The organism is Enterobacter sp. PGRG2 (assembly GCF_030291195.1).
Classification (GTDB): Bacteria; Pseudomonadota; Gammaproteobacteria; order Enterobacterales; family Enterobacteriaceae; genus Enterobacter_D.
The window spans coordinates 4164246-4221916 of sequence record NZ_CP127837.1; the positions used below are offsets into that span (position 1 = coordinate 4164246).

Annotated in this window: 47 protein-coding genes and 1 pseudogene (1 of these 48 only partly in view); 24 read left to right on the top strand and 24 right to left on the bottom strand. The window is 60.0% G+C overall.

The features are described 5' to 3' along the window. The 4 genes and pseudogenes from QRD42_RS18570 to QRD42_RS18585 all read right to left on the bottom strand — a co-directional run. On the bottom strand, window positions 1-1197 hold a 1197-nt coding region (locus tag QRD42_RS18570; RefSeq protein ID WP_321987823.1), incomplete at its 3' end, for an LVIVD repeat-containing protein. A gap of 121 nt (window positions 1198-1318) precedes the next feature. After that, window positions 1319-2380 (bottom strand): annotated as a pseudogene (locus QRD42_RS18575) (sugar ABC transporter substrate-binding protein); the annotation flags it as partial. A gap of 23 nt (window positions 2381-2403) precedes the next feature. Next, window positions 2404-3399, bottom strand: a complete 996-nt coding sequence (locus tag QRD42_RS18580) for an ABC transporter permease (protein ID WP_321987824.1) — start codon at window positions 3397-3399, stop codon at window positions 2404-2406. Then, window positions 3396-4898 (bottom strand): sugar ABC transporter ATP-binding protein, encoded by a 1503-nt coding sequence (locus QRD42_RS18585; RefSeq protein ID WP_321987825.1) that lies wholly within the window; start codon window positions 4896-4898, stop codon window positions 3396-3398. Before QRD42_RS18585 ends, QRD42_RS18580 begins: the two co-directional genes overlap by 4 nt. A gap of 161 nt (window positions 4899-5059) precedes the next feature. On the opposite strand from QRD42_RS18585, the gene QRD42_RS18590 reads away from it, so the two are divergent. Then, window positions 5060-6148, top strand: coding sequence for an oxidoreductase (locus QRD42_RS18590; RefSeq protein WP_072569255.1), 1089 nt, complete (start codon window positions 5060-5062; stop codon window positions 6146-6148). Between the two features lie 2 nt (window positions 6149-6150). Here QRD42_RS18590 and QRD42_RS18595 read toward each other — a convergent pair whose 3' ends face one another. Then, window positions 6151-6348, bottom strand: coding sequence for a YbdD/YjiX family protein (locus QRD42_RS18595; RefSeq protein WP_321987826.1), 198 nt, complete (start codon window positions 6346-6348; stop codon window positions 6151-6153). A 60-nt stretch (window positions 6349-6408) separates the two neighbouring features. Beyond that, complete coding sequence (gene cstA / locus QRD42_RS18600) at window positions 6409-8514, bottom strand: pyruvate/proton symporter CstA (RefSeq protein WP_321987827.1); 2106 nt, start codon at window positions 8512-8514, stop codon at window positions 6409-6411. A gap of 350 nt (window positions 8515-8864) precedes the next feature. On the opposite strand from cstA, the gene QRD42_RS18605 reads away from it, so the two are divergent. The 3 genes from QRD42_RS18605 to QRD42_RS18615 are packed head-to-tail and all read left to right on the top strand — an operon-like array spanning window position 8865 to window position 11159. Beyond that, window positions 8865-9572: a nucleoside recognition domain-containing protein gene (locus tag QRD42_RS18605; RefSeq protein WP_321987828.1), complete on the top strand. Its 708-nt coding sequence runs from the start codon at window positions 8865-8867 to the stop codon at window positions 9570-9572. Next, window positions 9569-10033: a YjiG family protein gene (locus tag QRD42_RS18610; protein ID WP_072569259.1), complete on the top strand. Its 465-nt coding sequence runs from the start codon at window positions 9569-9571 to the stop codon at window positions 10031-10033. The genes QRD42_RS18605 and QRD42_RS18610 overlap by 4 nt, the downstream gene beginning before the upstream one ends. A 13-nt stretch (window positions 10034-10046) precedes the next feature. Beyond that, a complete protein-coding gene (locus QRD42_RS18615) occupies window positions 10047-11159 on the top strand; it encodes a M20 family metallopeptidase (RefSeq protein ID WP_072569260.1) in 1113 nt (370 codons plus the stop codon). Window positions 11160-11178: 19 nt separating this feature from the next. On the opposite strand, the gene entH is transcribed toward QRD42_RS18615, so the two are convergent. From entH to entC, 5 genes are read right to left on the bottom strand one after another with little or no spacing between them, the layout of a single operon-like run. Further along, window positions 11179-11592: a proofreading thioesterase EntH gene (entH, locus tag QRD42_RS18620; RefSeq protein ID WP_072569261.1), complete on the bottom strand. Its 414-nt coding sequence runs from the start codon at window positions 11590-11592 to the stop codon at window positions 11179-11181. Window positions 11593-11594: 2 nt separating this feature from the next. Beyond that, on the bottom strand, window positions 11595-12350 hold the full coding sequence (gene entA, locus QRD42_RS18625) for a 2,3-dihydro-2,3-dihydroxybenzoate dehydrogenase EntA (RefSeq protein WP_321987829.1): 756 nt from the start codon (window positions 12348-12350) through the stop codon (window positions 11595-11597). Further along, window positions 12350-13201, bottom strand: coding sequence for an isochorismatase (locus QRD42_RS18630; protein ID WP_318376897.1), 852 nt, complete (start codon window positions 13199-13201; stop codon window positions 12350-12352). The genes entA and QRD42_RS18630 overlap by 1 nt, the downstream gene beginning before the upstream one ends. A gap of 13 nt (window positions 13202-13214) precedes the next feature. After that, a complete protein-coding gene (gene entE, locus QRD42_RS18635; RefSeq protein ID WP_072569264.1) occupies window positions 13215-14825 on the bottom strand; it encodes a (2,3-dihydroxybenzoyl)adenylate synthase EntE in 1611 nt (536 codons plus the stop codon). Window positions 14826-14834: 9 nt separating this feature from the next. Further along, entirely contained in the window at window positions 14835-16010 is a 1176-nt protein-coding gene (gene entC, locus QRD42_RS18640) for an isochorismate synthase EntC (RefSeq protein WP_321987830.1), read from the bottom strand. A gap of 207 nt (window positions 16011-16217) precedes the next feature. On the opposite strand from entC, the gene fepB reads away from it, so the two are divergent. Next, entirely contained in the window at window positions 16218-17156 is a 939-nt protein-coding gene (fepB, locus tag QRD42_RS18645; protein WP_412176424.1) for a Fe2+-enterobactin ABC transporter substrate-binding protein, read from the top strand. On the opposite strand, the gene entS is transcribed toward fepB, so the two are convergent. Then, entirely contained in the window at window positions 17129-18370 is a 1242-nt protein-coding gene (gene entS / locus QRD42_RS18650) for an enterobactin transporter EntS (protein ID WP_321987831.1), read from the bottom strand. The genes fepB and entS overlap by 28 nt on opposite strands. Window positions 18371-18483: 113 nt before the next feature. Between entS and fepD the strand changes: the two genes are divergently transcribed. The 3 genes from fepD to fepC are packed head-to-tail and all read left to right on the top strand — an operon-like array spanning window position 18484 to window position 21277. Next, complete coding sequence (fepD, locus tag QRD42_RS18655; protein WP_321987832.1) at window positions 18484-19491, top strand: Fe(3+)-siderophore ABC transporter permease; 1008 nt, start codon at window positions 18484-18486, stop codon at window positions 19489-19491. Continuing rightward, window positions 19488-20480: an iron-enterobactin ABC transporter permease gene (gene fepG, locus QRD42_RS18660; RefSeq protein WP_321987833.1), complete on the top strand. Its 993-nt coding sequence runs from the start codon at window positions 19488-19490 to the stop codon at window positions 20478-20480. Before fepD ends, fepG begins: the two co-directional genes overlap by 4 nt. Further along, window positions 20477-21277: an iron-enterobactin ABC transporter ATP-binding protein gene (gene fepC, locus QRD42_RS18665; protein WP_321987834.1), complete on the top strand. Its 801-nt coding sequence runs from the start codon at window positions 20477-20479 to the stop codon at window positions 21275-21277. Before fepG ends, fepC begins: the two co-directional genes overlap by 4 nt. Window positions 21278-21367: 90 nt before the next feature. On the opposite strand, the gene wzz(fepE) is transcribed toward fepC, so the two are convergent. The 4 genes from wzz(fepE) to fes form a co-directional block, all read right to left on the bottom strand. Further along, the gene (wzz(fepE), locus tag QRD42_RS18670; RefSeq protein ID WP_072569270.1) at window positions 21368-22504 is read right to left on the bottom strand and encodes an LPS O-antigen length regulator Wzz(fepE); all 1137 of its coding nucleotides are present in this window, start codon (window positions 22502-22504) and stop codon (window positions 21368-21370) included. Window positions 22505-22734: 230 nt separating this feature from the next. After that, window positions 22735-26619, bottom strand: coding sequence for an enterobactin non-ribosomal peptide synthetase EntF (entF, locus tag QRD42_RS18675; RefSeq protein WP_321987835.1), 3885 nt, complete (start codon window positions 26617-26619; stop codon window positions 22735-22737). A gap of 9 nt (window positions 26620-26628) precedes the next feature. After that, window positions 26629-26832: an MbtH family protein gene (locus QRD42_RS18680; protein ID WP_321987836.1), complete on the bottom strand. Its 204-nt coding sequence runs from the start codon at window positions 26830-26832 to the stop codon at window positions 26629-26631. Window positions 26833-26856: 24 nt separating this feature from the next. Beyond that, complete coding sequence (fes, locus tag QRD42_RS18685; protein WP_321987837.1) at window positions 26857-28071, bottom strand: enterochelin esterase; 1215 nt, start codon at window positions 28069-28071, stop codon at window positions 26857-26859. Between the two features lie 186 nt (window positions 28072-28257). On the opposite strand from fes, the gene QRD42_RS18690 reads away from it, so the two are divergent. From QRD42_RS18690 to QRD42_RS18720, 7 genes are all read left to right on the top strand, one after another. Then, window positions 28258-30492, top strand: coding sequence for a TonB-dependent siderophore receptor (locus QRD42_RS18690; RefSeq protein WP_072569274.1), 2235 nt, complete (start codon window positions 28258-28260; stop codon window positions 30490-30492). Between the two features lie 57 nt (window positions 30493-30549). Continuing rightward, window positions 30550-31185, top strand: coding sequence for an enterobactin synthase subunit EntD (gene entD / locus QRD42_RS18695; RefSeq protein WP_321987838.1), 636 nt, complete (start codon window positions 30550-30552; stop codon window positions 31183-31185). Window positions 31186-31301: 116 nt separating this feature from the next. Beyond that, on the top strand, window positions 31302-32870 hold the full coding sequence (locus QRD42_RS18700; RefSeq protein WP_072569276.1) for an ABC transporter substrate-binding protein: 1569 nt from the start codon (window positions 31302-31304) through the stop codon (window positions 32868-32870). Window positions 32871-32977: 107 nt separating this feature from the next. Continuing rightward, complete coding sequence (locus QRD42_RS18705; RefSeq protein ID WP_318377667.1) at window positions 32978-33991, top strand: ABC transporter permease; 1014 nt, start codon at window positions 32978-32980, stop codon at window positions 33989-33991. After that, a complete protein-coding gene (locus QRD42_RS18710) occupies window positions 33991-34824 on the top strand; it encodes an ABC transporter permease (RefSeq protein ID WP_321987839.1) in 834 nt (277 codons plus the stop codon). Before QRD42_RS18705 ends, QRD42_RS18710 begins: the two co-directional genes overlap by 1 nt. After that, window positions 34817-35632 carry an ABC transporter ATP-binding protein gene (locus QRD42_RS18715; RefSeq protein ID WP_321987840.1) on the top strand — a complete coding sequence of 272 codons (816 nt, stop codon included), beginning with the start codon at window positions 34817-34819 and terminating at the stop codon, window positions 35630-35632. Before QRD42_RS18710 ends, QRD42_RS18715 begins: the two co-directional genes overlap by 8 nt. Continuing rightward, entirely contained in the window at window positions 35629-36330 is a 702-nt protein-coding gene (locus QRD42_RS18720; RefSeq protein WP_321987841.1) for an ABC transporter ATP-binding protein, read from the top strand. Before QRD42_RS18715 ends, QRD42_RS18720 begins: the two co-directional genes overlap by 4 nt. Here the strand turns inward: QRD42_RS18720 and QRD42_RS18725 are convergent. Continuing rightward, entirely contained in the window at window positions 36318-37019 is a 702-nt protein-coding gene (locus QRD42_RS18725) for a GNAT family N-acetyltransferase (RefSeq protein WP_321987842.1), read from the bottom strand. The two genes, QRD42_RS18720 and QRD42_RS18725, sit on opposite strands and share 13 nt — an antisense overlap. Window positions 37020-37189: 170 nt before the next feature. On the opposite strand from QRD42_RS18725, the gene QRD42_RS18730 reads away from it, so the two are divergent. Both QRD42_RS18730 and QRD42_RS18735 read left to right on the top strand, forming a co-directional pair. After that, on the top strand, window positions 37190-38308 hold the full coding sequence (locus tag QRD42_RS18730) for a YbdK family carboxylate-amine ligase (RefSeq protein ID WP_072569282.1): 1119 nt from the start codon (window positions 37190-37192) through the stop codon (window positions 38306-38308). Window positions 38309-38375: 67 nt separating this feature from the next. After that, on the top strand, window positions 38376-38624 hold the full coding sequence (locus QRD42_RS18735; RefSeq protein WP_072569283.1) for a DUF1158 family protein: 249 nt from the start codon (window positions 38376-38378) through the stop codon (window positions 38622-38624). On the opposite strand, the gene QRD42_RS18740 is transcribed toward QRD42_RS18735, so the two are convergent. Beyond that, on the bottom strand, window positions 38553-40178 hold the full coding sequence (locus tag QRD42_RS18740; RefSeq protein ID WP_321987843.1) for an alpha/beta hydrolase-fold protein: 1626 nt from the start codon (window positions 40176-40178) through the stop codon (window positions 38553-38555). The genes QRD42_RS18735 and QRD42_RS18740 overlap by 72 nt on opposite strands. 156 nt (window positions 40179-40334) lie before the next feature. Between QRD42_RS18740 and QRD42_RS18745 the strand changes: the two genes are divergently transcribed. Beyond that, entirely contained in the window at window positions 40335-42479 is a 2145-nt protein-coding gene (locus tag QRD42_RS18745; RefSeq protein ID WP_321987844.1) for a TonB-dependent siderophore receptor, read from the top strand. Window positions 42480-42524: 45 nt separating this feature from the next. On the opposite strand, the gene maeB is transcribed toward QRD42_RS18745, so the two are convergent. Beyond that, complete coding sequence (gene maeB / locus QRD42_RS18750) at window positions 42525-44804, bottom strand: NADP-dependent oxaloacetate-decarboxylating malate dehydrogenase (RefSeq protein WP_321987845.1); 2280 nt, start codon at window positions 44802-44804, stop codon at window positions 42525-42527. A 280-nt stretch (window positions 44805-45084) separates the two neighbouring features. Here maeB and tal point away from each other — a divergent pair, with 280 nt between their 5' ends. Both tal and tkt read left to right on the top strand, forming a co-directional pair. After that, window positions 45085-46035, top strand: a complete 951-nt coding sequence (gene tal / locus QRD42_RS18755; RefSeq protein WP_321987846.1) for a transaldolase — start codon at window positions 45085-45087, stop codon at window positions 46033-46035. Window positions 46036-46055: 20 nt separating this feature from the next. After that, window positions 46056-48050 carry a transketolase gene (tkt, locus tag QRD42_RS18760; protein WP_321987847.1) on the top strand — a complete coding sequence of 665 codons (1995 nt, stop codon included), beginning with the start codon at window positions 46056-46058 and terminating at the stop codon, window positions 48048-48050. Here the strand turns inward: tkt and QRD42_RS18765 are convergent. Further along, window positions 48040-49083, bottom strand: coding sequence for a DUF1176 domain-containing protein (locus QRD42_RS18765; protein ID WP_321987848.1), 1044 nt, complete (start codon window positions 49081-49083; stop codon window positions 48040-48042). The two genes, tkt and QRD42_RS18765, sit on opposite strands and share 11 nt — an antisense overlap. A 127-nt stretch (window positions 49084-49210) precedes the next feature. Then, complete coding sequence (gene nudK / locus QRD42_RS18770; RefSeq protein WP_412176398.1) at window positions 49211-49780, bottom strand: GDP-mannose pyrophosphatase NudK; 570 nt, start codon at window positions 49778-49780, stop codon at window positions 49211-49213. 165 nt (window positions 49781-49945) lie between these two features. On the opposite strand from nudK, the gene acrD reads away from it, so the two are divergent. Beyond that, entirely contained in the window at window positions 49946-53056 is a 3111-nt protein-coding gene (gene acrD, locus QRD42_RS18775; RefSeq protein ID WP_072569290.1) for a multidrug efflux RND transporter permease AcrD, read from the top strand. Window positions 53057-53164: 108 nt separating this feature from the next. Here the strand turns inward: acrD and ypfM are convergent, their stop codons facing one another. Further along, window positions 53165-53224, bottom strand: a complete 60-nt coding sequence (gene ypfM, locus QRD42_RS18780) for a protein YpfM (protein ID WP_100181659.1) — start codon at window positions 53222-53224, stop codon at window positions 53165-53167. 609 nt (window positions 53225-53833) lie between these two features. Between ypfM and QRD42_RS18785 the strand changes: the two genes are divergently transcribed. Genes QRD42_RS18785 through QRD42_RS18795 form a run of 3 tightly spaced genes read left to right on the top strand, consistent with a single transcriptional unit; the run spans window position 53834 to window position 55537 of the window. Beyond that, window positions 53834-54190, top strand: a complete 357-nt coding sequence (locus QRD42_RS18785) for an ArsC family reductase (protein WP_321988796.1) — start codon at window positions 53834-53836, stop codon at window positions 54188-54190. Window positions 54191-54193: 3 nt separating this feature from the next. Then, window positions 54194-55321: a succinyl-diaminopimelate desuccinylase gene (dapE, locus tag QRD42_RS18790; protein WP_072569291.1), complete on the top strand. Its 1128-nt coding sequence runs from the start codon at window positions 54194-54196 to the stop codon at window positions 55319-55321. A 27-nt stretch (window positions 55322-55348) separates the two neighbouring features. After that, window positions 55349-55537 carry a YpfN family protein gene (locus tag QRD42_RS18795; protein ID WP_072569292.1) on the top strand — a complete coding sequence of 63 codons (189 nt, stop codon included), beginning with the start codon at window positions 55349-55351 and terminating at the stop codon, window positions 55535-55537. A gap of 57 nt (window positions 55538-55594) precedes the next feature. On the opposite strand, the gene ypfH is transcribed toward QRD42_RS18795, so the two are convergent. Together ypfH and QRD42_RS18805 are read right to left on the bottom strand one after the other, a co-directional pair. After that, the gene (gene ypfH, locus QRD42_RS18800) at window positions 55595-56293 is read right to left on the bottom strand and encodes an esterase (RefSeq protein WP_318362753.1); all 699 of its coding nucleotides are present in this window, start codon (window positions 56291-56293) and stop codon (window positions 55595-55597) included. A 77-nt stretch (window positions 56294-56370) separates the two neighbouring features. Continuing rightward, window positions 56371-57671 carry the 3' portion of a tRNA(Met) cytidine acetyltransferase TmcA gene (locus QRD42_RS18805; RefSeq protein ID WP_321988797.1) on the bottom strand. Its footprint extends 688 nt past the window's final position, so 1301 of the gene's 1989 nt are visible here — the last part of the coding sequence; the start codon falls outside the window, past its right edge — the gene reads right to left on this strand; its stop codon occupies window positions 56371-56373.

Sequence of the window (57671 nt, forward strand, 5' to 3'; positions counted from 1 at the left end):
ATAAATAATCCCCGCCGCGTCGACAAACACGTCGCAGGACTGGATCACCTGCGGGCGTCCGGGCCGAGTGTCCATCATGGTAGTCGGTGCGGCAGGCACCAGCGCGCCGGTTTCCACCGGGCGATACGGATCCGAGATGTCATAGGCACGCACGCCAGCATTCTGGTAAGTGGCAAAGATCAGCGTTGAGCTGACAAAGCTGCCAGGCCGGTTTTCATGCAGGTTATGCGGCCCGAAGTGCGCGCCCTTCGCCACGTAGTCAGTTTCATTTGGCTGCGGGAAAGTGGCAATACTCACCGGATTTGACGGCTCGCGAATATCAAACAGCCAGATCAGCTTTTCGCCATCCTCCTGATTGTCGAGCACCGCCTCATCCAGCACCACCAGCAGATCCCTGTCCGGTAACGGCAGCGCGGTATGCGTGCCGCCGCCAAAGGGCGGGCTCCAGTTGCGGTGGCTGATGAGCGTTGGGCGGGTGCGATCTTTCACGTCCAGCAGCGTCAGTCCGCCGTCGCGCCAGCTGCCGTAGGCGGTGTCCCCGGCGATAATCGCGTGATGCAGCGCATAGCGTTTGCCTTCCGGCCACTGCGGGGTTTCCCCCGCCGCCTGATGCATCCCCGGCAGCCACCAGCGCCCGGCGACCTCTGGTTTGCGCGGGTCCGCCAGATCGATAGTCAGGAAAATATAATCGGTGAAGCCGTCAATCAGCGCCGAGACGTAAGCCCAGCGTCCGCCGACGTACCAGATACGGTGAATGCCAATGCCGTTCAGCGACAGGAAGCTGATTTCACGCGGTTTGTCGGGTGTGGAAATATCAAAAATGCGCAGCCCGGCGCTCCAGTCTTTGTCCTGCACATCGCGCACCGTATCGCCGACCTGTCGGCTGTAGTAGACCTTCTCATCAGCAAAACGCGCGTCGGCGAACAGATCCCGGGCGTTGATCACCAGCAGCAGATCGTCGTGGGCCTGTAAATGCACGTTCCAGGTGCCCGGCGGCGCAGGGATATAACCGGCGGGTTTCGGGTTGGCAGGATTGCGCACGTCCACAATGGAAAAGCCCTGCGACACCATATGGCCGATATACGCATAGCCGCGATGCACCATCAGCTGTACGCCGTCCGGACGACCGCCCTGATCGCTGTGGCCAATGAGGCGCATATTGCGGCTGTAGTCGGGAGTGGGTAAATGAGAAGCCACGTTGTTTCCTTGTTACGATGTTGCCATTTCGCCGGGCGGCGCTGCGCTTGCACCGGCCTACATGATTTCGACCATGGGATTTTGTAGGCCCGGTAAGCGCGAGCGCCACCGGGCAACATKAYTTCTGCTTCGCTTCCAGCGTTGCAAACCACGGTGCAATAAAGTCTTCCGTCTGGCCCCAGCCCGGAATAATTTTGCCCAGCGCCGCGACGTTCACATTGCCCGGCTGGCTCGCCAGCAGCGCCTGCGGAATGGCGGCGGCTTTAAAGTCATAGGTGGCAGGCGTTTTCTCACCGGCGATCTTATTGGCGATCAGCCGCACGTTGGTGGCGCCAATCAGCTTCGGATCCACCGCCACGCTCACTTTCCACGGGCTGCCCGCCTCACGCATCAGCTGTAAATCCTGATTGGAGATGTCGATGCTGTAGAGTTTGATCTCGGTACGGCCATTCTCTTTCAGCGCTTTATATGCGCCCTGGCTGAAGGCGTCCCAGGTGCCCCAGATGGCGTCGATCTGCCCTTTCGGGTATTTCGCCAGCACCGCGCCCACTTTGTTGGCGGTATCGCCCTGTACGTCTGACGACACCGCACCAATGGATTCCAGCTCTTTGATGCCCGGATGCTGCTTCAGCAGTTCCTGATAGGCCGCCTGGCGACGCTCCATCGGTGGGAAACCGGCTACCCACAGTTTGATGATGTTCGCCTTGCCGTTGAAGTCTTTCACCAGTTCGCCAAACGACAGATCCGTCAGGGAGGCATCATCCTGCTGGGTAACGGTCACGCCCGGGATCTCCCCTTTCACCGCCGTATCAAATACCGACACCGCAATGCCTGCGTCCACCGCTTTTTTCACCAGATCGGTGGAATAAGGGTCGCGCCCCTGAGAGAGAATAATGCCGTCGTATTTCTGGCTGATGGCCTGGTTCACGAAATCCTGGAACCTGGCGTCATCGCCGTTACTTAAAAAGGTGCTGATTTTAAAGCCGAGCTTTTTGCCTTCCGTCAGCGCCCCGGAGACAAACTGCGTCGTGTTATCGTCGGAGCCAAGGTTACGAATGACCGCAATACGGATTGGGCCATTGTGATTGGCGATGGCGGCCGGAACCGGCGCAGGCGTGGCGGCATAACCCGGTACTGAACTCAGTAAGCCCAGCGCCAGCAGTGACAGTGCAAATTTTTTCATCTCTGTTTCCCCTGAATAATGAATTAACGGCGCTGGAAATAAGTGAGTGCAAGAGCGCCGGCCAGCACCAGCCCCTTAATAATGTCCATGGCGTAATAGGGCACTGACAGCATCACCAGCCCGTTCGACAGCACGCCGAGGATGACCGCGCCAACCAGCGTACCGAGCGCATTGGGTTTACCGGAGCCCGCGAGCGAAAAGCCGATCCACGCCGCCGCCACCGCATCCATCAGATAGCCGCCGCCCGCGTTTACCTGCGAAGAGCCAATGCGCGAGGCCAGTAAAATCCCGCCCAGCCCGGCCAGCAGCGAGGCAATAACATAGGCCGCCACTTTGTAGCGCGTGGTGCGAATACCGGACAGGCGCGCCGCTTCCGGGTTGCCGCCGATGGCGTACATACGGCGACCATGTGTGGTCAGCGACAGCGCCAGCTGCGCCAGCACCGTGACCACCAGCATGATGATGACTATCACCGGCACCTGGCCGAGCAGCGCAAAACCCTCCGGGATCAGCCCTTCCGCCATTTCGCCGCTCGGCAGCAGCATGTTTTGCGTGATCGAGCCGCCGTAGCTGTACGTCATCGCCACGCCCTGAATAACGAACAGGCTGCCGAGCGTGGCGAGCATGTCGGGAATACGCAGCACGACGATGAGAAAGGCGTTGAACAGCCCCACCAGCGTACAGAGCGTCAGCGTCACCAGAATGGCTTCCGTGGTGCCAAATCCGTGCCAGACAAACAGCGAAATCACCAGCGCGTTTGCCAGCGACGCCGTCGATCCTACCGACAGGTCAAAACCGCCCACGGTGAGGGAAATGGACACGCCGATGGCGATCACCGTGACAATGGCAATGGAGCGCAGAATATTGATGATGTTGAACGGATCGAGGAAGTTATCCGAGGCGAGGCCAAACACGGCGATCAGCACCACCACGGTCAGCAACATGCCCCATTTATAAAGAAAATCGAAAAACTGCTGACGGCCCGATGCCGTCGCATTCACTGAAAGGGCCTTGCTCACGACGCCGTACCTCCGGTCGAATAATAAAGTAATGTCTCTTCACGGGCGTCCGCCCCGGCGATCTCCGCCACGATTTTGCCGTCCCACAACACGCAGATGCGGTCGCACAGTCCCACCAGCTCGGCGAACTCGCCTGAGGCGTAGATCACGCCCTTCCCTTCCCGCGCCAGGCCGTCGATAAGCTGAAACAGATCGGTTTTAGCTTTCACGTCCACGCCTTTGGTCGGCTCATCAAAAATCAGTACGTTCGCGTTACCGCGCAGCCATTTGCCAATCGCCACTTTCTGCTGATTGCCGCCGGAAAGCCGCCGCAGCAGTTGCGCTGGTCCGGTGGTGCGCACGCCGGTGCGGGCGATCACCTCCTGCGCCCAGCGCCAGGCCTTGCGATGGCTGAAGATCCCGCCCCGGGAGAAGCTGTTGTCTGCGCTGACCGCCAGATTCATGCTCACCGATTCGTCGATGAAAATGCCCTCCTTGCGGCGCTCCTCCGGCACCAGCGCGATGCCGCGCAGTACAGAATCCGCCGGATCGCGCGGTTTCCACGGTTGGCTGTTAAGCTCCCCGCGGGTGATACGGCTTTTGCTGGCGCCGAACAGCGCCTTGCACAGCTCGGTTTTGCCTGCGCCCGCCAGCCCGGCAATGCCTAAAATCTCGCCCTTGCGCAGTTGCAAAGAGATGTCTTTTAACAGGCCCTCATCATGCAGCCCCTCCACCCGCAGCAAGGTCTCGTCGCTGTGGCGGGCGCGTTTCGGCGGGTAAATATCGCTCAGCTCATGACCCAGCATCTTCTCGACGATCTCCTCGCCGCGCAGATTGTCCATTGGCCCGGATTCGATCAGCCTGCCGTCCCGCAGCACCGTTAAGGTGTCGCAGATGGCTTTCAGTTCATGAATGCGGTGCGAGATAAACACCACGGCGATCCCCTGCTGTTGCAGGCGTTTGACCACCGCAAACAGCCGCTCGCTTTCGTGCTGATCGAGGGGGGCTGTGGGTTCATCGAGGATCAAAAAACGGCAGCGGTGCGACAGGGCGCGCGCCAGCAAAATTTGCTGTTTTTCGGCCAGCGTGCAGCTGTCAATCGGGCGTCGCACGTCCAGAGTTACATCCAGCTGCGCCAGCGCAGCACGCGCCTGCTGACGCACTTTCGACCAGTGATACGCATGGCCCGGCTCCGCCAGCCGGTCGAGCATAATGTTTTCCGCAATCGACAGGCCGGGGATCAGCGCCACGTCCACTTCCTGCTGCACCAGATGAATACCCAACTGTTTTGCGTCGCGGGGCGAACGAATGGACACCACCTGGTTATTGATGGCGATCTCCCCTTCGTAATGATCGTGGGTGCCGCACAGCACCGCCATCAGCGTGGATTTGCCCGCGCCGTTCGCCCCGGTCAGGGCATGAACCGAGCCGCCGCGCAGGGTAAAATCGACCTGCGACAGCGCTCTGACACCGGCAAAGGCGAGCGTGATGGCGCGCATGTCGAGATGGTTAACGCTCATTCGCTGGAGATCCCTGTCATTAATAGATTGATTTCATGAATTTTTCACAGCGCGGCTTGACTGACAACTACGGAAAAGGCATAAGATAAAGCAAAATATTATTAGCCATCCGGATGTCCAGACATAACATCAGGTTAGCGATCACGCACAAGGACACACTCATGAGCAACACCGATATTCGCGTCGTACCCGGCCCCGCCAACTACTATTCCCACGCCGGCAGCCTGGCGCGCCTGCATGATTTTTATACCCCCGAACAGCTTTCCCGCGCGGTCTGGATCTACGGCGAACGTGCCATCGCCGCCGCCACGCCGTACCTGCCGGAAAGTTTTCATACGCCGGGAGCAAAGCACCTGCTGTTTAAAGGCCATTGCAGCGAGCGCGATGTCGCGGAGCTGGTGGCGCAGTCGGGAGAAGATCGCAGCGTGGTGATAGGCCTCGGCGGCGGTGCGCTGCTGGATACCGTGAAAGCGGTGGCGCGTCGTCTGGCGCTGCCGGTGGTGGCCATTCCGACCATCGCCGCCACCTGCGCGGCCTGGACGCCGCTCTCCGTCTGGTATAACGACGCCGGACAGGCGCTGCATTTTGAGATTTTCGACGACGCCAATTTCCTTGTGCTGGTAGAGCCGCAGATCATTCTTGACGCCCCGGCGGAGTACCTGCTGGCGGGCATCGGCGACACCCTGGCGAAGTGGTATGAAGCGGTGGTGCTGGCCCCTGAACCGGAAAGCCTGCCGCTGACGGTACGGCTTGGCATCAACGGCGCGCTGGCGATCCGCGATGTGCTGCTGGAAAGCAGTGAAGCGGCGCTGGCGGATCAGGCACGGGGCGAGGTGACGCAGGCATTTCGCGATGTGGTGGACGCCATCATCGCCGGCGGCGGCATGGTGGGCGGCCTGGGCGAGCGCTATACCCGCGTGGCGGCGGCGCATTCGGTGCATAACGGGCTGACCGTGCTGCCGCAAACCGAGAAATACCTGCACGGCACCAAAGTCGCCTACGGCATTCTGGTGCAGAGCGCCCTGCTCGGCCAGGACGAGGTACTGGCGCAGCTCATCGCCGCCTATAAACGTTTCAACCTGCCCACCACCCTGGCACAACTGGAGGTGGATATTCACAACGCCGCCGAACTGGATAAAGTGATCGTCCACACCCTGCGCCCGGTGGAATCCATCCACGCGCTACCGGTGCCGGTGACCCCCGCCTCCCTGCGTGCGGCCTTTGAAAAAGTGGAAAATCTCAGCCGCTGATCTTAACAGCAGCGCGCGCCGCCTTTGCCGCCGTAGCGCGCGTCCTGCCGATCGCGGAAGAATTCTTCATAGGTCATCGGTGGCTGATCGGGGTGGTTCTGGCGCATGTGCTCGACATAGTTATCGTAGTCCGGCACGCCGATCATCAGCTTCGCGGCCTGGCCCAGGTATTTTCCGGCTTTAGAAAGCGTATCGAACATAGTGACTCCGTTAGGATATTTTGGCCCGGCACTCTTACCAGAGCGCCGGGCGTTACCGCATCAGCGCGCGCTTTTCGCCTGCGTCACAATCTGATCGACATTTGCCGGCATCGGCTCATACGGCGTCTCATTAGCCGTAGGACGATCGACCTTCATTGCCGCCAGCGCGGTTTTAATGGAGTAAAACGCCAGTACCACCACAACCACCATAAAGAAGATGGTCAGCCCGGCATCGAGACGGTTGTTGAACACCAGCTGACGCAACTGTGCGGCGGTGTACTGCGCCGGGATGTTACCGCTGTCGATCATGCCCTGGAAGCGGTTGGCGATCGCCAGGAAGCCCACTTTCGCATCCGGGCTGAACGCCTTCTGCCAGCCCGCCGTGAGGGTGCAGATCAGCAGCCAGGCGGTCGGCAGCAGCGCCACCCACGCATAACGCTGACGCTTCATTTTGAACAGCACTACCGCGCAGAGCATCAGCGCCATCCCCGCCAGCATCTGGTTGGCGATGCCGAACAGCGGCCACAGGGTATTGATACCGCCCAGCGGATCCACCACGCCCTGGTGCAGGAAATAACCCCACGCCAGTACGCAGAGCGCCGTCGCCAGCAGGTTAGCGGGCAGCGAATCGGTACGCTTCAGCCCCGGGCTTATCACCCCCAGCAGATCCTGCAACATAAAGCGTGCGGCGCGCGTTCCCGCATCCACTGCCGTGAGGATAAACAGCGCTTCAAACAGGATGGCAAAGTGATACCAGAAGGAGACGTCCATCAGGCCGCCGAGCGCGCCGTGCAGAATGTACGCCATCCCTACCGCCAGCGTCGGTGCGCCGCCCGCACGGGAAATGATCGACTGCTCGCCCACTTCATTAGCAATTTGCGTGAGCGTTTCCGGGGTAATACTAAAGCCCCAGCCGCTGACCACCTGCGCCGCCGATGCCACTACGTCAGCAGTCCCCGCCGGTGCCAGCACCGCCATCGGGCTGTTCATCGCGAAGTAGACGCCCGGATCGATAATACAGGCCGACACCAGCGCCATGATCGCCACGAACGACTCCATCAGCATGCCGCCGTAACCGATCAGACAGGCCTGGTTTTCATTCGCCAGCATTTTCGGCGTGGTGCCGGAAGCGATCAGCGCATGGAAGCCGGACACCGCGCCACAGGCAATGGTAATAAACAGGAACGGGAACAGGTTGCCCGTCCACACCGGCCCGGTGCCGTCGATAAATTTCGTCAGCGCGGGCATGGTCAGGGTCGGGCGCATAATCAGAATGCCAATCGCCAGCCCGACAATGGTGCCGATTTTCAGGAAAGTGGAAAGGTAATCGCGCGGCGCCAGCAGCAGCCACACCGGCAGCACCGCCGCCACAAAGCCGTAGCCCACGAGGATCCACGTCAGTTGCACGCCGGTAAAGTCAAAGTACGGCGCCCAGGTCGGGCTGTCTGCCACCCAGCCGCCGGAGATGATAGCGAACACCAGAAACACCAGGCCAATCACCGACACTTCGCCAATGCGTCCCGGACGCAGATAACGAATATAGATCCCCATAAAGAGCGCCAGCGGAATGGTAAAGGCAACGGTGTAAGTCCCCCAGGGGCTGTGGGTCAGGGCTTTCACCACGATCATCGCCAGCACCGCGAGGATGATCACCATGATCATAAAGCATGCCACCAGCGCAATCACCCCGGCGGTCGGCCCCATCTCCTCTTTCACCAGCTCGCCGAGGGATCGTCCGTCGCGGCGCGTGGAAACGAACAGCACCATAAAATCCTGCACGGCACCCGCCAGCACCACGCCTGCGAGGATCCAGATCATCCCCGGCAGATAGCCCATCTGCGCCGCCAGCACCGGCCCCACCAGCGGCCCTGCCCCGGCAATGGCCGCAAAATGATGACCGAACAGCACTTTTTTATCGGTCGGCACATAGTCCAGACCGTCGTTATGCCGCACCGCGGGCGTCATGCGTGTGGCATCCACCGCCAGCACCGTGCGGGCGATATACTGTCCATAAAAACGATAAGCAATCAGATAAATACAGACCGCCGCCACCACAATCCACAGGGCGTTGATCTGTTCACCACGGTTTAATGCGATATAGCCCAGGGCGAAGGCGCCAACAACAGAGAGCGCGGCCCATATGAGGTATTTCCCTGAATTTTGCATAATCGGTATCCGTTGGCTGAGACAGAGAGATGTTACATTTTGTATCTATATCAACCGCCTGCTTTTAACAATGTTGAAACCTTAAAAACGCCTGTCAGCCCCGCCTATTTACTCCACAGTGTTACGGCGATCACTCTGCGCAGGTCGTCAGGCTGCAACAGCCGCCGCGTTTCAGATCCGGCGTAACATTCCGCCCTCCCCGCCAGCTGGTACAACCTCGGTCGTTATTCTGATTTATGGCTTTTTAGCAATTTTCTATAGGAGTCAACGGCTTGCTTCACGGTTTTTGCCCGGCCCATCACGGATAATCCGTTAAGTTTGTGAGGATTTATTTAATCAAGGAGAAGCAAATGGATGTAACACCAGACGATCGTAAACCGGGTCCCATGGCCTACTTCGCGCTGGCCTTTGCAGCGGTGTTTTTCTCAGGGCTGCTGGGCGGTAAAGAGTGGTACGGGGTGTTTGACTTCACCACCCTGAACGGCGCTTTTGGCAAAGTGGTGTCCGGCGTCAGCCAGAACGGCGAAACGCTGAAAACCACCACCAGCGCCTTTCGCGGCGTCGGCGGTAACGGGGCGATGGACGGCTTTCTGTTCGCCCTTGGGCTGATCCCGGCGGTGATGTTTGCGCTGGGGATGATTAACGTGCTTGAGCATTACGGCGCGCTGAACGCCGCCCGCCGCCTGCTTACGCCGCTGCTGCGCCCGCTGCTGGGGCTGCCGGGCACCACCGGGCTGGCGCTGATCGGCAGCCTGCAAAGCACCGACGTCGGAGCGTCATTAACCCGAAATCTGGCGGATGAAGGCCAGCTGGATGAAAACGAAAAAGACGTGTTCGCCATGTTCCAGTTTTCCGCCGGAGCGATGATCACTAACTTTTTCTCCTCAGGCGCCATCCTCTTTACGCTCATCGCCGCCGATGGCAGCACCGCCGTACCCACTTCTATCGGCATGTGTATTCTGGTGATGTTCGTCATGAAAATTGTCGGCGCAAACCTGATGCGCCTGCTTATCCGCTTCACGCAGAAAAAAAGCGCCGCGCAAGGAGCTGCACAATGAGCCATCCGACCTCTAATCCCGTTATTACCGATGTGTTTGTCGCAGGGGCGCGCAAGGGCTGGAATATCGCCACCACCAGCACGCTGCCCAACGTGGTGATGGCATTTATCATCATCAAAGCGCTGGAGATCACCGGCGCGCTGAAGGGACTGGGGCTGATTTTCTCCCCGCTGATGGGGCTGTTCGGGCTGCCGGGCGAAGCGGCGGCGGTGCTGATCGGCGGCTGGATGTCGATGGGCGGCGGAATTGGCGTCGCCATCGGCTTATTCGATAAGGGCATTATCACCGGCGAACATCTGGCGATCATGGCCCCGGCCATTTACCTGATGGGATCGCAGGTACAGTACCTCGGGCGCATTCTCGGGGTGATTGGCACCAGCGCCCGCCGCATTCCGCTGATGATCGTGATCTCGGTTATCAACGCCTTCATCGCTATGTTACTGATGCGTATCATTATCTAGAACAGGATGTCTTATGAATATCGAACACTATATTGCTGAACTGGAAAGCCTGGTCAACGTCGATTGCGGCACGCAATGCGTGCAGGGCGTGGCGCAGGTCGCCGACAGACTGGCGGCGCTGTGGCGTCAGGAAGGCTGGCATGTGACTACCGTTGATCTCGGCACTGCGGTAGGGCCGGGACTGCTGGTGACCAATCAGCCGCAGGCCACCCATTATGATGTGCTGCTGGTCGGCCATATGGACACCGTGTTTCCGGCGGGTACAGTCGCCCAACGCCCGATGAGCCGCGACGACAGCCGCCTGTACGGGCCTGGCGTCTCGGACATGAAAAGCGGGCTGCTGAATATTCTCCAGGCGATGCGCGAACTGCCCGCCGCCGATAAACATCGCCTGAGCATTGCGGTGGCGATGAACCCGGACGAAGAGACCGGCTCGGTGCACTCGGAAGCCTGGCTAAGCAGCCTGGCAAGCACCGCGCGGGTGGTGCTGGTATGCGAAGCGGCGCGCGCCGACGGTTCGCTGGTGAAAGCGCGTAAAGGGCTGGCCGGTTATCAACTGACCTTCAGCGGCGTCGCCGCCCATGCGGGTAACGATCCGGAAAAAGGCCGCTCCGCCATTACCGCGCTGGCAAATGCGGTGATCGCCATTAATGCGCTGGCGGATATGCCGCGCGGCACCACGCTGAATATCGGCGTGATCAGCGGCGGCAGCGCGTCTAATGTAGTGGCCGACCATGCCACCGCCGAGCTGGATCTGCGCTATTGGGAAAACAGCGAATACGATCGCGTCCACGCCCGGCTGGAAGCGCTGTGCGCTGAAGGTTTTCTTGACGGTGTGACCACCACCCTGACGCGCGTGAACTACAAACCGGCGATGGCGGCAAGCGAGGGTACCGCCGCGCTGATGGCGCTGGTGGAACAGGCGGGTGCGGCAGAAGGCATTCCGGTGACCTGGCAGGCGGTGGGCGGCGGCAGCGACGCCAACCATATTGCCGCGCTCGGCATTCCGACGCTGGACGGCTTAGGCCCGGTCGGCGCGGGCTTTCACAGCCCGGCGGAATGGCTGGATATCGCTTCCATCGAGCCGCGTATCAGGCTGCTGAAGCGGATTGTGTCGATGCTGTAAATGGCGCTGGTGATGGGGACTACCCCATCACCGCCGTACTTAACCGACAGGTGCAGCAGCGCCGTCCCTGCTCGTCAAACACCACGATTTCCCAGCTCTGGCTTTGCCGTCCGAGGTGCAGCGGCTGGCAAACGCCGCGCACCCTGCCCTGCGATACCGGGCGGTGATGCGTGGCGTTCAGCTCCGTGCCCACCACGCACTGCCCGTCGCGGGTCATCAGAAAACCGGCCATCGAACCCAGAGTTTCCGCCAGCGCCGCCGACGCGCCGCCGTGCAGCAGGCCGAACGGCTGATGAGTGCGCGCATCCACCGGCATCACCGCTTCCAGCACCTCATCCCCGAGACGGGTATAGACAATGCCCAGATGCGCCACCATGGTGTTGGCGCTGGTGGCGTTCAGTTCGTCGAGGGATAAATGACGTTTCCAGATCATGCTTATGCTCCCAGCGTCGAACCGCCATCCACCACCAGATCCTGCAAGGTGATGTGCCCTGCCAGATCGGACGCCAGAAACAGCACGGTACCGGCGATGTCCTCAGGTCTGGCGATTTTCCCCAGCGGAATGCCGAGCTTGAACTGCTCGCCGAAACCGCGAATGCGCTGCTGTTCCGCGTCGTCGCTGGTCCACAGCGTACGCTGCATGTCGGTATCCGTGGAGCCGGGGGAGACGAGATTACAGCGCACGCCGCTGGCGGCCAGCTCCAGCCCGACGGTCAGGGTCAGGCTTTTCAGCGCCGCCTTCGACGCGCCATAAGCGCTCATTCCCATACGCGGCGTGTGCGCGGCGTCGGAGGCGACGGTGATAATCGCCCCGCCCTTCTGGGCGCGGAATATTGGCATGGTCTGCTGAAAGAGATTAAAGGCCCCGCCGACGTTCACCGCCATGGTCTGCTGCCAGTCGGCAAGGCTGAGGGCATCGGTCGCGCCCATGCGCAAAATCCCGGCGGCGTTCACCAGCACGTCCAGCCGTGGAGTATGCGCCAGCAGACGCTGGCAGGTGTCCGCCACCTGTGCGGCATCGGCAATATCCAGCCGCTCGCAGGCGAAGGGATAATCCGCCTGCGGAAAGTCCAGATCGAAGCCGGTCACCAGCGCGCCCGCATCGGCAAAGGCCAGCGCGGTGGCGTAACCGATGCCTTTACCGGCCCCGGTCACCCATATGGTTTTGCCGCTAAAATCCAGCCCCGCCATTATTTCACCTCGCGGGAGAGCAGCGCCCACCAGGCGTCAAGGGTCGGGTTTTTCGCCAGCATCACGAAATCAATATCGCTGTAGACTTTGCGCCAGCGGGCGGCGAGCGCCATCATGCGCACCGAATCCAGACCGTAATCGATCAGGTTGTCATCATCCAGCGGCACGTCAGACTCATCCAGCAGCGGCAGGATCTGCGCACGCAGCGCGTCCTTAGTCAGCGGTACCGGCAGCAGTTCGTCGGTCATCACCACGCGGCCTGAACGTCCCGCCACGTAGTTAAGCGCCATCAGGTGCTCGTCGCGGCTGAAATCCGCCAGCGCATCGGCGACCATAAACGGCTTGATGTCGCGCATAAAGGCATCGGTGGCGGTGGTCATGCAGCCGATATGGGCATACACGCCGGTGATCAGCAGCTGGTTACGCCCGGTCTCTTTCAGCATTTGCTCAAGCGGGGAGCGGTGAAACGCGCTGTAGCGCCACTTCACCAGCACGGTGTCGTCTGCGTCAGGCGCAAGGGCCGCCACCACCTGTTGTTCTTCCGGTTTGCGGGTCAGGCCCGGCCCCCACATGTCGTTCAGCAGCGCGCGATCTTCGTCGCTCTGCTCTTTGGGCTGCGCGGTGTAATAAACCGGAATGCCCTGCTGTTTGCAGAACTGGCGCAGCGCGGCGATGTTCGCCACCACCTGTTCCATCATCGGGCAGTTATCGCCCCAGAAGTTGACGAAATAGTCCTGCATATCGTGGATAAGCAATGCGGCGCGCTCAGGCTCAAAGGCCCAGTTCACTTTGTTGTGCGGGATCTCTGCCGCGGCGGGCAGCGCATAGCCGGTTAATTTCGGGATAGCCATCTCTTCTCCAGTGTTACGCCTGTGACTTTTCAGCCAGCATCTGACGCAGTTTCTTCTTATCAACTTTGCCGACCGGGGTCAGCGGCAGCGCGTCCACGCACTCCACGCGATCCGGTAGCTTAAATTCCGCCACGCCCTGCTCGCGCAGAAAACGGCGTATCTCCACCGGACGCACCGGCTGGCGCACCACCAGATACGCGCAGCTTTTCTCGCCCAGCAGGCTGTCTTCCATGCTCACCAGCGCGGCGTGGATCACCGCCGGATGGCGCAGCAGCAGGTTTTCAATCTCTTCGGCAGCGATTTTCTCTCCGCCGCGGTTAATCTGATCTTTTTCGCGCCCCTGCACGGTGATATAGCCGTCGGCGTCAATGGAGATCAGATCGCCGGAGCTGTAAAAGCCATTCGCGTCGAAGGCGCTGGCATTGTGCTCCGGGCTGTTAAAGTAGCCGCGGAAGGTATAGGGCCCGCGGGTCATCAGGCGGCCCACTTCGCCGGTGGGCAGCGGATTGCCCTGTTCATCGGCGACCCACACTTCATCGTCCGGGCACATCGGGCGGCCCTGGGTGTGGTTCACCCGCGCCGGGCCATCATCCAGGCGGGTATAGTTCACCAGCCCTTCCGCCATGCCGAACACCTGCTGTAACTGACAGCCGATCTCCGCCGGAATACGCGCGGCAAGGGTGGCGGACAGACGCGCGCCGCCCACCTGCAACAGCTTCAGCGACGCCAGCTGCGCATTGCTGCCCCACTCGGCAATTGCCTGCAACCACAGGCTGACGGCGGGCGGTACCAGCGCGGTGACGTTAATCTGATGTTTTTCGATCAGCGGGAAGCAGAGCGTGGCGCTTGGATCCGCCGCCAGCACCACACAGCCTTCTGCGAGAAATACCCCCAGCGCGCCGGGGGAGCTGAGCGGATAGTTATGGGCGGCAGGCAGCGCGCACAGATAGCGCGTGTCGGCGGTAAATTCACAGATCTCGTTGCTGCGGCGGATACTGTAGTAGTAATCGTTATGAGTGCGCGGGATCAGCTTCGGCGTGCCGGTACTGCCGCCGGATAGCTGGAAAAACGCCACTTCATCGGCAGGGGTCGGCAACAGAGGCGTACCGTCCGCCGGGCGTTCAATGGCCGCCTGTAAGGCATGTTCGCCCTGGTCGTTACGCAACAGCACCACGCGCACGCTGGCATGTTCGGCGACAAAGCCATTCAGGAAGCTGTCATCCTGGAACAGTTTATGTTCGCGATCGGCGATCACCAGCGCCGGGCGGATCTGCGCGGCATAGGCGTTGAGTTCACTCTGCTGATGGCTGAAGAGCGCATTGACCGGCGCGACGCCCATTTTCAGCAGCGCAAAAAAGGTGATGTAAAACTCCGCGACGTTGCCCAGCTGCACCAGCGCGGTGTCGCCATGGCGAATGCCCTGCGCCGTCAGCGCGCAGGCGAGGTTATCCGACGCCTGATCCAGCTCGCGGTAGCTTAACGCGCGCTCGCCTTCAATCACCGCCGTGCGGTCAGACTGCCCATGACGGGTGAGAATGTCGGTCAGCGGCAGATCCTGCCAGTAGCCTTTTTCACGATAACGGCGGGCGAAGTCATCCGGCCAGCGGGTAAAAGGAAGGGTCATGATCGCTCCTTAATTCAGACCAAAAACATTAAGCATGGTGGAGAGTTTGACGCCGGTTTCGCGCCACTCCGCCGCCGGGGACGACGCAGGCACAATGCCCGCCCCGGCAAACAGGCGAACGTTACGATCCTGGATGCGCGCGCAGCGAATGGTCACCACCCACTCGCCATTGCCCTGCTCATCACACCAGCCGACGATGCCGCCGAACAGCTCGCGGTTGAACGGCTCAAGTTCCGCGATGACGCGCTTCGCCACCTGATGCGGGAAGCCGCTCAGCGCCGGGGTCGGGTGCAGCAGACAGGCCAGCGACAGGGCGTTTTCTTCACCGGCGGCGAGACCTTCGACCGGCGTCGCCAGATGCCACAGCGTCGGGGTATTCACCAGCTGCGGCGAGGCGGGGATCGCCAGTTCACGGCTGCGCGGCGTGAGCACGGTTTTCATCGCCTGCACCACCAGATCGTGTTCGTGACGATCTTTCTCCGAGGCCAGCAGTTTGTTACCGGCCTCGCGATCCAGCATGTCATCCGGCTGACGACGGGCCGAGCCTGCCAGCGGCAGCGAACTGAACCGCTCATCTTCTTTACGCAGCAGCAGCTCCGGGCTGGCACCGAGCAGCACGCCGCCATCCGGCAGCGGCACATGGAAGTTAAAGCTCGCCGGATTCTGCGCGATCAGCCGTTCCAGCAGCGCCCCGCTGTCAACCCGGGCGTCGGTGGCAATGTCAATCAGTCGCGAGAGCACCACCTTGTCAACGGTCGGCGTGGCGGTCAGGCGTGCGGCTTCCGCCACCATCGCCATAAAGGCGTCCTGCTCCGGAATGGCCTGGCGCGAAACCACGTTCGGCGTCGGGCTGCCCTGGAAATAGCGCGCGGAATGCTGCTTTGCCGGACGGGTGAACGTCTGCCAGGACTGCGGAATAAAGAGCGCCGACGGCTGCGTGGTATCAAACGGGATCGCCCCTACCATCACCGGTTTTGCAATGCCCTGGGCTTTGGCCTGCGCAAAGGCCGCCGCCAGTTTGCGCTGGAACGGGCTGTGCAGGTCATCGCCGTTAACGGCAGGCTCTGAGAAGCGCGCAAAGCAGCCGGACGTGGTAAAGCTGCGGTACGGCGACATAAAGAAAAACCGGTCGGGCGACAACGCGTCTGTACGCTGCGCGATCCCCTCTGCCACTGACGTATCCATATCTTCCTCCGAAAATGATAAAGGCATTAAGAATAATTATCATTTATATTTTGGTCGGTAAGCTAAAAGTTATTGTCAGCAGTGTCAACTCTGGTTGATGCAACTTCTGCGGCTAACGCTTGCATCCGCTTCGCACAATGATGAAAATGAGAAGCATTAACTGCAATAAATACAGGATACCACGCCGTGAGATTTGCTTCGTTACGCCTGCATGCTGTGCTGGCGCTCAGCCTTTTCGTTTTAGGACTTTCCGCAAGCCACGCCGCCGGATGGCCGCGTCAGGTGACTGACAGCCGGGGCACTCATACTCTGGAAAGCAAACCGCTGCGTATTGTTTCCACCAGCGTGACGCTCACTGGATCGCTGCTCGCCATTGATGCGCCGGTGATCGCCAGCGGCGCGACCACGCCGAATAACCGCTTTGCCGACGATCAGGGCTTTCTGCGCCAGTGGGGACAGATAGCAAAACAGCGTCAGGTTTCACGGCTCTATATCGGTGAGGCCAGCGCAGAAGCCGTGGCGGCGCAGATGCCCGATTTGATCCTCGTCAGCGCCACCGGCGGCGACTCTGCGCTGGCGTTGTACGATCAGTTCTCCGCCATCGCGCCGACGCTGGTCATCAATTACGACGATAAAAGCTGGCAGGCGCTGCTGACGCAGCTCGGCGAGATCACCGGCCAGGAGAAACAGGCGCAGGCGCGCATCGACGAATTCAATACGCAACTGGCGGCGGTAAAGCAGAAGATCACCCTGCCGCCGCAGCCGGTAAGCGCGCTGGTCTATCACCGGGCGGCGCACAGCGCCAATCTGTGGACCCGCGATTCCGCGCAGGGGCAGCTGTTAGCCCAGCTTGGCTTTACGCTCGCCACCCTGCCGGAGGGGCTGAACGCCAGCCAGAGCCAGGGTAAACGCCATGACATCGTGCAGCTGGGCGGCGAAAATCTGGCGGCGGGGCTGAACGGCGAAGCGCTGTTTTTATTCGCCAATGACGACAACGACGCCGCGGCCATTGAAGCCAACCCGCTGTTAAGTCATCTCAGCGCGGTGAAAAACAAACGCGTTTACGCGCTGGGCAGCGAAACCTTCCGCCTCGACTTTTACAGCGTGACGCTGCTGCTTCAGCGGTTCGCCACGCTGTTTGGCTGATGGAAACGGCGTAACTCTTTCAGTAGCACCACCAGCAGCAGTCCGATGACCGCCAGCACCCACCCGCCAGCACTGGCGGAGGCCGCTGGCGTCATCAGCGCCCCCATACCGCCGAGCAGTGCCGCGCCGATAGCATCGCCGGTGACGTTCTGCGCCGTCCATAAGCCGTTAATGCGCCCGAGCATCGCCTCGGGGGTTTGCGTCTGGATCAGCGTGTACTGCAACAGCGAACTCACCGCGCTCAGCCAGCCAAAGAGCGCGAGGAACAACACCCCCAGCCCCCAGACGGGCATCAGGCTGAACAGCGCCACCGCCACAAAAGCGGCGACGGTGGTCAACAGCATAATCGCCCCCGGACGCGCACGCTGCGCCATATTGCCGCTGGTCAGCGCCCCCAGCGCCGCACCGAGCGGAACGGCGGCATACAGCAGGCCGATTTCCGATGGCGACATCTGCCAGTTCACCGCCAGCGCCGGATAAAGCACGCGCACGGCGCTCGCCATGGTCAGCAGCCCGCCGAGCAGCGCAATGCCGCCGATCAGCGGACTGCGCAGTAAAAACTGAAAGGCCGCCAGCAGGGATTTCAGCGGATGTTCCCGCGGTTGCGGCGGCGGAGGCAGCAAGGGTAAACGCAGCAGCGTCAGGGTAGTGAGAAAGGTCCCCGCCGCCGCCAGCCCGTAGTTCCACACCACACCGCCGGACGCCAGCAGCAGGCCGCCGCACAGCGGGGAGATCACTGAGCCCAGGCGTACGGTCAGCATGGTGATCGCCCCCGCCTGCATCAGATTCTCACGCCCGACCAGCGCGGGCGTCGCCGCCAGCAGCGCCGTGACGCCAAGCGCGCCAAAAAAGCCGTCCCACAAACCGAGCAGATAAATCGCCACCAGCGAGGGTTCCGGCAGCGCCGCATTAATGGCCAGGCCGATAAAACCCAGCCCGCAGGTGCCGCGCGCGATCAGGATCAGGCGCTTACGCTCATAGCGATCCGCCAGCACGCCGCCCACCATCAGCCCGACAAACATCGCCCCGCCGGTCAGGGTGACCGCAAGGCCCACCAGCGCGCTGGAGTGGGTCATCGCCTGGATCTGCACCGGCACGCCGACGCCCAGCAAACCGAGGGATAAAATGGAGATAAAACGGGCGATAAATACCGCGCGGAATGCCGGGTGGGTTTTCAGCAGGCTCATGTTGAGCAGCCAGGATTGTCGGTTCATTACAGGGCCTTTTATTGCGATTTCTCATACCTTTTCAATGGCCGCACATGCTAACATACCCGAACAAGATCGATAACGATAACTACTATCATTATCAACTCAAGGACGTTGTGATGTCTTTTTCGCTCAGCCTGGCGCGTCCGATTATCGTGACCGGGTTATTGTTATTGCTGCTCCTTGCGGCTGCGCTCAGCTTACTTATCGGGGCGAAACCCCTGCCCTTTTCCGCCGTCATGGACGCCTTCACGGGCAGTTGCCAGACCGCGGACTGCACTATCGTGCTGGATGCCCGTCTGCCCCGTACCCTGGCCGGACTGCTGGCCGGCGGCGCGCTGGGTCTTGCCGGCGCGCTGATGCAAACCCTGACCCGCAACCCGCTGGCCGATCCCGGTCTGCTCGGCGTGAACGCCGGCGCCAGCTTCGCCATCGTGCTGGGCGCGGCGCTGCTCGGCTTAACCTCGCCCCATGAACAGCTGGCGCTGGCCTTTAGCGGCGCGCTGGCGGCGTCATTAGTGGTGGCCTTTACCGGCAGCGCGGGCGGCGGGCAGCTCAGCCCGGTGCGGCTGACGCTGGCGGGCGTCGCGCTGGGCGCGGTGCTGGAAGGTTTATCCAGCGGCATCGCGCTGCTCAACCCCGATGTTTACGATCAGCTGCGCTTCTGGCAGGCCGGATCGCTGGACGTGCGGCAGATCCACACCCTGAAAATCGTCCTGCTGCCGGTACTCATCGCCGCAGGCATCGCCCTGCTGCAAAGCCGGGCGCTGAACAGCCTCAGTCTCGGCACGGATACCGCCACGGCGCTTGGTAGCCGCGTGGCGCGCACGCAGTTGCTGGGCTTACTGGCGATCACCGTGCTGTGCGGCAGCGCCACGGCGGTGGTCGGCCCGATTGCCTTTATTGGCCTGATGATGCCGCATATGGCGCGCTGGCTGGTGGGGGCGGATCACCGCTGGTCGCTGCCGGTCACGCTGATCGCCACCCCTGCCCTGCTGCTGTTTGCCGATGTTATTGGCCGTCTGCTGGTGCCCGGCGAGCTGAGGGTATCGGTGGTCAGCGCCTTTATCGGCGCGCCTGTGCTGATCTGGCTGGTACGCCGCCATCGTCGCGGAGGTGGCTGGTGAACGCCCCTTCCCGTCGTCTGATTTTAAGCTGCCTGCTGCTGGCGATCGCCTGTCTGCTGGTGGCGGTGTGGAGTCTGCAAAGCGGCGCGGTGCCGCTGACGTTTTCTCAGGTGTTTGCCGCCCTCACCGGCGATGCGCCGCGCGGTATTATGCTGGTGGTCAATGAGTGGCGTCTGCCACGTGTCGTCATCGCCCTGCTGACCGGCGCGGCGCTGGGGATCAGCGGGGCCATTTTCCAGTCGCTGATGCGTAACCCGCTCGGCAGCCCTGACGTGATGGGCTTTAACACCGGGGCATGGAGCGGCGTGCTGATCGCCATGGTATTTTTCGGCCAGCATCTGACGGCCATTGCGCTGGCGGCGATGGCAGGCGGTATTCTCACCTCGCTGGTGGTCTGGCTGCTGGCGTGGCGCAACGGCATTGAAACCTTCCGGCTGATTATTATCGGCATCGGCGTGCGCGCCATGCTGGTGGCCTTCAATACCTGGCTGCTGTTGCAGGCATCCCTTGAGACGGCCTTTACCGCCGGGCTGTGGAACGCCGGATCGCTCAATGGTCTGACGTGGGCGAAAACCCTGCCCGCCGCGCCGGTACTGCTGGTGATGTTTGTCTGCGCCGCGCTGCTGGTGCGCCGTATGCGGCTACTGGAAATGGGCGATGACAGCGCCTGCGCGCTGGGGGTCAGCGTTGAGCGTTCCCGCCTGCTGATGATGCTGGTGGCGGTGGTGCTGACCGCCGCCTCTACCGCCCTGACCGGCCCGATCTCTTTTATTGCGCTGGTCGCGCCGCACATCGCGCGGCGTATCAGCGGCACCGCGCGCTGGGGGCTGACCCAGGCGGCGCTGTGCGGCGCATTGCTGTTGCTGGCCGCCGATCTCTGCGCCCAGCGGCTGTTTGTACCCTATCAACTTCCGGTCGGCGTGGTGACCGTGAGCCTGGGCGGGATTTATCTCATCGCCCTGTTAATTAAGGAGTCCCGCAAAAGATGACTTTCTCAGATGCCCGTTTGCGCGGCGAGGCCTTAACCCTCGGCTATGGCAAAAAAATCGTTGCCGAAAACCTGAACGTCACTCTGCCCGACGGGCATTTCACCGCCATTATCGGCCCCAACGGCTGCGGAAAATCGACGCTGCTGCGCACCTTAAGCCGCCTGATGACCCCGGCGCAGGGGCATGTTTATCTCGACGGCGAGCAGATCCAGCGTTTCAACAGTAAAGAGGTGGCCCGCCGCATTGGACTACTGGCGCAGAACGCCACCACGCCGGGGGATATTACGGTGCAGGAGCTGGTGGCGCGCGGGCGCTATCCGCATCAGCCGCTGTTTACCCGCTGGCGGGCAGAGGATGAAGCGGCGGTGCAACGAGCGATGGAGGCCACCGGCGTTACGGCGCTGGCCGGGCAGAGCGTGGACACGCTTTCCGGCGGGCAGCGTCAGCGGGCGTGGATCGCCATGGTGCTGGCGCAGGAAACGGCGATCATGCTGCTTGATGAGCCGACCACCTGGCTGGACATCAGCTATCAGATTGACGTGCTGGAGCTGTTAAGCGAGCTGAATCGCGAGCAGGGCTATACGCTGGCTGCCGTGCTGCACGATCTCAATCAGGCCTGTCGCTATGCCACGCATCTGATTGCGCTGCGGGACGGGAAGATTGTGGCGCAGGGCGCGCCGAAAGAGATTGTGACGGCCGAGCTGATCGAGAAAATTTACGGGATGCGCTGCGTGATTATTGAGGATCCGGTGGCCCATACGCCGCTGGTGGTGCCGCTCGGGCGCGGGCTACGGTAGGTTTGCTGCGCCCGGCGGCGCTGCGCTTGCACGGGCCTACAGTAGCCTCATTCCGTAGGCCCGGTAAGCGCAGCGCCACCGGGCAAAAACTTAGTGAGAAGGTTCCAGCGTCAGTTCCGGCGTCAGCGTGCGGGTGACCATCGCGTTACGCAGTAACACAAAGCCACAGGCCACCATGCCGCCGATGATTGCCGCCAGCACCACGATCAGCGCCTTGCCCGGACCGTCTTTTTTCACCGGATAGGACGGCGCCAGCTGGTATTTGAAGGGTTCGAAATCGACGTTTTTCACGCTGACTTTTTCCAGTTCGGCCAGATGAAACTCGCGGTTACGCAGTTCAGCGTTCAGATCGGAAATATCGCGCAGCGATTTCTCGATTTTTAATTTCTCCTGGATCCCATCCGCGCCCAGCGCAATAGAGAAATCCGGATCGTCATTCACCACCTGACCATTGCTGTATACCGGACGTTTAATTCCCGCCGCGTTCGCCACTTCCAGCGAATAGTTAAGACGCTGGATCTTAATATCACGCTGGTTGGTTAATCTGACGCGATCAAGCATTAATTTTTCTTTTTCGAAATGCGTTTTCAGCGCCACCGTATTACGGATGCTGTCGAGCGTTTCTTTTGTCACCAGCGCCGCTACATAATTAATGTATCCCTGTAACACCGCCTGCGCATCTTTCGCCGTTGGCGCGGTAAAGCTTAAATTCCATGACACATACGGCAGTTCAGGATCGCTTTTTCCTTTTGCATTGTCGGCGGCTTTCATATTGTCCGAAAGGGCAACCACCGCCCGCTGCAATTGCTGAGGATCAATATCAGCGTCTTTCAGTTGTCCCATTACCTCCGGCGACGACATGAAATATTCCTGCATCAGCGCACGGGAGTTAAAGGCTTTGATAAAGCGATTGAAAACATCAGGTTGAGAAATCGGCACCTCAATATCCAGTACGCGTAGCTGCATCAGCGTCTGTTGCAACTCATTCCATTGCAGCTCTTCTGCGGGAGTAATAATGGCCTGGCTGGTCCATCTCTGAGGCATCATGAAGGTTGCCACCAATGCTCCAATAACAGCAAAGGCAAGCGCGATCCCGATGATTTGTTTCTTTGCGCACCATAAAACGTCGAGCAGCGCCAGCAGATCGATTTCATTATTACGATGGGTTTCAAGCGGATAATTACTGAACTCCACATCCCTGTCTTGCTTAATATTCGTTGAGGACATTTTATTAACTTCTTTAAAGTATATAGGCCGAATAAGCTCATCCTGTGTTCGGCTCAATGGTATTACAAAGTGAGAATAATCTGAATCCCTGAGAGGTGAAATGTGCTGTCTAGCTACAAATTTTTGTAGTTTTGTGACTGAAGTATGACGCAGATGCTTCAGGCTGGCTGATATATAAGCAGAATAATTGCCCGCAATGATTGCTCATCACGGGCGATAAACTTATTACATCACTGCAACAATTTCTGCATTATCGGCCCGATAGATTCGAAGGCGCGGGGAGAGATAATATCGACGTGCGCGCAGGGCTGCGAATAACACTCCAGCTCACGTATCCAGGGCGACCAGGCGCGGGCGGGATCCATTCCTGATGGCCGCGTATGTTCGGCCACAAACAGCGTCGCTTTGCCGTCAAACGGCAGGCTGCGCGCGCTGGTAAGCAGGCGCACCGCGTCACCGTAGTTGCCTTCAATGGCGTTGAACAGCGCCGCCGACCCGCTCCCCTGCTGCGCGGCCAGAAACGCCTCCCGCTCGCGGTCAATTTCCGCCAACACTTCCGGATCCAGTCCGTTGGCTTCTTTTTCCGCCCAGTTTTGCGTCTCCGGCGGCCAGGTGTCCAGCAGTCCCAGAAACGCCACCGCCTCGCCACGCTGGCGTAAGCGGGCGGCGATGCCCTGCGCCAGCGTACCGCCGAGGGAATAGCCGAACAGGTAGTACGGGCCGTGCGGCTGACGCTCCAGCAGCGTGGCCAGATGATGCTCGCACACCTCATCCAGCGTGGCAGCAGTCGCCATTGGGCCGTCCGGGCGCGGTGACTGAATACCGGTGATCGACCAGTGCGGAGGCAGATAGCGCGACAGCACGCTGAACTGCCAGGCAAAGCCGGACGCCGGATGGAAGCAGAACAGCGTTGGCCCGTCGCTTTCACGCAGCGGCAAAATCGTCTCATACCCCAGACGTTGCGCCTGCTCGTCGTTTTCGGCGTCGAGCAGCGCTGCCAGCGCAGCGACCGTTGAGGCGACCATAATTTGCCCCGGCGTCACCTGACGCCCACTCTCGCGGCTGAGCAGTGCCGCCAGCCGCATCGCCAGCAGCGAATGCCCGCCGAGCGCGAAGAAATCCGCCTCTGCATCCTTCACCTCGCAGCCCAGCAGCTCGCTGAACGCCTGCGCCACGCGGATCTCACTGGCCGTCTGCGGCGCGCGCCCGTGTGCTTTCGCGGTCAGTTCCGGCACCGGCAATGCTTTGCGATCCAGTTTGCCGTTGGCGCTGAGCGGCAGATCCGCCACCTGCACCAGCACCACCGGCACCATATGCGGCGGCAGGCGCGCGCTGAGCTGCTCACGCAGCGCCTCGCGATCCAGCGGCAGGCCCGATTCGGAAACCAGGTAGCCCACCAGTTGCCGCGCGTCCCCGCCGCCGATTGCAGCCTGATTGAGCACGCAGGCGTGCGCCACCGCCTGCGCCACGTCCGGCAGGCTCTGCATCACGCGATCGATTTCGCCAAGCTCAATACGCTGGCCGCGAATTTTCAGCTGATCGTCGCTGCGTCCGAGGTATTCCACCGCGCCGTTATCCAGCCAGCGCGCCACATCCCCTGTGCGGTACATGCGCTCGCCCGGCGCAAAGGGATCGGCAATAAAGCGGCTGGCGGTGAGATCGGCGCGGCCCAGATAGCCCTGCGCCAGCTGAATGCCGGTGAGATAGAGATCCCCCGCCACGCCGGGCGGCACCGGCTGCATCATGGCGTCGAGAATGCGCAGGCCGGTATTCCACACCGGAAAACCAATAGGCACGCTGTTGCCGCTGACGGCCGCCAGCGCTTCGCCGTGGGCCGGATACCAGCTGACATCCACCGCAGCTTCCGTCGGACCGTACAGGTTATGCAGCGGCGCGCCGGTCAGTTGCTCCCATTCCCGACACAGATCCGCCGGTAAGGCTTCGCCGCTACAGAACACCTGTTTCAGCGTGCGGCAGCTTGCGCGGGCAGTTTCCGGCGTCAGCGCGGCGACAAAGGCCGCCAGCATCGACGGCACAAAGTGAGTGGTGGTCACGCCCCACTGCGCGAAGAAGTGTTGCAGCGCCTGCGGATCGCGGTGCGCCTCCGGCTCCGCCATCACCAGTTTCGCCCCGGTGATAAACGGCCAGAAAAATTCCCATACCGAGACGTCAAAACTGCACGGCGTTTTTTGCGCCACCACGTCGTCGGCGCTCAGCGGATAAGCCGCCTGCATCCACAGCAGACGGTTAACAATCGCCGTCTGCCCGACCATCACCCCTTTCGGGCGACCGGTGGAGCCGGAGGTGAAAATAATGTACGCCGTGTGTTCCGGACGCGAGAGATCAAGCCCCGGCGCGTCGCTCACCGGCAGCGGCGCGGTGTAACACAGGGTGTTGAGATGCGGCAGATCCGCAAAGCGCCCCTGCTGCTCCGGGGCGGTGATCAGCAGCCGCGGACGGGCATCTTCCAGCATCATGCGCAGACGATCGTCAGGATAGCCGGTATCCAGCGGCAGCCAGGCGGCCCCCGCTTCAACGATGGCATGCAGCGCCAGCGACAGGAATACCGAGCGCGGCAGCGCCACCGCCACGCTGTCGCCGGGCTGCACGCCCTGCTCGCGCAATAGCTGCGCCAGCGCAATCACCTGCTGGCGCATCTCGCGGTAACTGAACTGCCAGCGGGCATCCGCCAGCGCGGGGGCATGCGGAGTTTTCAGCGCCTGCGCCGCCACCAGCTGGCTGAGCGTAGTTTCCGGCAGCGTTCTGCCGGTATCGTTAATGCGCGCGATCTGCTCAAGCTCGTCGGGCGATATGAGCTGCGCATCGCCGCAGCGCAGATCCGGCGTGCCGGCAAACTGGCGCAACAGCGCGTCCAGCCGCGCGGCATGCGCGTTAAGCGTGCTTTCGTCGTAGCGTTGACGGTTCGCCAGCACCTCAATACTCAGACCGCCCTCCTCGTCCGGGATCAGGGCGATTTCCAGATCGTTCACCGGCCCGGTCGCCAGCGTATGAGTGCTGCCCGCCACGCCGTCCAGTTCCAGCTGATAATCAAACATTTTGACGTTCAACACCGGGCCGAACAGCGGCTCATCCCCCGCCGCGCGTCCGGCGTCGCGTACGATCTGCTCGGCGTCGTACCGCTGATGGCGGCGCATTTTTTTCAGGCTGGCGGCGAGTTTTTGCGCAAGCTCCGGCAGCGTGGCCTGCGCATCAATATTCACCGCCAGCGGCAGCACGTTCAGCACCGGGCCGGTGGCGGTCAGCGCCGCCGATCCCATGCGGCGCATAAAGATAAATCCGGCGGCGTAGTCCAGGCGTCCGCACAGCCTTCCTAGCCACAGCGCCACTAACGCCAGCGCGAGATCGGCCCGCTGGCAGCCCGGCGCGCTGGCGGCAAGCCGCGAGAAGGCCTGGCGCTCCAGGGTCTGTTTCAGGCGCAGAATATCCGTGGTTGCGGCGCGACCCGGCAGCGGCGTGCCGGACAGGGAAACCGGCGGCGGCAGCGTGCGCTTCACCTCGCCCCAGAATGCGCCGTCACGGGCATACGCCTCGCTGTCGCGGTAGCGCTGGTACTCGTCCACCACCTCCGCAAAGGGGGTAAAAGGCGACGGCGGCGTCGGCGCTCCGCTGCGCCAGGCGCGGTAAACGACGGCGATCTGCCGGGTAATCGCCGGAAAACTGAAGCCATCCACCAGCAAATGGTGATAACGCTGATACCAGTACCAGCGATCCTCACCGATGCGGAACAGCGCGTGATGCACCAGCGGTTGTCCGCTGTCGACGCGCAGGTTTTGATCCAGGTCTGCCTGCATCTGCGCCAGCGCGGCGCTGTGGGGACAGGCGGCATCACGCACATCAATAATGGACGGTACGGCAAGGGTCAGCGCCTCATCGACATACTGGAACACCTCGCCGTTATCTTCCACAAAGCGCATACGCAGGGTATCGGCCTGCGTCATGCCGGTGGCAATCGCCTCGCAAAGCAGCGGGGCATCCAGCGCGGCGCTGGTAATGTCTACATAATGCGCCACGCTCCAGGCGTTGGGCAGCGTGGAGAGTTTTTCAGCCATCCAGATCCCGGGCTGAGCGGCAACTAAAGGAAGTCGAGCGGACATGCGGGTTCCTCAGCGCGCGTAATGCGCAGGGGTTAGAGTCTGCCAGTGGGTGGTCAGCCAGGCGTTGCAGGCGTCCTGCGGCTGCGGCTCGCAGATAACCTGCCAGCCCTCCGGCAGCGCGCACTGCTGCGGCCACAGGCTGTACTGCTGCTGCGCATTTTGCAGAATATAAAAGTGTCCCTGTGCGTTATCGAAGGGATTACTGAATTCCATACCAGGCTCCTGTGGGGTAACGGCTTATGGCGTGGCGGGGGACAGGGATTGCCAGAGGGCGATCAGCCCGGACGTCAGGCCGCCGCGCCAGCAAAGGGCATCGTGTCCGCCGTCAACCTCACGCCACAGCAAGGTCTGCGGGGTGTCCTGCAACAGGCTTAATAACGTCTGATTGGCGCGCCAGATCAGCGGCTCGCGCTTACCGGCTTCCAGCACGATGCGCAGTCCGCGGGCGTTCACATCGCCACGACGCAGCTGTTCAATAAGTTCGCCGTCCTGCTGCGCGCCGCGGTGCGGCCACCAGTAAGATCCTGACTGACTCAGCACGCAGCCAAAACGCTGCGGCCAGTGCAGTCCGGCGTACAGCGCCGCCAGACCACCAAAACTCTGACCGGCGACGAGGGTGCGCGCAGGGTCTGCGCTGAACGTCGTGCGGGCGTGGATCAGCGGCAGTAATTCCTGCTGCACGGCCTGCCAGAAATCGGCGTTGCAGGGCAGTTCGCGGCTGCGGTGAGCGTTATCAATCACGTCGATCAGCACATAGACGGCGGGCGGAAGCTGGCCGTCGTCAGTGAGCGCCGCCAGCGCGGGCCAGACGGGCATACTTTCCGCCCAGAACTGCCCGTCGAGCAGAATAGCCAGCGGCGTGTCGCTGGTGACCGCCCCTGTGGTGTAGATCCACACCCGGCGGCGGTTGTTCAGCATCGCGCTGTGCCAGTGAATACATTCCGGCGGCGTAAATGGCGTGTCGGGGCGATCCCAGCCCGGCTGTAGCGGGGCCTGCGGCATTTCCAGCGCGGAAACCCCATGGCCGCGTCCGCCGCGCCAGGAATCCTTATTCAGCGGATCGGCGATCGCCTTTGGCAGCAACGTGCGCCAGCCTTCGCGCAGCGCGGCGCGATCCGGCGTCTGGCCTGCAAACACCGCGGCGGAAAAATCGCTGTCGTTTTCACTGGGGATAAAACAGTAGCTCCCCCGCCAGCAGGCGGGCAGCGTCGTTTGCCAGCACCAGACATCGGTTCCGGCGAGGCGGCGCAGGGATTGCGGCGCGGACTGCTGATGATGGTCGGTAACGCCGGTGATATAGATCCAGACGTGGCGCACCGGCGAGGTGGCTTCAATGCCTGCCGGATCGCGCCACCAGAAGGTGACCTGATACGCCTCTTCGCTTTCGCGACGCCATTCCGGCCCGTGCTTTGTACTCCACCAGGCGTCACTGCCCGTTACTTGCGTTGTCACCGTTCTGCAACTCCAGGTTACCTGCGAAATATTGTTACAAGACAACAATTGTCGATAATATTATTGATAACTATTTTCATTTGCAATAGCGTATTGGCGCGCGGCGGGATGCGCGTCTTTCACTCTATTCGGTTAGCCGTGCGCGTTTGCAGGATGCAGAGGCTGGCGACAAACTCAGGTAATAACATGAATAATAAATTTAATACCCTGGCCGTACTGGTTCATTTGGGTATCTCAGGGGTAGCACTGCCGGTGTATGCGGCAGAAACCAGCGACGACGACACCATTGTGGTGACCGCCGCGCAGCAAAACTTACAGGCGCCGGGCGTGTCCACCATCACCGCCGATGAGATCCGCAAAAACCCGCCCGCGCGCGACGTATCAGAAATCATCCGCACCATGCCGGGCGTCAACCTTACCGGTAATGCCACCAGTGGCCAGCGCGGTAATAACCGCCAGATCGATATTCGCGGCATGGGCCCGGAAAATACCCTGATCCTGATCGACGGCAAACCGGTGACCAGCCGTAACTCGGTGCGTCTGGGGTGGCGCGGCGAGCGTGATACCCGCGGCGATACCGGCTGGGTGCCGCCAGAGATGATCGAACGCATCGAAGTGATCCGCGGTCCGGCGGCGGCGCGTTACGGTAACGGCGCGGCGGGCGGCGTGGTGAACATCATCACCAAACCGGTAAGCAGCGACTGGCACGGTTCCTGGAACACCTACCTGAACGCGCCGGAGCATAAAGACGAAGGCGCGACCAAACGCACCGACTTCAGCCTCACCGGACCGCTGGGGGGCGATTTCAGCTTCCGCCTGGTGGGAAATCTGGATAAAACGCAGGCCGATGCCTGGGACATCAACAAAGGCCATCAGTCTGAACGCACCGGCATTTACAGCGACACTCTCGCCGCCGGACGCGAAGGGGTGGAAAACAAAAATATCAACGGCGTGCTGCGCTGGGACTTTGCGCCGATGAACTCGCTGGAGTTTGAGGCGGGCTACAGCCGCCAGAATAACCTCTACGCGGGGGACACGCAGAACACCAACAACGACAATAAAACCAATGGTCTGGTGAAAAAATACTACGGCAAAGAGACTAACCGTTTGTACCGCCAGAACTATGCCATCACCTGGAACGGCGGCTGGGAAAACGGCGTCACCACCAGCAACTGGGCCCAGTACGAGCACACGCGCAACTCCCGTCTGGGCGAAGGGCTGGCGGGCGGCACGGAAGGCCTGTTCAACAGCGAGAAGTTCAGCGATATCGATCTGGCTGACGTGACGCTGCACAGTGAAGTGAACATCCCCTTTGAGTATCTGTTCAACCAGAACCTGACAATTGGCACCGAATGGAACCAGCAGCGCATGAAGGATCTGGCGTCCAACACCCAGGCGCTGTCCGGCGGCGCGATCCCCGGCTACGACAGCACCGGCCGCAGCCCCTACTCCAGCGCAGAGATTTTCTCGCTGTTCGCCGAAGACAATATGGAGCTGACCGACAGCACCATGCTGACGCCTGCGCTGCGTTTTGATCATCACACGGTGGTCGGCAATAACTGGAGCCCGTCGCTGAACCTCTCTCAGGGCCTGGGCGAAGACTTCACCCTGAAAATGGGTATCGCCCGCGCCTATAAAGCGCCGAGCCTGTATCAGACCAACCCGAACTATATTCTGTATAGCCGTGGTCAGGGCTGCTACGCCAGTCCGGTCGGCACCGGCTGCTATATGCAGGGTAACGACGACATGAAGGCCGAGAACAGCATCAACAAAGAGATCGGCCTCGAATTCAAACGCGACGGCTGGCTGGCGGGCGTGACCTGGTTCCGCAACGATTACCGCAACAAAATCGAGGCGGGTTATGTCCCGGTCGGCCAGACCCAACAGGGATCGCTGAAGACCGATATTTACCAGTGGGATAACGTGCCTAAAGCGGTGGTGGAAGGTCTGGAAGGGACGCTGAACGTGCCGGTGTCTGACGCCGTGACCTGGAGCAACAACCTCACGTATATGCTGCAAAGTAAGAATAAAGAGACCGGCGAGCGCCTGTCGATTATTCCGCAGTACACGCTCAACTCAACCCTGAGCTGGCAGGTGCGTGAAGATGTGTCGCTGCAATCCACCTTTACCTGGTACGGCAAGCAGCAGCCGAAGAAATTCAACTATAAGGGCGAGCGCACGACCGGCTCCGAAACCAACGAAGTCAGCCCGTACAGTATTGTCGGCCTGAGCGGGACCTGGGACGTGACCAAAAATGTCAGCCTGACCGGCGGGGTGAATAACCTGTTCGATAAACGTCACTGGCGCGCGGGCAATGCCCAGACCACCGGTGGTACTACGGGTTATATGTACGGCGCGGGCGCGGAAACCTTTAACGAGTCTGGCCGCACCTGGTTTATGGGCGTGAATACGCACTTCTGATATAGTCATAATGCCCGGCGGCGCTTGCTTGCCGGGCCTACGAACAGGGGATAAATAATGGATTATCATCACACCACACTTCCCCTCGCTGGCCTTACACTGCACCGCATTGATTTCGATCCCGCCACCTGGCGCGACGCCGATCTGTTCTGGCTACCGCACCATACACAGCTGCATCACACTTCACAAAAACGTCAGCGGGAACATCTGGCGGGCAGACTGGCGGCCTTTCACGCGCTGGGAGCGATCCCCGCCATTGGCGACAATGGCGCGCCCGTATGGCCTGCGGGGGTGTTCGGCAGCATCAGCCATAGCGGCACTACCGCGCTGGCGGTGATCGCGACCCGGCCGGTGGGAGTGGATATTGAACGCTGCCTCGATGCGAAACTTTGCGCAGAACTGGCGGACAGTATTGTCGATGCGGATGAGCGCGCGGTGCTGACCGCCTCCGGCCAGCCTTTACCCCTGGCGATCACGCTGGCGTTTTCCGCCAAAGAGAGCCTGTATAAAGCTTTTTCCGCCCGCGCCCTGCCTTACCCCGGCTTTGCCAGTGCGCGGGTGACGGCGCTAACCGACGCGCAACTCTCGCTTACCCTTTCCGCCCGCTTCTGCCCGGCGCTGGCCGGTGAAACCGTTACTGCGGACTGGTGCGTGGCGCAGGACGACGTCATCACCCTCTTATCGCACAACTGAACAGCTTATGCTTTTTCCGCATAAGCTAAGTCAAATTATGACTTTCAGGAAAATCTCATCCCCCCTAACGTAGCGGAACATAACAAACTCATTACGTTACTTTACAGGGATTGCTCATGACCAAAAAATTGCTGTCGTTACTGGTGCTGACCGCGCTGTCGGCCGCCAGCCATGCTGCCACGCCGCCGAATACGCTGGTGGTGGCGCAGGGGCTGGATGATATTGTCAGTCTTGATCCCGCGGAAGCGAACGAGCTTTCCAGCATCCAGACCGTGCCAAGCCTGTATCAGCGCCTGGTACAGCCGGATCGTGACAATCCTGAAAAAGTGACCCCGATCCTCGCCGAAAGCTGGCAGGCGGATCCGGCGGCTAAAACCCTGACCATCAAACTGAAGCCGGACGCGAAATTTGCCTCGGGCAATCCGCTGCGCCCGGAAGATGTGATCTTCTCCTATCAGCGCGCGGTGACGCTGAACAAATCCCCGGCTTTTATTCTGAACGTGCTCGGCTGGCAGCCGGACAATATCAACAGCCAGCTGAAAAAAATCGACGACCATACCGTGCAGTTGCAGTGGACGGCGGACGTCAGCCCGGCGGTGGCGCTGAATATTCTCTCCACGCCGATTGCCTCCATTGTCGATGAGAAGCTGGTAAGCGCGAATGTGAAAGGCGATGACTTCGGCAATGCCTGGCTGAAAATGCACTCGGCGGGCAGCGGCGCGTTCAAAATGCGCGTCTATCAGCCGCATCAGGCGATTGTGCTGGACGCCAACGATAACGCCGTGGGCGGCGCGCCTAAGCTGAAAAACATCATCATTAAAAACGTGCCCGATCCGGCGTCCCGCCGTCTGTTGATCGAGCAGGGCGATGCCGACGTGGCCCGCGATCTGGGGGCCGATCAGATCGGCGCGTTACAGGGCAAAAAAGGCGTGCAGGTGCTGAGCATCCCGTCTGCCGAGCAGAACTATCTGGTGTTTAACGCCGGTAACAGCGCCAATCCGCTGCTCAATAATCCGGCGTTCTGGGAAGCGTCACGCTGGCTGGTGGATTATGAAGGCATCACCAAAGATCTGCTGAAAGGCCAGTATTTTATCCACCAGAGCTTCCTGCCGGTGGGTCTGCCGGGTGCGCTGGAAACCAACCCGTTCAAATTCGATCCGGCGAAAGCGAAAGAGATCCTCGCGAAAGCGGGCATTAAAGATGCGCACTTCACGCTGGATGTTGAGAACAAACCGCCGTTTATCACTATCGCCCAGTCGATGCAGGCAAGCTTCGCCCAGGGCGGCGTGAAGGTGGATCTGCTGCCGGCCGCGGGCAGCCAGGTGTATGCCCGCGTGCGTGCGAAGCAGCATCAGGCGGCGATCCGTCTGTGGATCCCGGACTACTTTGATGCTCATTCCAACGCCAGCGCCTTTGCCTATAACGACGGTAAAGCCAGCACGGTCGCCGGTCTGAACGGCTGGCAGATCCCGGAGCTGAGCAAGCAGACGCTGGCCGCCGTGGCGGAGCCGGATGCGGCAAAACGCCTTGATCTGTACAGTAAAATGCAGGAACAGTTGCAGCATAATTCGCCGTACGTATTTGTCGATCAGGGCAAAACCCAGATCGTGGTACGCGACAATGTGAAGGGCTATCAGCAGGGGCTGAACGCCGATATGGTCTGGTACGACAACGTCACCAAGTAAGTTGCTACTGTTGCCGGGTGGCGCTGCGCTTACCCGGCCTACAAGGCTGCGATCCAGTTGTTTACAGGCCGGGTAAGGCGATGCCGCCCGGCAGGAAGAGATTTCCCATGCCACATCTTTCCACCCGCGTGCTGCAGGGTCTGCTGACTCTGCTGCTCACGCTCTTCGGGCTGCTGCTCGTTACCTTTGCGCTCTCCGCGTTTTCCCCTGTCGATCGCGTTTTGCAAATCGTCGGCGATCACGCCAGCCAGTCCACTTACGACCAGGTGCGCCACCAGCTGGGGCTGGATCAGCCGCTGCCGGTGCAGTTCTGGCACTATCTGTTAAATCTGCTGCATGGCGATCTGGGCACGGCCAGCGCCACCGGCCAGCCGGTGTTACAGGATTTGCTGGCGGCCTTTCCGGCCACCCTGGAACTGGCGACCCTGGCGCTGGTGGTCGGCGCGACCCTGGGCGTTATCGCGGGCGTGCTGTGCGCCCGTTTTGTCGGCAGCCCCTGGGATCTGTTCGTGCGTACCTTTACGCTGCTGGGTAATTCGGTGCCGATTTTCTGGCTCGGCCTGCTGATGCTGGCGCTGTTTTACGCCCGTCTGCACTGGAGCGCCGGGCCGGGCCGTCTGGACGATATTTATCTTTATACCGTGGAGCCGCGCACGGGTTTTGCGCTGATTGATACCGCGCTGTCCGGCGATGGCGAAGCCCTGCGCAACGCCATCAGCCACCTGGTTTTGCCGGTGCTGCTGCTGGCGTATTACTCGCTGGCGAGCATCACCCGCCTTACCCGCTCCGCCTGTCTGAGCGAAATGAACAAAGAGTACATTTTGCTGGCGCGCGCGAAAGGCGCAGGCGAGATGACCATTCTGCTGCGCCATGTGCTGCCGAATATTCGCGGCACGCTGCTGACGGTGATCGCCCTCGCCTACACCGGGATGCTCGAAGGCGCGGTGCTCACCGAAACGGTGTTCTCCTGGCCGGGCATAGGCCGCTATCTCACCACCGCGCTCTTTGCCGGGGATACCACCGCCATTATGGGCGGTACGCTGGTGATTGGCGTGAGCTTTGTACTGATTAATAACCTCACCGACCTGCTGGTGCGTCTGACCGATCCGAGGGTTCGCTGATGCCGACTTATCTTTTCCTGCGCCGTCTGCGCCGCTCCCCCGCCGCCCTGACCGGTCTGCTGATTGTGGCGATCTTACTGCTGATCGCGCTGTTCGCCCCCTGGCTGGCCCCGCGCGATCCCAACTGGCAGTCCGCCGCCGCCCGTTTGCAGGCGCCGAATGCCGACTACTGGCTCGGCACCGACAGCTACGGGCGCGATGTGCTGTCGCGGCTGATTTACGGCACCCGCCCGGCGCTGGGGCTGGTGGCGCTGGTCACTGTCATCACCCTGCCCGCCGGTCTGCTGGTGGGGATTTTATCCGGCTATTACGGCGGCTGGCTGGAGCGCGTGCTGATGCGCTTTACCGATGTGGTGATGTCGATGCCGCGACTGATCCTCGCCTTCGCCTTTGTCGCCATGCTCGGCCCTGGTCTGGTGAACGGCGCGCTGGCGCTGGCGCTCACCACCTGGCCCGCCTATGCCCGCCAGGCGCGCAGCGAAATTCAGCGCCTGCGCCACAGCGACTATTTAGCCGCGTCAGAGATGATGGGCATTCGCGGCTGGCGACTGCTGGTCGGGCATATTTTACCGTTGTGTCTGCCGTCAGCGATTGTGCGGCTGGCGCTGGATCTGGCGGGCATTATTCTGGCCGCCGCCGGGCTGGGTTTCCTGGGACTGGGCGCACGTCCGCCAATGGCGGAATGGGGGGCAATGATTGCCGACGGTATGCAGGTGATCTTCGATCAGTGGTGGCTTGCCGCCGCGCCCGGCGCGATCATTCTGGTCGCCAGCCTTGCCTTTAATCTGCTGGGCGATGGCCTGCGCGATGTACTGGAGCCGCAACATGACTGACATTAACGTTCGCGTGGAGAACCTGACCATTGATTATCCCGCCGCGCAGGTGGTGAAAAACGTCAGCTTTACGCTCGGCAATGAGCGGCTGGCGCTGGTGGGCGAATCCGGCTCCGGCAAATCGATGACCGCTCGCGCGCTGATGGGTCTGGTGCGCCGCCCGGGCATAGTGCGCGCGACTGAGCTTAGCGTCGGCGGCCAGGATCTGCTGACGCAAAAGCCTGCCGGCTGGCGGGCGCTGCGCGGTAATCATCTGGCGATGATATTGCAGGATCCTCGCTACGCGTTAAATCCGGTAAAAACCATTTTCTCCCAGATTGAGGAAACGCTGACGCTGCATCAGCGCATCAATAAACAGGAGCGCCGGGATCGCATTCGCGAGGCGGTGCTGGCGGTCGGGCTGAACGAGACGGTGCTGAACCGCTATCCGGGCGAGCTTTCCGGCGGTATGGGGCAGCGGGTGATGATCGCCATTGCGCTGATCAACAATCCGCGCGTGCTGATCGCCGATGAACCTACTTCAGCGCTGGATGCGCGCCTGCGTAACCAGATCCTCGAACTGCTGGTGGAACAGTGCGAACAGCGGCAGATGGCGATGCTGCTGATCAGCCACGATTTACCGCTGGTGGCGCAGCACTGCCATCGCGTGCTGGTGATGTATCAGGGGCAAAAGGTGGATGAAATGCCTGCCAGCCAGCTTGCCACCGCCACGCATCCCTATACCCGCACCCTGTGGACCTGTCGCCCTAACGCCGCCACCTACGGGCAGATGTTACCGACGTTGAATCGCGCGGAGTTAAAACGATGAGCCTCGTTACGATCGAAAATTTACAGGTCAGCTTTGCTGACAAAATCGCCGTCTCCGCCGCCAGCTTCAGCGTGCAGGCGGGGGAAACCTTCAGCCTGATCGGCGAGTCCGGCTGCGGAAAATCCACTATCCTGCGGGTACTGGCGGGTTTGCAGCGGGAGTGGCAGGGGCGCGTGTCGCTGTTTGACGAGCCGGTGAAACCCGGCCTGCGCTTTCAGGGCGTCCGGCGTCGCAATGTGCAGATGGTGTTTCAGGACCCTTACGCTTCGCTGCATCCTAACCATACGATTTACCGCACGCTATCCGAGCCGCTGCGCATTCACGGCGAACAGGACAGCGCCGTGCGGGTGGCGACTGCGCTCTCTGAGGTGGGACTCCCCGCCGACGCAGCACAGCGCTATCCGCACCAGCTGTCCGGCGGTCAGCGCCAGCGGGTGGCTATCGCCCGTGCGCTGCTGCTGCGCCCGCGTCTGCTGCTGCTCGACGAGCCGACCTCGGCGCTGGATATGTCGGTGCAGGCGGAAATTCTTAACCTGCTGAATACCCTCAAGCAGGCGCACCAGATGACCTATCTGCTGGTCAGCCATGATGCGGATTTTATCGCCCATATGTCCGACCGGGCGGCCTTTATGGCCAGGGGCGTGATCCAGCGATTTTATGATCGCGCGGCGTTAGTGGCCGGGGATCACCGCTCCTGAAATGCCTCCAGCCTGCGCTTTTGCCTGCCCTGCGCGTCAAAATTATCCTCTGCCAGCCAGGCGCGGATCGGCACATCGCGGGCGGGCCATTCCGCGTCGATGATCGACAGCCAGTCGCTGTCACGGTTGCGGCCTTTGCGTACGATTTTCTGGCGAAAGCGGCCTTCAAAGGTAAAGCCCAGCCGTTCGGCGGCGCGGCGGGAAGCGACGTTCAGGGAATCACACTTCCACTCCACCCGACGGTATCCGTATGCAAAGGCATTGCCGAGCAGTAACCATACGGCTTCGGTGCCGAACACGGTCTGCTGCATGCGCGGCGACCAGGTGACGTGACCGATCTCAACGGTACCGTTTTCCCGATCGATTGCCATGTAGCATACCAGCCCTAACGCACGACCACTTTTCAGATCGATGACCGCATAAGGCACCAGCCCCTGGTCCTGCACTTTGCCGTCGATCCAGGCGGCGGTATCCGCAACCGACGCCGGGCGATCGCTGGCCATCCACGTCCAGTCCCGCTCGTCGGCGGCCTGCGCGTAAGCATCAAACAGATCGGCGGCATGCTCTGCCGTCAGCGGATCCAGACGACAGTAGTGACCGGACAGCACCTTACGCGGCAGCGCAGGCGCGCCCTGCCAGTCAGTCAGCGCATCGCCCACCGTCTGACCATATTCATTAATTTCAGGCACGTGACATCCTCATTGGGTTGTAATGAATTTGTTATATCAGGCTCACAGGACAGAAGAAAGCATCATTCGCGGCATGAGTTTTGTTCAGAAGATTTCGCTCACGGAAGGAAAAGAGAGAGGCAAAATTCCCGTCTATACTTATCAAAAAGCAGATATATTTGAGCGTAACTATGCCTTTAGCCGATTTTCATGTCTCCGATCCCTTTACCCTGGGCATTGAACTGGAATTACAGATCGTTAACCCGCCGGGTTACGATTTAAGCCAGGATTCGACCACGCTTATCGATGCGATGAAAGCGCAGGTCAGCGCGGGGGAAGTGAAGCACGACATCACCGAGAGCATGCTGGAGATCGCCACCGGCGTGTGCGTCGACATTCATCAGGCCGCCAGCCAGCTGGGCGCATTGCAGCACATCATTCTGCAAACGGCGGCGGAGCATCATGTAAAAATTTGCGGCGGCGGCACGCATCCGTTCCAGAAATGGCAGCGCCAGGAGATCTGCAACGATGAGCGCTATTCCCGCACGTTGCAGATGTTCGGCTATCTGATGCAGCAGGCGACGGTGTTTGGTCAGCATGTGCATATTGGCTGTCGCAGCGGCGATGACGCGATCTATCTGATGCACGGGCTATCGCGCTTTGTGCCGCACTTTATCGCGCTGGGGGCGGCATCGCCCTATATGCAGGGGGCGGATACGCACTTTGCCTCGTCGCGCTTAAATATCTTTTCCGCCTTCCCGGATAACGGCCATGCGCCCTGGGTGACTAACTGGTCAGAATTCGAGGGGCTGTTCCGCCGCCTGAGCTATACCAGCATGATCGAAAGCATTAAAGATCTGCACTGGGATATTCGCCCCAGCCCCAATTTTGGCACCGTGGAGGTGCGGGTGATGGATACGCCTCTGACGCTGGCCCATGCGATTAACGTCGCCGGATTTATTCAGGCCACCGCCCACTGGCTGCTCGCCGAGCGGCCTTTCAAAATGCAGGAGCGTGATTATCTGCTGTATAAATTTAACCGCTTCCAGGCCTGCCGTTTTGGCTTCGACGGCATTCTGACGGATGTGCATACCGGCGATCAGATCAGCATCAAGGACGACATTCTGCGGATGCTGGAAAAAGTCGCCCCCTATGCCGATAAACTCAATGGTGGTAGCGCGCTGGATGAGCTGTCGCGCTTTGTGCAACGCGGCAAAAGCGAGGCGCAGCTGATGCGTGATTTTGTGGCGGATGGCGGTTCGCTGTTTGGCCTGGTGGAGAAACACACCGAGATCTGGGCGTCGGGCTGATGCCTGACGATTGCACCTGCCGTGCAAATGACTTCTAATGGCGTTTTAACTGACGATTAACACCATAATGAAACATCCCCTTGAATCGCTGATGACCGCCGCCGGGATCCTGCTGCTGGCGTTCCTCTCCTGTCTGCTGCTGCCGGTGCCCTCCCCTGGCACCGCACTGGTGCAAAAACTGATTGGCCTCTTTCATCTGATGGATGCCAGCCAGTTTTACACCCTGTTCTTATGCGCGTGGTTTTTACTGCTCGGCACCCTGGAGTACCTGCTGCTGCGCTTTATCTGGCGTCGCTGGTTCTCGCTGGCGGGTTAAGCCTGACAGATCGCGCAGGCCATGCACCAGTGCTTCGGTCCAGGCGGCGTAATCATGGCCGCTGGACCACGGATGGAAGCTGACGCGATAGCCCTTCTCCCGCAGTACCTGCTCAAACTCCAGACTGTTTTTGTAGATGCCGCCGTCCGGGCCGCCGGTTTCAAAGCGTCCGGCCTGGAGCCAGAAGCGCACCGGATAGTGCGGCGCGTTCTGATACTGGCGCGTCAGCCAGCTGGCCGGTTCGCCTTTCGGCGCCCACCAGTAAGAGCCGGATAAGCTCAGCACGTTGCCGAACAGACGCGGGTAGCGCAGCGCCACCCAGGATGAGGCCAGCCCGCCGTAGCTCGCCCCGGCCAGCACGGTTTTATTGCGCTGCAATACAATGCCTTTCTGCCGCAGCCAGGGCACCAGTTCATGAGCCATAAAATCAGCGAAATCGGCGTTCGGCGGCAGTTCTTTTGCCCGCCTGGCATGATCAAGACTATCAATAAAGACGATATTAATCGGCAAAAGCGCATGCCGGGCGATGAGATCGTCCAGCACGTTGGCGGTGTGGTAGTCCCCCTGCCAGGTTTTACCGTCGAACAGGAACAGCGTCCAGCGTACCGGCTGCGGGCTTCGCGGGCGGTAGAGCACGATTTCACGGCTGTTACCCAGCCGTTCACTTCTGAACTGATAACGCTGTAGCGTGCCGTAACGCAGAGGTTTCGCCATGGCCTCGCCGGTGAAATAGCGGCCGCGGGACAGATCAAGCAGCGATGAACGGTTCCAGCGGTCGGTAAAGGGGCCGCTCATGGTGTGCGGGTTAAGGGGATCGGCCTGGGCGCTGACGAGGATGGCCCGGCGCTGATCGCGGGGCGTTCCTTCAACCTGCGGCACGTCAGGCGCGAGCTTATACTGCATCACCGTGTCGGCGGGTACGACGTAGCTGCGAAACCAGACGTCGGACTGGGCGAGGCGGAACAGCGGATCGTGATCCCCGGCCGGGGAGCCGAGTATAAAGACGTTACCCCGCGCGCCGCGCCATAAAAAGGTGACGCGTTTGTGCGTGGCATCCACCGGTTCCACAAGCGGTGTCCCGGCCTGCTGGCGCGCCTGCCAGAATGCCGCCGTCGTCCCGCCGGCAGCCAGCTGTTTAGCCAGCTGTTGCAACGTCGGGCTTACCGGCTCCATCACCTGCGCGCCCCTCAGCGGCGTGGTCTCTTTCATATGCCAGCGAAAGCGCCAGCGCGCGCCTTCTTCGCCGTGCAACACCAGCGAGGAGATCTGGTTTACCGGCAGAGCAAACAGCAGACTTTGCTGCCCGTCTGCCGGGCCGCCTTCCAGCAGCGTGCGGATACGGCGGTTGCTGGCGTCGAGCAGGCGGGCATCGGTGATGCCTTCCAGCGTAGCCGATACGTAATTTTCCTCAAGCGGCGGCAACTGGAAGCAGACCTCGCCGCTGGCATCAAACTTTCCCTGTTGCTCTCCCTGCACCGCGGGTGCCTCACAGCTTGCCGCCATCACCGGCATGGTGCTGAGGCCAATAAGTAATCCGCTTAACGCCATTTTCATTGCCAGACATTTCCCTGCTGAAATTTATATAGGACGCTAATGCAAATGCTAATTATTTGCAATATCATTCATAGTGATTTTGAGGGATACCTGCGATCCCCCTCCGGGGGACGCTGGCGGATGATGGCAAAAGCAAAACGGGAAATTAATAATAAAATGTTTAATAAAAATAAGATGATGCAACTCTGGGTGCTCAGCCTGGCGGCGGGTGCTGCGCTGCCGGTGAAGGCAAATGAAGAAACCATGGTGGTGACGCCGGGTACCGCAGAAGATCCCACGGCGCCCGTTAAAGGCATAGTGGCGACCAAAACCCTGTCGTCCACCAAAACCGCCACTGAGCTGGTGAAAACGCCGCAGTCGGTGTCAGTGGTGACGCGCGATCAGATGAAAGCGCTGGATGTCACCTCGGTGTCGCAGGCGTTGCGCTACAGCGCCGGGGCCTTTACCGAATACCGCGGCTCGTCAAACCGCAATGATGAGGTGTTCGTGCGTGGCTTCAGCTACGTGCCGAAATACCTCGACGGGCTGAGTTTTGGCGCCAGCGCGTCGTCGCAGACCGGCACGGTGGATCCCTGGCTGCTGGAGCGCGTTGAACTGGTACGCGGCCCGGCGTCGGTGCTGTTCGGTCAGGTGAATCCGGGCGGGCTTATCAGCATGACCAGCAAACGTCCGACGGCGGAGCCGATCCACAGCGTGCAGTTCCGCACCGGCAATAACGAGCTGGCGGAAGGCGCCTTCGATTTTGGCGGCCAGCTGAGCGACGATGGCCGCGTGCTGTATCGCGTCAACGGCCTTGGCCGCACCCAGCATAACCAGGTGGAGGATTATAAAGAGACGCGCATGGCGATCGCCCCGGCGATCACCTGGTTCCCGAACGATCAGACGCGCTTTACGCTGCTTTCCAGCTACCAGAAAGATCCCGACGCCGGGTATCGCAATTTCCTGCCCTATTACGGGACGGTGGTGCCGGTGGACGGCAAGTATATCCCGCGGGACTTTAACGTCAGCGATACGGATTACGACCAGTCCTGGCGCGAGCAGACGATGATCGGCTATGAGTTTGAGCATCAGCTTAATGAGGCGCTCACCTTCCGCCAGAATGCGCGTTATTCCACCATCAAACAGAAATACCGTTATCTGGTGTTTGCCACCAGCGCCGCTAACAGTTCCCTGCTGACCCGCCGCGCCCAGCATGAAACCCGTCAGACCGATGAGTTTGGCCTTGATAACCAGCTGGAAGCGCAATATGTCACTGGCGAGATAAGCCATACGCTGCTCGGCGGCGTGGATTATAAGTCCAGTAACGATCGCCAGACGCTGGCGCGCGGCGCAGGCTCGCAGTATGACCTTGACTGGCAGCGTCCGGTGTACGGCGTGAAGGTGGATGAAGGCGCATTCCGTACGATGACCGACGAAAAACAGACGCTGGATCAGCTGGGCGTGTATGCGCAGGATCAGCTGAGCTGGAATAACTGGGAATTACTGCTCTCCGGGCGTTATGACTGGGACGAAGTGCGCACCAGCGACTTTACCGGCACAGCGGATACGGTGCAGCAGAACGACAATAAATTCACCTGGCGCACCGGCCTGCTGTATGCCTTTGAGTTCGGCCTGTCGCCGTACATCAGCTACAGCACCTCCTTTGAACCTAACCTGCAAACTAACCGCGCGCCGGGCGTGGCGCCGTTCAAACCCACCACCGGCAAGCAAACGGAAGTGGGCGTGAAGTATCAGCCGGTGGACAGCACCCTGATGACGCTGGCGGTGTATGACTTAAGACAAAATAATGTACCCACCTATGACAGCGCGGCGGGCTGGTTTGAAAATGCCGGGGAAGTGCGCTCAAAAGGCGTGGAAGCCGAAGTGCATTCCACGCTGCTCGACAGTATTAACCTGATTGGCGCGTACACCTACACCGACGCGGAAACCGTCAGCACCACGGTCGCCGGCACCGAAGGTAAAACCCCGGCGCGTATTCCGACGCACATGGCTTCGGCTTTCGCCAGCTATACCCTGCCGGGCGGTCCGCTGAAAAGCCTGACCGCAGGGGTGGGTATGCGTTATATCGGCACCAGTTACGGCGACGCGCGCAACAGCTTTAAAGTCCCGGCGGTGGATCTGTATGACGCGATGGTAAGTTACGATCTGGGCGAGATGAACGGCAGCCTGAAAGGGGCGTCGGTGCAGTTTAACGTCAATAACGTGGCGGATACCAAATATGTGGCGTCCTGCGCCAGCGACTCGGCCTGCTTCTATGGCGTGGGCCGCACCATGACGGCGACGGTGAGTTATAACTGGTAAGGTGAAATAAAGCTCCCCTCACCCGCCGGTGAGGGGAAAACAGGATCACAGCGGCTGCGTCTGGGCTTCGACCACCGCCAGCGCCACCATGTTGACGATACGCCGTACGGAGGCGATGGGCGTCAGCACATGCACCGGTTTTGCCACGCCCATCAGCACCGGGCCAACGGTGACGCCTTCCGAGCTGGAAACGCGAAGTAAGTTGTAACTAATGCGCGCCGCCTCCACGTTCGGCATCACCAGAATATTGGCCGAGCCTTTCAGCGGGCTGTCCGGCATGCGATCCTGGCGAATACTCTCCACCAGCGCCGCATCGCCGTGCATCTCACCGTCGATCATCAGATCCGGCGCGCGTTCACGCACCAGCGCCAGCGTGTCGCGCATTTTGCAGGCCGCAGGCGAATTCGATGAACCAAAGTTAGAGTGCGACAGCAGCGCCACGCGCGGTTCGATACCGAAGCGGCGTACGGTTTCCGCCGCCATCAGGGTGATCTCCGCCAGCTGTTCCGGCGTCGGATCGTCGTTGACGTAGGTATCGGTAATAAAGGTGTTGCCGCTTGGCAGCAGTAAGGCGTTCATCGCCCCCGCCGCGTTCACGCCATCGCGATAGCCGAACAGCTGCTGCACCACGCTGAAATGCTCATGGTAATCGCCGATGGTGCCGCAGATCAGCGCATCCGCTTCGCCGCGCTGTACCATGATCGCGCCGATCACCGTGGAGTTGCTAATCACCGCGCGCTGCGCCTGCTCCTGGGTGATCCCCCGGCGTTTCATGATGCCGTAGTATTCGTTCCAGTACTCTTTAAAGCGCGGATCCGATTCATTGTTGACGATCTCAAAATCGACGCCCGCCTTGATTTGCAGCCCCAGCTTCTGGATGCGCATTTCGATGACGCCCGGACGACCGATCAGGATCGGCTTCGCCAGCCCCAGCGTGATCAGCTCCTGGGTGGCGTGCAGCACCCGCGCTTCCTCGCCTTCCGCCAGCACCACACGTTTCGGCTCGTTACGCGCCTGGGAGAAAATCGGCTTCATGAACAGGTTGGTTTTATAGACAAACTCCGTCAGCTTGTCGATGTAGGCGGTAAAGTCTGTGATTGGCCGGGTGGCGACGCCGGTATCCATGGCCGCTTTCGCTACCGCCGGGGCGATCTTGACGATCAGACGTGGATCAAAAGGTTTCGGGATCAGGTAGTCGGGGCCGAAGTTCAGATCCTGATCGCCATAGGCGGAGGCCACCACTTCGCTCTGCTCGGCATGGGCCAGTTCGGCGATAGCATGCACGGCGGCCAGCTTCATCTCTTCGTTAATGGCGGTAGCGCCCACGTCCAGCGCGCCGCGGAAAATAAACGGGAAGCAGAGGACATTATTCACCTGGTTCGGATAGTCGGAACGACCGGTGCAGATAATGGCATCCGGACGGACTTCTTTCGCCAGCGGCGGCAGGATCTCCGGCTCCGGATTAGCCAGCGCGAGGATCAGCGGCTGACGCGCCATCTCTTTGACCATTTCCGGCGTCAGCACTTTCGGCCCGGAACAGCCGAGGAAAATATCGGCGTCCTTCACCACGTCGGCGAGGGTGCGCCTGCCGTCATCGTCGATGGCGTAGGCGGCTTTGGTTTCCGCCATGTTCGGCTCGCGGTCTTTGTAGATCACCCCTTTTGAGTCGCAGACCACAATATTGTGTTTTTGCATGCCGAGCATGACCAGCAGGTTCATGCAGGCAATGGCGGCGGCGCCCGCGCCGGAGACCACCATACGCACGTCGGAGAGGTTCTTCTCCACCACCCGCAGGCCGTTCAGAATGGCGGCGGTGCTGATAATCGCCGTGCCGTGCTGATCGTCATGGAACACCGGGATGTTCATTCGTTCGCGCAGCTTCTGCTCGATGTAAAAACACTCCGGCGCTTTGATGTCTTCAAGGTTGATGCCGCCAAAAGTGGGTTCCAGCGACGCCACCACGTCGATCAGCTTGTCGGGATCCAGTTCGTCCACTTCAATGTCGAACACGTCGATGCCGGCGAATTTTTTAAACAGTACGCCCTTGCCTTCCATCACCGGTTTGCCTGCCAGCGCGCCGATATTGCCGAGGCCAAGCACGGCGGTACCGTTGGAAATCACCGCCACCAGGTTGCCGCGCGCGGTGTATTTGTACGCCGCCAGCGGATCTTTTTCGATTTCCAGACAGGGCGCAGCCACGCCCGGTGAATAGGCCAGCGCCAGATCGCGCTGCGTCGCCAGCGGTTTAGTGGGGGAAACCTGAATTTTGCCGGGAACCGGGAATTCGTGAAAATCGAGCGCGCTCTGTTTTAGTTGTTCATCCATTATGGTGATCCTTTCACGTATCGTTAGTAGGGTTGAAGCGTGATAGCTATCCTGATGCATCCACCAGTATCGCCCCATGACGGCTCATAAACTTTGAACGCCGCCAAACTCTTACCAATCCAAAAGCAAATTTGTTATCAAATTATAACAGTGCTGTTACACCCTTCCCCGGCAAGCCAGCCCCGGTCTGCTATGCTTTTTTATCAGGCCCGTGAACAACTTCACAAAAGTGTGCGATAACACACTAGCGTAAGCTTTTGGTTTTTAAGGAGTATTTAGCATGAATTATTTAGACGGCATCAAAAAATTCACCACCGTGGTCGCCGACAGCGGCGATATTGAGTCCATTCGCAGTTATCAGCCGGAAGACGCCACCACTAACCCCTCGCTGCTGCTGAAGGCCGCCGCGCTGCCGCACTTCTCCCACCTCGTTGATGACGCGCTGGAATACGGTAAAAAACGCGGGAAAACCCAGGAGCAGATCGTGGCGGAGGCCAGCGACAAACTGGCGGTGAATATCGGTGCGGAAATTCTGAAAAGCATACCGGGACGCGTCTCCACCGAAGTGGATGCCCGCCTCTCTTTTGATAAAGAAAAGAGCATGGCTAAAGCGCTGCGCCTGGTGGAGTTGTACGAGGAACAGGGCATTGATAAATCCCGCATCCTGATCAAACTCGCCTCCACCTGGGAAGGTATCCGCGCCGCCGAGGAGCTGGAAAAACAGGGCATCAAATGTAACCTGACCCTGCTGTTCTCCTTTGCGCAGGCCCGTGCCTGCGCCGAAGCGGGCGTGTACCTGATTTCGCCGTTCGTGGGCCGTATTTACGACTGGTATCAGGATCGCAAACCCATGGATCCGTACGTGGTCGAAGAAGATCCGGGCGTGAAGTCCGTACGTAATATTTATGATTTCTACAAGCGTAACCGCTTTGAAACCATCGTGATGGGCGCCAGCTTCCGCCGTATCGAACAGATCCTCGCGCTGGCAGGCTGCGACCGTCTGACCATCTCTCCGGCGCTGCTGAAGGAGTTGCAGGAGAAAGAAGGCACTGTTGAGCGCAAGCTGGTGCCGTCTTCCCAGACCTTCCAGCGTCAGCCGCCGCTGACCGAAGCCGAATTCCGCTGGGAGCATAACCAGGATCCGATGGCCGTTGAGAAGCTCGCCGATGGTATTCGCCAGTTCGCTGTCGATCAGCGCAGCCTGGAAGATTTGCTTGCCGCCAAACTGTAACTTTTGCCATGGAGAGAACTATGTCCCGTAAAGAGCTTGCCAATGCTATCCGCGCCCTGAGTATGGACGCGGTGCAAAAATCCAATTCCGGGCACCCCGGTGCACCGATGGGCATGGCCGATATTGCGGAGGTGCTGTGGAACGACTTCCTCAAGCACAACCCGACGGATCCGACCTGGTACGATCGCGACCGCTTTATTTTGTCGAACGGTCACGCCTCAATGCTGCTGTACAGCCTGCTGCACCTCTCCGGCTACGATCTGCCGATTGAGGAACTGAAAAACTTCCGTCAGCTGCACTCTAAAACGCCGGGCCACCCGGAAATCGGCTATACGCCGGGCGTGGAAACCACTACGGGTCCACTGGGTCAGGGGCTGGCGAACGCCGTCGGTCTGGCGATTGCCGAGCGCACGCTGGCGGCGCAGTTTAACCAGCCGGGCCACGATATCGTCGATCACTTCACTTATGTGTTTATGGGCGATGGCTGCCTGATGGAAGGGATTTCTCACGAGGTCTGTTCGCTGGCGGGTACGCTGGGGCTGGGTAAGCTGATCGGCTTCTACGATCACAACGGCATCTCCATTGATGGCGAAACCGAAGGCTGGTTCACCGATGACACCGCGAAGCGTTTCGAAGCCTACCACTGGCATGTGGTGCATGAAATTGACGGTCACGATCCGGAAGCGCTGAAAAAAGCCATTCAGGAAGCGCAGAGCGTGACCGACAAGCCGTCGCTGATCATCTGCCGTACGGTGATCGGTTATGGCTCGCCAAACAAAGCGGGCAAAGAAGAATCTCACGGCGCGGCGCTGGGGGAAGAAGAAGTCGCCCTCACCCGCCAGAAACTGGGCTGGAAACATGCGGCCTTTGAGATCCCGAAAGAGATCTATCGCGCATGGGACGCCCGCGAACGCGGCGAGAAAGCCCAGCAGGCGTGGAACGAAAAATACGCCGCTTATGAAAAAGCGCACCCGGAGCTGGCGGCTGAATTTACCCGCCGCATGAGCGGCGGCCTGCCGGAAAACTGGGAGCAGTTAACTCAGCAGTACATCGAAAAACTGCAGGCGGAGCCTGCGAAAATCGCCAGCCGTAAGGCTTCGCAGAATGCCCTCAACCAGTATGGCCCGGCGCTGCCGGAACTGCTGGGCGGCTCGGCGGATCTGGCGCCCAGTAACCTGACCATCTGGTCCGGCTCGACCTCGCTGAAAGAAGATCCTGCCGGGAACTACATCCACTACGGCGTACGTGAATTCGGTATGACCGCCATCGCCAACGGTATCGCCCATCACGGCGGCTTTGTGCCTTATACCGCCACCTTCCTGATGTTCGTGGAGTATGCGCGTAATGCGGCGCGTATGGCGGCGCTGATGAAGGCGCGGCAGATCATGGTCTATACCCATGACTCCATCGGTCTGGGGGAAGATGGTCCGACGCACCAGGCGGTGGAACAGCTCGCCAGCCTGCGTCTGACGCCAAACTTCAGCACCTGGCGTCCGTGCGATCAGGTGGAAGCGGCGGTGGGCTGGAAGCTGGCCATTGAGCGCCATAACGGCCCGACGGCGCTGATCCTCTCCCGTCAGAACCTGACGCAGATGGAGCGTACCCCGGAACAGGTGAAAGCCATCTCCCGCGGCGGCTATATTTTGCAGGATTCCGACGGTACGCCGGACATCATCCTTATCGCCACCGGCTCCGAGGTGGAGATCACCGTCAATGCCGCCGCGAAGCTGCGTGAAGAAGGCCATAAGGTACGCGTGGTGTCGCTGCCGTCTACCGATATTTTCGATGCGCAGGATGAGGAGTACCACGAGGCGGTGCTGCCGTCAGACGTCAGCGCCCGCGTGGCGGTGGAAGCGGGTATCGCCGACTACTGGTATAAATACGTCGGCCTGAAAGGGGCGATTGTCGGCATGACCGGCTACGGTGAATCCGCACCGGCGGATAAGCTGTTCCCGTACTTTGGCTTTACCGTCGACAACGTGGTGGCGAAAGCGAAGAAAGTGCTTAACGTGTGATCCACAGGGTGGGCCAGGCATCTGGCCCATGCCAGTTATCACAGCTTGGCTCTTCCGCATAGCGCACCAGACGAAAACGCTGGCCGTCAAACCGCCAGCGGGTCTGAATACCACAATCAGTCAGCCCGCGACCTTTGGCCAGGGTGGTCAGTTCGCGGGTTTTCGTATCAAATCCCACGTTCATCATTTCCATATCGTTATCCCCGCTGGCGGGCGTGAACGGCAGGCGTAGCTTCACCATGCGCGATGCATAAGGCTTTTCACGGGATACCAGCCAGGCGAGATCCACCGTGTTGTAGGCCCCGGCTTCACAGCCAATCATCAGCAGCGCTTTATCATCCGTTAACGCGGTCACCCGCACTTCCCGGCGCGCCGGATCGAGGGAACACTGGGTATTGCCCATCCGCCAGTTGCCATAATCCAGCAGGTCGTCCAGCTCTTCCCGGGTGAGCGGCGTGGGCGTCGGATTAACCCGCGCGACGCCTTTCAGCGCAGGCGCAGGCGGCACGCTGAGCGGCGGGCTACTGCCTTTGTTGATCCACGCGGTTTCACTGCCGACGCGCTTTTGCTGGGCATCGATAAACAGCAGCGCGGCCTTTAATCCCACCAGCGAAATCATCCCCTCGCCGTTTTGCAGGGTGATGGTTTGCGCCTCCTGAATGGTCTGCAAAAAGTCGCTGATGGTGGCGGCATGGCCGGTGATCAGGCGCTGAGGCGTAACGCTCCAGTTGGGGGAGGTCAGCGGCAGAGGTTTGCCGTCCAGTAACAGCCGGGGGGCAATGGGGGCGATGCGGGCAGCGGGCTCGTCCAGGCCGCCCATTTCGATACGCAGGGTGGCGTCGGTTTTCGCGCCGGCGCTGCGGGCCAGCGTCATCACCAGCCCGTGATGCTCGCCTGTGTTACGCGCCACGCAAAAGTTCTGGTTGTTACAGGTCACCTGCCAGTCGGAGTAGCGCTGCTGGGCAGGCGCCGCCCACGATGAAAACGCCGTAAACAGGCCGAGAAAAAACAGTATCAGAACGCGATAACGCATGGACAGCACAACCCCGGAAGAAAATACGCTTAATTAAACGCGCGTATGATCTTCATTCGGAGGTTGATGCTCAATCAGAATTATCGGATAGATTTATTTAAAATACATCTTATTAACCTGATTAAAATCAAGCCATTAGTCCGGACGCCTGTAAATATTGCAGTAATATCACCGTCTTACCGTCACGAATTTCGCCCCGCTGTACCATGGCAAGCGCTTCGGCAAAGGGGATTTCCAGCACTTCAATATCTTCATCTTCCACGCCGCCACCCGCATTGGCGCGCTGGGCTTCACTGTATTCGGCGATAAAGAAATGCACGATTTCCGTGACGCCGCCGGGGGACATGTACAGCTCGAACACTTTGCGCACCTCGCCGACTGCATAGCCGGTTTCTTCGATGGCTTCTTTACGGATACACACTTCCGGCTCGTCATCGTCCAGCAGACCGGCGCAGGCTTCAATCAGCCGTCCGTCCGGATTACCGTTCACAAAGCTGGCGACGCGGAACTGGCGGATCAGCACCACGCTCTGTTTTTCCCGGCTGTAGAGCAGAATGGTCGCCCCGTTGCCGCGATCGTACACTTCCCGTTTGTGACGAATAACCTCGCCGTTTTTCCGCGTTAAGTCGTAGGTGATATTGCGCAGCACGAAGTAGTTTTCTGAAAGGATTTTGTCTTTGATGATTTCAATATTCATCGGTAATACGACTCCACGACACATAGCAGGATCATGATGATACGTCGTGACGACGGTAATTTACACTTTCTCCTTTTTTTCTCCACGTTTAGTCGCCCTGATGCCGCTAAAGTGAAGCGAGCAATGTAAAATAATGAAGTACAGCAAAAAGAGGTCCTGTTTCTGATGGCGAATTTCTTTATAGATCGCCCCATTTTTGCCTGGGTGTTAGCCATTATTCTCTGCCTGACCGGCGCCCTGGCCATTTTTTCATTACCCGTTGAGCAATATCCCGATCTCGCCCCGCCTAATGTGCGGGTCACCGCCAACTATCCCGGCGCGTCGGCGCAGACGCTGGAAAACACCGTCACCCAGGTGATCGAGCAGAACATGACCGGTCTCGATAACCTGATGTATATGTCGTCGCAGAGCAGCGGCACCGGCCAGGCGTCCATCACCCTGAGCTTTAAAGCCGGTACCGATCCGGACGAGGCGGTGCAGCAGGTGCAAAACCAGTTGCAGTCCGCGATGCGCAAACTGCCGCAGGCGGTGCAGAATCAGGGGGTGACGGTACGTAAAACCGGCGATACCAACATCCTGACCATCGCCTTTGTCTCCACCGACGGCTCCATGGATAAGCAAGATATTGCCGATTATGTCGCCAGTAATATTCAGGAGCCGCTGAGCCGCGTAAACGGCGTCGGTGATATTGACGCCTATGGTTCGCAGTATTCGATGCGTATCTGGCTCGATCCGGCGAAGCTCAACAGCTTCCAGCTCACCGCCACCGACGTGACGGACGCCATTAAATCCCAGAACGCGCAGATCGCCGTCGGCCAGCTGGGCGGCACACCGTCGGTAGATGACCAGGCGCTGAACGCCACCATTAATGCCCAGTCGCTGCTGCAAACCCCCGAGCAGTTTCGCGCCATCACCCTGCGCGTGAACCAGGATGGCTCAGAGGTGAAGCTGGGGGACGTGGCCACCGTCGAAATGGGCGCGGAGAAGTATGACAACCTCAGCCGCTTTAACGGGAAGGCCGCCTCCGGGCTGGGGGTGAAACTGGCCTCCGGCGCCAACGAGATGGAAACCTCGAAGCTGGTGATCGACCGCCTCAACGAACTGGCGCCCTTTTTCCCGCATGGCCTCGAATATAAAGTCGCCTACGAAACCACCTCCTTTGTGAAAGCCTCGATTATCGACGTGGTGAAAACCCTTATCGAAGCCATCGCGCTGGTCTTCCTGGTGATGTATCTGTTTTTACAGAATTTCCGCGCCACCCTGATCCCGACCATCGCCGTGCCTGTGGTGCTGCTCGGCACCTTTGCGGTGCTTTACGCCTTCGGCTACAGCATTAACACCCTGACCATGTTTGCCATGGTGCTGGCCATCGGTCTGCTGGTGGATGACGCCATTGTGGTGGTGGAGAACGTCGAGCGCATCATGACGGAGGAAGGCCTGTCGCCCCGCGAGGCGACACGCAAATCCATGGGGCAGATTCAGGGTGCGCTGGTGGGTATCGCGATGGTGCTGTCGGCGGTGTTCGTGCCGATGGCCTTTTTCGGCGGCACCACAGGAGCTATTTACCGGCAGTTCTCCATTACTATCGTCGCCGCCATGGTGCTGTCGGTACTGGTGGCGATGATCCTCACCCCGGCGCTGTGCGCCACCATGCTTAAACCGCTGCATAAAGGCGAGCAGCACGGTCAGAGAGGGTTCTTTGGCTGGTTTAACCGCATGTTTAACCGCAACGCCGCACGCTATGAGTCCGGCGTGGCGAAGATCCTGCACCGCAGCCTGCGCTGGATGGTGGTTTATGTCCTGCTGCTGGGGGGCATGGTGTTTCTGTTTTTACGCCTGCCGACTTCGTTTTTACCCCAGGAAGATCGCGGCATGTTCACCACCTCGGTACAGCTGCCGAGCGGCGCCACCCAGCAGCAGACGCTGAAAGTGGTGCAGAAAATCGAAGACTATTTCTTCACCCATGAGAAAGATACCGTCACTTCGGTATTTGCCACCGTCGGCTCCGGCCCTGGCGGTAACGGGCAGAACGTGGCGCGGATGTTTGTGCGCCTGAAAGACTGGGAAGAGCGGGACAGCGAAACCGGCACCTCTTTCGCCATTATCGAACGCGCCACCAAAGCGTTCAGCCGCATTAATGAAGCGCGGGTATTCGCCAGCAGCCCGCCCGCGATCAGCGGACTGGGCAGCTCGGCGGGTTTTGATATGGAACTACAGGATCACGCCGGAGCCGGACACGATGCGCTGATGGCCGCCCGCGACCAGCTTATGACGCTGGCGGGGGATAATAAGCAGCTTACCCGCGTAAGGCACAACGGGCTGGACGACAGTCCGCAGTTACAGATTGATATCGATCAGCGCAAAGCGCAGGCGCTGGGCGTCTCCATTGATGACATTAACGACACGCTGCAAACGGCGTGGGGCTCCAGCTATGTGAATGACTTTATGGATCGCGGCCGCGTGAAAAAGGTTTATGTGCAGGCCGCCGCCAAATATCGCATGCTGCCGGACGACATCAACCTGTGGTACGTGCGCAATAAAAACGGCAGCATGGTGCCCTTCTCCGCCTTCGCCAGTTCGCGCTGGGAGACGGGTTCGCCACGACTGGAGCGCTATAACGGCTATTCAGCGGTGGAGATCGTCGGCGAGGCTGCGCCGGGCGTCAGTACCGGCACCGCAATGGACATTATGGAAAACCTGGTGAAACAGCTGCCGGGCGGCTTTGGCCTGGAGTGGACGGCGATGTCATATCAGGAACGGCTCTCGGGCGCGCAGGCACCGGCGCTGTACGCCATTTCGCTGCTGGTGGTGTTCCTCTGCCTGGCAGCGCTGTACGAAAGCTGGTCGGTGCCCTTCTCGGTAATGCTGGTGGTGCCGCTGGGGGTGATAGGCGCGCTGCTCGCCACCTGGATGCGCGGGCTGGAAAACGACGTTTACTTCCAGGTGGGGCTGTTGACGGTCATTGGCCTGTCGGCGAAGAACGCCATTCTGATCGTGGAATTTGCCAATGAGATGAACGCCAGAGGCCAGGATCTGCTCTCCGCCACGCTTTACGCCTGCCGTCAGCGTCTGCGCCCGATCCTGATGACCTCGCTGGCGTTTATTTTCGGCGTGCTGCCGATGGCGACCAGTACCGGCGCAGGCTCCGGCAGCCAGCATGCGGTGGGCACCGGGGTGATGGGCGGGATGATTTCCGCCACTGTGCTGGCCATCTTCTTTGTACCGCTGTTCTTCGTGCTGGTGCGTCAGCGCTTCCCGCTGAAAGACGGTCAGTAAGTTTGAACAAATAAAAAAGGCGACCCGTCAGGTCGCCTTTTGCTTTGTGATATTTTTCACAATTTTTTATGGTTTCAGTGCTTCTTGCTTTACGTCTTGTTCCGGAAATTATTTACGAAGCATGCCTTCGATAAAGTCTTTCCAGTTCCCCAGTTCATGTTCAATCATAACAACCTCTGTAATTATTATGGCTATTCTACGAAAACAAAACGGTGTTGTGAAGATATTTTAAGCGATTGCTACGATTGTTATCCCCGCCACTTCTTTTGCCTGAATTAACTATGCCCGGTATCGCATTATATTTTTGTGATACATAGCAATATTCTGAAACGAACGATAGAAACGTTTCGCTCACGTGACGGCGGTCATAAAACTGCACAAAACCGCTCAAGTTTTGCCTCGCCTGCCTCTCCGCCGCCCGGATCCTGCGAATGCAAAAAATTATCATCCACAGCAATATTAAGATTTCTTAATATATAATTTCATGATGTATGATTCGCAGCAATATCACTTTCAGGCGCAGTATTTTTGTTATTAATGCGCATGCAAAAAAGATGATATTTTATTCATAAATAGATACCCTGCTATTAATAAGCCAGTGTAGAGAGAAATAATAATAACGCGTAAAATTAGCCCGCTAATGACAGCCATTATTCAAAATAATTGACAGCCAAAGGCAAATTTACCCAAACTCATTCATGAATGTTATACAATGAGTGGTTTCAGGATCACAAAAACGACACAGGACTGGACATGACCGCTTCCGCGCAACAGGCCATCATCACGCTGTATGGCATAAAAAACTGCGACACCGTCAAAAAAGCCCGCCGCTGGCTGGACGATCAGCAGATTGATTACCGCTTCCATGATTACCGCTCTGACGGCCTGGATCTGCCTTTATTACGTACCTTCGTTGACGAACTGGGCTGGGAAGCGCTGCTGAATATCCGCGGCACCACCTGGCGCAGGCTGGACGAAGCACAGCGCGCGGGTATCACCACTGCCGATGCGGCCATGGCGCTGATGCTTGAAATGCCGGCAATTATTAAACGCCCATTGCTCTGCGCGCCCGGTAAGCCTATGCTGCTGGGTTTCACTGGATCCAGTTACGAGCTGTATTTTAACGAGGTGTAGTCTATGTCATGCCCGGTCATTGAGCTGACGCAACAGCTTATTCGCCGCCCTTCCCTGAGCCCCGATGATGCGGGATGCCAGGCGTTAATGATTGAGCGTCTGCGCGCGATCGGTTTTACCATTGAAACCATGGATTTTGGCGACACGCAAAACTTCTGGGCCTGGCGCGGTCAGGGCGAGACGCTGGCTTTCGCCGGTCATACCGATGTGGTTCCTGCCGGGGACGCCGATCGCTGGATCAATCCGCCCTTTGAACCGACGATCCGCGATGGCATGCTGTTCGGACGCGGCGCGGCGGATATGAAAGGATCGCTGGCTGCAATGGTGGTGGCCGCTGAACGTTTTGTGGCCCAGCATCCCAATCATAAAGGCCGCCTGGCGTTTCTGATCACCTCCGATGAAGAAGCCAGCGCCACCAACGGCACGGTAAAGGTCGTGGAAACCTTAATGGCGCGTAATGAGCGTCTTGATTACTGTCTGGTGGGCGAGCCGTCCAGTACTGAAGTGGTGGGCGATGTGGTCAAGAATGGCCGTCGCGGCTCCCTGACCTGCAACCTGACCATTCATGGCGTGCAGGGGCATGTGGCCTATCCGCATCTGGCGGATAACCCGGTGCACCGCGCCGCGCCGATGATCGACGAACTGGTCAACATTGAGTGGGATCAGGGCAACGAATTCTTCCCGGCCACCAGCATGCAGATCGCCAATATTCAGGCCGGTACCGGCAGCAATAACGTTATCCCCGGCGATCTCTTTGTGCAGTTCAACTTCCGCTTCAGCACCGAACTGACGGACGAGATGATCAAATCCCGCGTGATGGCGCTGCTGGAGAAACACCAGTTGCGTTATACCATCGACTGGTGGCTCTCCGGTCAGCCGTTCCTGACCGACAGCGGTAAGCTGGTGGATGCGGTAGTGAAGGCGATTGCGCACTATAATGAGATCAAACCGCAGCTGTTAACCACGGGTGGCACGTCCGACGGACGCTTCATTGCCCGCATGGGCGCGCAGGTGGTGGAGCTGGGACCGGTGAATGCGACAATTCATAAAATCAATGAATGTGTTAACGCCGCCGATCTGCAACTGCTCGCCCGCATGTACCAGCGTATTATGGTGCAGCTCGTCGCCTGATAAGCATTACTGAATGAGGATAAGCGCATGGACTGGCTGGCAAAGTACTGGTGGATTTTAGTGTTGGTGTTCCTGGTCGGCGTACTGCTGAATGTGATCAAAGATCTCAAGCGCGTTGACCATAAGAAGTTTCTCGCCAATAAACCCGATCTCCCCCCGCATCGTGATTTTAACGATAAGTGGGACGACGAAGACGACTGGCCGAAAAAGAAATAAGCCGGTTGTTGAAGGTAACGCCCGGCAGCGCGAGCTTGCCGGGCCTGAAGAGAGTGCTTACATAAACTCGACGATATCGTCGTCGTTCGGTTTACCACCGCTCAGCGCTTCATCAAAATAGTGCTTCGGCACGGTAAAACGCAGGTGATCCAGCGCCAGTTGCAGGCTGCGATCGTCAATGGCGTGTCCCAGCCCGTCCACAATATCCAGCGTCACATCCCCTCCCGCTGCTAAAAGCGCTTCCTGCGCCGCAACCGCATGAGACAGATTAATCACCGGATCGTCCCCGCCGTGGATCAGATGCAGCGTGAGATCGCGATTCACGCGGGTCGGCAGACTGGCGTAGCGTCCGTTGAAAGCAATGACCCTTGAAGCCAGGTGCGGCTGCGCTTTCACGCTCTCCAGCGACATGATCGCGCCCTGCGAAAAGCCCACCAGCGCGGTCGCCTGCGGACCAAGGCCGCTTTGTTGCTGCCAGTAACGCACGGTATCGACAAACACCGGCATGATGGCGTCGACACGCGCCTGACGGTTCTCTTCCGTCACGTCCTGCACGGAAAACCACTGGCGCGCCGGTGCCGGACCGCAGGCTTCAGCGCCGCCGATGCTGACGATCAGCGCCTCCGGAAATACCGGCGCGAACAGGCTGGCGACCTGTGCCATAGAAACCGGGTTATCGCCGACGCCATGAAAAAACAGCAGCAGTTGTCTGGCCGGGGTCTGCGGGGCTTGTACAACAAAGTGGTCGTGTTTCATGACGGTCTCCTTAAGGCAATACCCTAAGTGTACGCCCTGCGGCCATAATGACCATGCCGGATGACTGAATGAGTCAGTTAAAAAAATTGCAGAGACGTAATGTGATCTTTCAGGGCGTTGCTGCGCGAGGCGTCCAGGCTTGCCAGCGCCGCGGCGGTTTGCTGCCGTTGCGCCGCAAGCAGCGCTTTGCGTCCGTGAAGATGCAACCGCACGCAGATTTGCGTCTCATCCAGCCCCGCCGCTAACTGCGCGCGCAGGGCCTCCAGCGGCAGGTCGCAGGCGATAAGCAGCCGCTGCAACGCGCCGGTCGATGCCGACAGCGGGCGATGGGCAAAGGCGAATCCCGCCAGTTCCTGCCAGTCGGCATCGCTCAGCCCCTGGTCAGCGGCTGGCGGCAGATCCAGCGCCTCATCGCGCCAGGGAGCAAGCCAGGGGAGATCCCGCGCCAGCCGCCGCTGTTCAGCCGCCACCAGCGCTCTGCCGCTGTCGGTGAGGGGCAAGAGCGCCATCGCCGTGTAACAGCCGCTGCTGGCTTCTCGATAGCTGCCCGCGCGCACCAGCTTAAATCCGGCGCGCTGCCAGAAGCGCCACAGCTCGCGGGTATAGCCAAAGCTGACCGACAGATAATCGCAGCCATCACTCTGGTCAAGCGCACGGGCGATCAGCGCCTGGCCGATGCCTTCCCGCTGGCGGTAAGGATGCACGGCGATGCGGCTGATGCGCTGGCCTTTAAAGGTGGCTGCCAGTGGATCGCCGCCGTGCGCCGCCAGCGACTGCGCCACCAGATTGCCGCGCGGACGGCGAAATCCGGCCCACACCGCCTGGCTTAACGCCGGGGAGAGACCGCCCTCCTCCACCAGCCACAGCGCCGCCACCGGCAAGGAAGCCGTGCGCGCCTGCCAGAAGCGCTGGCCGGGCGCATCCATCATACGGCGTAAATCCAGCGGCGAAGTGCGGTAATGGGCGCTGGCCAGCAGGCGATAAAGCGCGGCTGGCTGCGCGGGATCCTGCTGCCAGCTTGTCTGTCCCAGCGGTGCGATCTGATAATCGCCCTCCGGCACACGGGTTAAGGTGTCATCCTCAAACAGCAATACCCGGCTGATAAAGGCCTCCAGCGGGCAGCCTGCGGCCCAGCGCAGCGGCTTGCTGAGGGTTTCATGATGCAAACCTGGAAAGCCCGCGCAGAACTTGAGCAAAAAGCCCTGCCCGGTGCCTTCATAGCCCTGTACCGTGGTGGTGAGCAGCACGTGAGGAAATCCGGCGACCAGTTGATGCAGCAGCGGGCCGGGAATGGCGGCGGCTTCATCGACGATCAGCCAGCGGGCGTGCGGCGCATCGCCTTCCGCCAGCCGTTGCGCCAGCGCGTCCGGGGCCATGA

What these genes read in the sequence shown, in the direction of transcription:
- QRD42_RS18585 (WP_321987825.1), bottom strand. Translation starts at nt 4,898, where the DNA reads ATGAGCGTTAACCATCTCGACATGCGCGCCATCACGCTCGCCTTTGCC.
- QRD42_RS18590 (WP_072569255.1), top strand. Translation starts at nt 5,060, where the DNA reads ATGAGCAACACCGATATTCGCGTCGTACCCGGCCCCGCCAACTACTAT.
- QRD42_RS18595 (WP_321987826.1), bottom strand. Translation starts at nt 6,348, where the DNA reads ATGTTCGATACGCTTTCTAAAGCCGGAAAATACCTGGGCCAGGCCGCG.
- cstA (WP_321987827.1), bottom strand. Translation starts at nt 8,514, where the DNA reads ATGCAAAATTCAGGGAAATACCTCATATGGGCCGCGCTCTCTGTTGTT.
- QRD42_RS18605 (WP_321987828.1), top strand. Translation starts at nt 8,865, where the DNA reads ATGGATGTAACACCAGACGATCGTAAACCGGGTCCCATGGCCTACTTC.
- QRD42_RS18610 (WP_072569259.1), top strand. Translation starts at nt 9,569, where the DNA reads ATGAGCCATCCGACCTCTAATCCCGTTATTACCGATGTGTTTGTCGCA.
- QRD42_RS18615 (WP_072569260.1), top strand. Translation starts at nt 10,047, where the DNA reads ATGAATATCGAACACTATATTGCTGAACTGGAAAGCCTGGTCAACGTC.
- entH (WP_072569261.1), bottom strand. Translation starts at nt 11,592, where the DNA reads ATGATCTGGAAACGTCATTTATCCCTCGACGAACTGAACGCCACCAGC.
- entA (WP_321987829.1), bottom strand. Translation starts at nt 12,350, where the DNA reads ATGGCGGGGCTGGATTTTAGCGGCAAAACCATATGGGTGACCGGGGCC.
- QRD42_RS18630 (WP_318376897.1), bottom strand. Translation starts at nt 13,201, where the DNA reads ATGGCTATCCCGAAATTAACCGGCTATGCGCTGCCCGCCGCGGCAGAG.
- entE (WP_072569264.1), bottom strand. Translation starts at nt 14,825, where the DNA reads ATGACCCTTCCTTTTACCCGCTGGCCGGATGACTTCGCCCGCCGTTAT.
- entC (WP_321987830.1), bottom strand. Translation starts at nt 16,010, where the DNA reads ATGGATACGTCAGTGGCAGAGGGGATCGCGCAGCGTACAGACGCGTTG.
- entS (WP_321987831.1), bottom strand. Translation starts at nt 18,370, where the DNA reads ATGAACCGACAATCCTGGCTGCTCAACATGAGCCTGCTGAAAACCCAC.
- fepD (WP_321987832.1), top strand. Translation starts at nt 18,484, where the DNA reads ATGTCTTTTTCGCTCAGCCTGGCGCGTCCGATTATCGTGACCGGGTTA.
- fepC (WP_321987834.1), top strand. Translation starts at nt 20,477, where the DNA reads ATGACTTTCTCAGATGCCCGTTTGCGCGGCGAGGCCTTAACCCTCGGC.
- entF (WP_321987835.1), bottom strand. Translation starts at nt 26,619, where the DNA reads ATGTCCGCTCGACTTCCTTTAGTTGCCGCTCAGCCCGGGATCTGGATG.
- QRD42_RS18680 (WP_321987836.1), bottom strand. Translation starts at nt 26,832, where the DNA reads ATGGAATTCAGTAATCCCTTCGATAACGCACAGGGACACTTTTATATT.
- QRD42_RS18690 (WP_072569274.1), top strand. Translation starts at nt 28,258, where the DNA reads ATGAATAATAAATTTAATACCCTGGCCGTACTGGTTCATTTGGGTATC.
- entD (WP_321987838.1), top strand. Translation starts at nt 30,550, where the DNA reads ATGGATTATCATCACACCACACTTCCCCTCGCTGGCCTTACACTGCAC.
- QRD42_RS18700 (WP_072569276.1), top strand. Translation starts at nt 31,302, where the DNA reads ATGACCAAAAAATTGCTGTCGTTACTGGTGCTGACCGCGCTGTCGGCC.
- QRD42_RS18705 (WP_318377667.1), top strand. Translation starts at nt 32,978, where the DNA reads ATGCCACATCTTTCCACCCGCGTGCTGCAGGGTCTGCTGACTCTGCTG.
- QRD42_RS18710 (WP_321987839.1), top strand. Translation starts at nt 33,991, where the DNA reads ATGCCGACTTATCTTTTCCTGCGCCGTCTGCGCCGCTCCCCCGCCGCC.
- QRD42_RS18715 (WP_321987840.1), top strand. Translation starts at nt 34,817, where the DNA reads ATGACTGACATTAACGTTCGCGTGGAGAACCTGACCATTGATTATCCC.
- QRD42_RS18720 (WP_321987841.1), top strand. Translation starts at nt 35,629, where the DNA reads ATGAGCCTCGTTACGATCGAAAATTTACAGGTCAGCTTTGCTGACAAA.
- QRD42_RS18730 (WP_072569282.1), top strand. Translation starts at nt 37,190, where the DNA reads ATGCCTTTAGCCGATTTTCATGTCTCCGATCCCTTTACCCTGGGCATT.
- QRD42_RS18735 (WP_072569283.1), top strand. Translation starts at nt 38,376, where the DNA reads ATGAAACATCCCCTTGAATCGCTGATGACCGCCGCCGGGATCCTGCTG.
- QRD42_RS18740 (WP_321987843.1), bottom strand. Translation starts at nt 40,178, where the DNA reads ATGAAAATGGCGTTAAGCGGATTACTTATTGGCCTCAGCACCATGCCG.
- QRD42_RS18745 (WP_321987844.1), top strand. Translation starts at nt 40,335, where the DNA reads ATGTTTAATAAAAATAAGATGATGCAACTCTGGGTGCTCAGCCTGGCG.
- maeB (WP_321987845.1), bottom strand. Translation starts at nt 44,804, where the DNA reads ATGGATGAACAACTAAAACAGAGCGCGCTCGATTTTCACGAATTCCCG.
- tal (WP_321987846.1), top strand. Translation starts at nt 45,085, where the DNA reads ATGAATTATTTAGACGGCATCAAAAAATTCACCACCGTGGTCGCCGAC.
- tkt (WP_321987847.1), top strand. Translation starts at nt 46,056, where the DNA reads ATGTCCCGTAAAGAGCTTGCCAATGCTATCCGCGCCCTGAGTATGGAC.
- QRD42_RS18765 (WP_321987848.1), bottom strand. Translation starts at nt 49,083, where the DNA reads ATGCGTTATCGCGTTCTGATACTGTTTTTTCTCGGCCTGTTTACGGCG.
- nudK (WP_412176398.1), bottom strand. Translation starts at nt 49,780, where the DNA reads ATGAATATTGAAATCATCAAAGACAAAATCCTTTCAGAAAACTACTTC.
- acrD (WP_072569290.1), top strand. Translation starts at nt 49,946, where the DNA reads ATGGCGAATTTCTTTATAGATCGCCCCATTTTTGCCTGGGTGTTAGCC.
- dapE (WP_072569291.1), top strand. Translation starts at nt 54,194, where the DNA reads ATGTCATGCCCGGTCATTGAGCTGACGCAACAGCTTATTCGCCGCCCT.
- QRD42_RS18795 (WP_072569292.1), top strand. Translation starts at nt 55,349, where the DNA reads ATGGACTGGCTGGCAAAGTACTGGTGGATTTTAGTGTTGGTGTTCCTG.
- ypfH (WP_318362753.1), bottom strand. Translation starts at nt 56,293, where the DNA reads ATGAAACACGACCACTTTGTTGTACAAGCCCCGCAGACCCCGGCCAGA.